Origin of the sequence: Paraburkholderia sp. J63, from assembly GCF_905220245.1 — a bacterium.
Taxonomy (GTDB): Bacteria; Pseudomonadota; Gammaproteobacteria; order Burkholderiales; family Burkholderiaceae; genus Paraburkholderia.
Genome location: NZ_CAJMZF010000059.1, coordinates 1 through 41188, shown reverse-complemented (window position 1 = coordinate 41188; position 41188 = coordinate 1). Strand labels below are relative to the sequence as shown.

37 protein-coding genes and 1 pseudogene are annotated in these 41188 nt (G+C 64.5%); 20 read left to right on the top strand and 18 right to left on the bottom strand.

All coding sequences use genetic code 11. The features are described from left to right. Positions 1–401: 401 nt before the first annotated feature. Positions 402–827: a hypothetical protein gene (locus tag U5775_RS35525; RefSeq protein ID WP_322062807.1), complete on the top strand. Its 426-nt coding sequence runs from the start codon at positions 402–404 to the stop codon at positions 825–827. Between the two features lie 500 nt (positions 828–1327). On the opposite strand, the gene U5775_RS35520 is transcribed toward U5775_RS35525, so the two are convergent. The 3 genes from U5775_RS35520 to U5775_RS35510 all read right to left on the bottom strand — a co-directional run bounded on the left by U5775_RS35520 (position 1328) and on the right by U5775_RS35510 (position 3868). Then, positions 1328–1783, bottom strand: coding sequence for a hypothetical protein (locus tag U5775_RS35520; protein ID WP_322062806.1), 456 nt, complete (start codon positions 1781–1783; stop codon positions 1328–1330). A gap of 170 nt (positions 1784–1953) precedes the next feature. After that, a complete protein-coding gene (locus tag U5775_RS35515) occupies positions 1954–2406 on the bottom strand; it encodes a zinc-finger-containing protein (protein ID WP_322062805.1) in 453 nt (150 codons plus the stop codon). Between the two features lie 196 nt (positions 2407–2602). Next, positions 2603–3868, bottom strand: a complete 1266-nt coding sequence (locus U5775_RS35510; RefSeq protein WP_322062804.1) for an MFS transporter — start codon at positions 3866–3868, stop codon at positions 2603–2605. Between the two features lie 209 nt (positions 3869–4077). Between U5775_RS35510 and U5775_RS35505 the strand changes: the two genes are divergently transcribed. After that, entirely contained in the window at positions 4078–4743 is a 666-nt protein-coding gene (locus U5775_RS35505; RefSeq protein ID WP_322062803.1) for a hypothetical protein, read from the top strand. Positions 4744–4803: 60 nt separating this feature from the next. Here U5775_RS35505 and U5775_RS35500 read toward each other — a convergent pair whose 3' ends face one another. Beyond that, entirely contained in the window at positions 4804–4932 is a 129-nt protein-coding gene (locus U5775_RS35500; protein ID WP_322062802.1) for a hypothetical protein, read from the bottom strand. A gap of 248 nt (positions 4933–5180) precedes the next feature. On the opposite strand from U5775_RS35500, the gene U5775_RS35495 reads away from it, so the two are divergent. Further along, positions 5181–6305 (top strand): DUF2325 domain-containing protein, encoded by a 1125-nt coding sequence (locus U5775_RS35495; protein ID WP_322062801.1) that lies wholly within the window; start codon positions 5181–5183, stop codon positions 6303–6305. A 59-nt stretch (positions 6306–6364) separates the two neighbouring features. On the opposite strand, the gene U5775_RS35490 is transcribed toward U5775_RS35495, so the two are convergent. From U5775_RS35490 to U5775_RS35480, 3 genes are all read right to left on the bottom strand, one after another. Then, positions 6365–6763 carry a winged helix-turn-helix domain-containing protein gene (locus U5775_RS35490; protein ID WP_322062800.1) on the bottom strand — a complete coding sequence of 133 codons (399 nt, stop codon included), beginning with the start codon at positions 6761–6763 and terminating at the stop codon, positions 6365–6367. Between the two features lie 74 nt (positions 6764–6837). After that, entirely contained in the window at positions 6838–7470 is a 633-nt protein-coding gene (locus tag U5775_RS35485; RefSeq protein WP_322062799.1) for a nitrogen fixation protein NifQ, read from the bottom strand. 72 nt (positions 7471–7542) lie between these two features. Next, the gene (locus tag U5775_RS35480) at positions 7543–7971 is read right to left on the bottom strand and encodes a TOBE domain-containing protein (protein ID WP_322062798.1); all 429 of its coding nucleotides are present in this window, start codon (positions 7969–7971) and stop codon (positions 7543–7545) included. 253 nt (positions 7972–8224) lie between these two features. Between U5775_RS35480 and U5775_RS35475 the strand changes: the two genes are divergently transcribed. Together U5775_RS35475 and U5775_RS35470 are read left to right on the top strand one after the other, a co-directional pair. Continuing rightward, positions 8225–9109, top strand: a complete 885-nt coding sequence (locus U5775_RS35475; RefSeq protein WP_322062797.1) for an extracellular solute-binding protein — start codon at positions 8225–8227, stop codon at positions 9107–9109. Between the two features lie 13 nt (positions 9110–9122). Further along, entirely contained in the window at positions 9123–11003 is a 1881-nt protein-coding gene (locus tag U5775_RS35470; RefSeq protein WP_322062796.1) for an ATP-binding cassette domain-containing protein, read from the top strand. Positions 11004–11658: 655 nt separating this feature from the next. Here the strand turns inward: U5775_RS35470 and U5775_RS35465 are convergent. Continuing rightward, complete coding sequence (locus tag U5775_RS35465) at positions 11659–12681, bottom strand: hypothetical protein (protein WP_322062795.1); 1023 nt, start codon at positions 12679–12681, stop codon at positions 11659–11661. 790 nt (positions 12682–13471) lie between these two features. Here U5775_RS35465 and U5775_RS35460 point away from each other — a divergent pair. The 10 genes from U5775_RS35460 to U5775_RS35415 all read left to right on the top strand — a co-directional run bounded on the left by U5775_RS35460 (position 13472) and on the right by U5775_RS35415 (position 25494). Beyond that, complete coding sequence (locus U5775_RS35460; RefSeq protein ID WP_322062794.1) at positions 13472–14875, top strand: DUF2957 domain-containing protein; 1404 nt, start codon at positions 13472–13474, stop codon at positions 14873–14875. Between the two features lie 147 nt (positions 14876–15022). Beyond that, complete coding sequence (locus tag U5775_RS35455) at positions 15023–16282, top strand: DUF2957 domain-containing protein (protein ID WP_322062793.1); 1260 nt, start codon at positions 15023–15025, stop codon at positions 16280–16282. 205 nt (positions 16283–16487) lie between these two features. Continuing rightward, entirely contained in the window at positions 16488–17321 is an 834-nt protein-coding gene (locus U5775_RS35450; protein WP_322062792.1) for an OmpW/AlkL family protein, read from the top strand. A gap of 142 nt (positions 17322–17463) precedes the next feature. Then, positions 17464–18423 (top strand): MerR family transcriptional regulator, encoded by a 960-nt coding sequence (locus U5775_RS35445; RefSeq protein ID WP_322062791.1) that lies wholly within the window; start codon positions 17464–17466, stop codon positions 18421–18423. Positions 18424–18674: 251 nt separating this feature from the next. After that, positions 18675–20255, top strand: coding sequence for an NAD(P)/FAD-dependent oxidoreductase (locus U5775_RS35440; protein WP_322062790.1), 1581 nt, complete (start codon positions 18675–18677; stop codon positions 20253–20255). 67 nt (positions 20256–20322) lie between these two features. Then, complete coding sequence (locus tag U5775_RS35435; protein ID WP_322062789.1) at positions 20323–21282, top strand: SDR family NAD(P)-dependent oxidoreductase; 960 nt, start codon at positions 20323–20325, stop codon at positions 21280–21282. Next, entirely contained in the window at positions 21279–22178 is a 900-nt protein-coding gene (locus U5775_RS35430; protein WP_322062788.1) for a metal-dependent hydrolase, read from the top strand. The genes U5775_RS35435 and U5775_RS35430 overlap by 4 nt, the downstream gene beginning before the upstream one ends. Before the next feature lie 15 nt (positions 22179–22193). Then, complete coding sequence (locus tag U5775_RS35425) at positions 22194–23174, top strand: alpha/beta fold hydrolase (RefSeq protein WP_322062787.1); 981 nt, start codon at positions 22194–22196, stop codon at positions 23172–23174. Positions 23175–23316: 142 nt separating this feature from the next. Then, positions 23317–24333 carry an alpha/beta hydrolase gene (locus U5775_RS35420; RefSeq protein ID WP_322062809.1) on the top strand — a complete coding sequence of 339 codons (1017 nt, stop codon included), beginning with the start codon at positions 23317–23319 and terminating at the stop codon, positions 24331–24333. Positions 24334–24501: 168 nt separating this feature from the next. Further along, positions 24502–25494 carry a DUF1571 domain-containing protein gene (locus U5775_RS35415; RefSeq protein WP_415913729.1) on the top strand — a complete coding sequence of 331 codons (993 nt, stop codon included), beginning with the start codon at positions 24502–24504 and terminating at the stop codon, positions 25492–25494. Between the two features lie 369 nt (positions 25495–25863). Here U5775_RS35415 and U5775_RS35410 read toward each other — a convergent pair whose 3' ends face one another. Genes U5775_RS35410 through U5775_RS35390 form a run of 5 tightly spaced genes read right to left on the bottom strand, consistent with a single transcriptional unit; the run spans position 25864 to position 30688 of the window. After that, entirely contained in the window at positions 25864–26529 is a 666-nt protein-coding gene (locus U5775_RS35410) for an RraA family protein (protein ID WP_322062786.1), read from the bottom strand. Between the two features lie 24 nt (positions 26530–26553). Beyond that, complete coding sequence (locus tag U5775_RS35405; RefSeq protein WP_322062785.1) at positions 26554–27357, bottom strand: carbon-nitrogen hydrolase family protein; 804 nt, start codon at positions 27355–27357, stop codon at positions 26554–26556. Positions 27358–27394: 37 nt separating this feature from the next. Next, the gene (locus U5775_RS35400) at positions 27395–28495 is read right to left on the bottom strand and encodes a porin (protein ID WP_322062784.1); all 1101 of its coding nucleotides are present in this window, start codon (positions 28493–28495) and stop codon (positions 27395–27397) included. 10 nt (positions 28496–28505) lie between these two features. After that, positions 28506–29885, bottom strand: coding sequence for an MFS transporter (locus U5775_RS35395; RefSeq protein WP_322062783.1), 1380 nt, complete (start codon positions 29883–29885; stop codon positions 28506–28508). Between the two features lie 47 nt (positions 29886–29932). After that, a complete protein-coding gene (locus U5775_RS35390) occupies positions 29933–30688 on the bottom strand; it encodes an aldolase/citrate lyase family protein (RefSeq protein WP_322062782.1) in 756 nt (251 codons plus the stop codon). Positions 30689–30867: 179 nt separating this feature from the next. Here U5775_RS35390 and U5775_RS35385 point away from each other — a divergent pair, with 179 nt between their 5' ends. The 5 genes from U5775_RS35385 (at position 30868) to U5775_RS35365 (ending at position 37026) form a co-directional block, all read left to right on the top strand. Then, a complete protein-coding gene (locus tag U5775_RS35385) occupies positions 30868–31515 on the top strand; it encodes a GntR family transcriptional regulator (protein ID WP_322062781.1) in 648 nt (215 codons plus the stop codon). Between the two features lie 468 nt (positions 31516–31983). Next, on the top strand, positions 31984–32343 hold the full coding sequence (locus U5775_RS35380) for a response regulator (RefSeq protein WP_322062780.1): 360 nt from the start codon (positions 31984–31986) through the stop codon (positions 32341–32343). A gap of 160 nt (positions 32344–32503) precedes the next feature. Continuing rightward, positions 32504–32806 (top strand): helix-turn-helix domain-containing protein, encoded by a 303-nt coding sequence (locus U5775_RS35375; RefSeq protein ID WP_322062779.1) that lies wholly within the window; start codon positions 32504–32506, stop codon positions 32804–32806. A gap of 242 nt (positions 32807–33048) precedes the next feature. Further along, positions 33049–35265: an ATP-binding protein gene (locus U5775_RS35370; RefSeq protein ID WP_322062778.1), complete on the top strand. Its 2217-nt coding sequence runs from the start codon at positions 33049–33051 to the stop codon at positions 35263–35265. After that, the gene (locus U5775_RS35365; protein ID WP_322062777.1) at positions 35266–37026 is read left to right on the top strand and encodes a phage integrase family protein; all 1761 of its coding nucleotides are present in this window, start codon (positions 35266–35268) and stop codon (positions 37024–37026) included. Positions 37027–37073: 47 nt separating this feature from the next. Here U5775_RS35365 and U5775_RS35360 read toward each other — a convergent pair whose 3' ends face one another. The 5 genes and pseudogenes from U5775_RS35360 to U5775_RS35340 form a co-directional block, all read right to left on the bottom strand. Further along, positions 37074–37727: a hypothetical protein gene (locus U5775_RS35360; protein ID WP_322062776.1), complete on the bottom strand. Its 654-nt coding sequence runs from the start codon at positions 37725–37727 to the stop codon at positions 37074–37076. Next, entirely contained in the window at positions 37693–38673 is a 981-nt protein-coding gene (locus tag U5775_RS35355; protein ID WP_322062775.1) for an ATP-binding protein, read from the bottom strand. The genes U5775_RS35360 and U5775_RS35355 overlap by 35 nt, the downstream gene beginning before the upstream one ends. Positions 38674–38701: 28 nt before the next feature. Next, a pseudogene (locus tag U5775_RS35350) lies at positions 38702–40448 on the bottom strand (integrase). Further along, complete coding sequence (locus U5775_RS35345; protein ID WP_322062774.1) at positions 40445–40690, bottom strand: hypothetical protein; 246 nt, start codon at positions 40688–40690, stop codon at positions 40445–40447. The pseudogene U5775_RS35350 and the gene U5775_RS35345 overlap by 4 nt, the downstream one beginning before the upstream one ends. Positions 40691–40831: 141 nt before the next feature. Further along, positions 40832–41080, bottom strand: a complete 249-nt coding sequence (locus U5775_RS35340) for a hypothetical protein (RefSeq protein WP_322062773.1) — start codon at positions 41078–41080, stop codon at positions 40832–40834. Between the last annotated feature and the right edge of the window lie 108 nt (positions 41081–41188).

Below are 41188 nucleotides of genomic sequence, written 5' to 3'. Positions count from 1 at the left end.
AGCGTTGGCCGTCCGGTTCAGGTTGAATCTGAACTCCATCAGCGGCCTCCCGGGGCGGATGCATGCACGACGCCGCATGCGCGCGGTGCGCGGCGTGTCGTTCGCATCGAGCGATTGAACAGGTTGAACGAATTCATGTCTTGAAGCACCAGCGTTTCTGGATGTGGCTCTGTGTTGCTGTCGGCGGCCCCAGCGCCTCGCCTGCATCGCCTTACGGCGGGCGGCACAGGCGCGCGGGGCCGCGCTTTCTTGTCTATCCCGGACGTTGCTTGTCGCAAGCGACGTCAGCCCCGTGCGCGCCGGAACATCCGTGCGCGCAAGTCTCGCCAGCGCGCGGCGAGTCTCGAACGGAGGCAAGGCGGAGCGGCCGGCGCGCGCTGGCGGGCGCCGATCACATCGGGATGGAGGTCTTGCTGCGTTTGCGGCAGCTGCGGCAGAAGAAGGCCGAAGTTCATGCTGAATCTCCTCGCGTCTCACGTTCGTGTGGACGCCTTGGCGAGGAAAGCCAGCAGACCCGGCTGCGCGATGCCAATTCGGCGCGCTACAGCGGCTTTAAGTCTGCGCGCTTTCCTCAGGGAACGAAAAAAGGAAGCGGCATAACGGATAACTGTCACTGTCGGACATCGGAACTCCTCATCGTCACGGCGGCGCGCGGCGAGCCGGATCGGCTTAGCCATGCGCAACGCAAGTGGCGATCCGCGCATCGCACGCATCGGCTGGCGATGCGCGCAACGAACGGACCGTGCCGCGAGCGAGGTTCGCCCACGGCGCGATATCGGCCCGATGCTGCGCGCGAAAAACACGCAGCGGCGCCGGGTCGACGCTAATCAGAGTGCACGAGGATTACTGCTGGACGCGCACCATCTGCCTGGCTGGCAAGACGGCGGCTGAAAGAAAGGGAGCGCGGACGTCGTGCCGGTCAGGCAGCGAAACTATTCGAAGATCGACAACTGCTACTGTCCAAGGCGTCAGCCCCTTTTGTTAAGACGGGCGAATTTTAGTCACGCCCACTGCCGGAAGTCAACACGATTCGCGCCTCGCGTCAAATGTCGTGCCAATGCCGCCACACGACCACCGCGCGGCCATCCCAAGCCGGTGATGGCGGCGCGCGACGGCGCATGGGGCGTGACCGGTCTTCATCTGGCCCCGCGGGCGATTGCATCCGGTTCATTCTGCTGCTGCGGCTGCCATACGCATTGAGGGGCGGATCGTTTGCCAACCTCGTAGATGGTTCGCAATCCACGTACCCGGCGCATGGCGGCGGCGGCCTTTCCGTCTGCGTGACGGACAATTCGACTTTCGTGCCAGTGCGCGTGAAAGGCTGCACTCACGCGCGCTTGCGGACCTGCTGCCGGGTATCGCTCGCGCCCATGCGCTCCAGCCGCTCGCTGGCCTCCGCCAGCACCCAGAACGGCGCGCTCTGCAACTGCTGGTCGTAGACGGCCACGACCGACTTGACCGCCTCGAATTGCGCATCGTCGAGACACCAGACGTCCTCGGCGCCGCCGCGCGCGAAGCACGCGAGGATCGCCTCGTCGGCAGAGCTGACCTGCTCGGGCGTCAACGCGCCGTAGCCCGCGCCGGCAATCGACTGCGCCAGCACGTGCGCATGCAGGAGCGCGCGCGCATCATGTTGTGCGCCGCCCGCGCGCAACGACGCCAGTGCCAGATGCACTTGCAGCGCGAGTTCGTCCGCGCTCGCGCGCGGCATCGGCAGCAGCTCGGCCTTATTGCGCCGCGCGCGGGTGGTCTTGTGCTGCGGAAAGGGGATCGTCTTGGCCATGGCGCACATCGGTGTCCGTTCAGATGCATTCAGCCGCATTAACGGCACGTAGCGCCCAAGGTTGAGCGCCGCCGCGCGAGATGGGTGTAACGATTGGTGACAGGCTGGCGCCAGTAGGCGCAGACGACCCGCCCTAGCTGGTCACGCGCCCGTGCGGGCCTGACGCGGCGCTAGCGCGCGTCGTCGGAGCCTCGGCGAGCGGCCATGAAGGCCTCCACGTGGCGGATGGCCGCCTCGCACTGATCGAGCGTCAGATGGTGGATCGACGGATTCGGCAAGTCGAAGCCCAGTTCCTCGGCGAGCCAGCGCAACGCGCGGCCGCGTGCCTCGAAGACGTTCACCTTGTCGCGCCGCACCTTGGCGGCCACGAGCGGCTCCAGCACATCGTGCAGACGGCTCTTGGCGTCGCGCAGCGCGGCGTTGGCGAGCCGGCCGAGCGGCACGTTGCGCGTGCTGCGCGCGGGCACGCCAATCCACGCCTCGCAGGCCGCGCAGACCCAGAGCGGGCCGTGGTCGTCGCGGTACGGGTAGGCTTCGTCGCCGTAACGGGCGAGCAGCGCCTTCGCGCCGCAGTAGTCGCACAGCGGCTGCGGCAGCGCCTTGACCGGTCGGCCTACGCGCATGCGCGGCTCCCTGGGGCAAAAGTCGACGATTGCATGAGCTTGCTTGCGTGGTGGTGATTGCGTTTGCGGTGTTGCTGCGGCACGGCTGGGGCGCGTCTGGAGCGCATTTGGGTTATGGCGGGGCGAGCGCGGGAAGAACGCGCCCTTTGGCGAAAGGATACCGGGAAACGGGCGCCGGACGCCCGCTCACCCCACCTCAACCCGCACCCGCGGCGGCCCGCGTCTCCTCGTGCTCGAGCGAGCGCGCCTCGCGCAGGGCGGGAAAGAGCTTCATCCATAGCAGCGCCACGCCGATCGTCGCCACGCCGCCCACCAGCACCGCGGGCTGCGCGCCCCACCATCCGGCGGTCAGGCCCGACTCGAACTCGCCCAACTGATTCGAAGTGCCGATGAAAAGCGAATTGACGGCGCTCACGCGGCCCAGCGTGTCCTCGGGCGTGCGCAATTGCACGAGCGAGGTGCGCACGACCACGCTCACCACGTCCGACGCGCCCAGCACCGCGAGCGCGACAAGCGACACGGCGATGTTGTGCGAGAGCCCGAATGCGATGGTCGCGCAGCCGAACACGATCACGCCGCCGAACATGGCGAGGCCGGGACGTCTGCGCAGCGGAAAATGCGCGAGCCAGATCGAGCCCGCGAGCGCGCCCACGGCCGAAGCGGAGCGCAGCAGGCCCAGCGCCAACGGCCCCGCATGCAGGATGTCGCGCGCGAAGACGGGCAACAGCGCGGTCGCGCCGCCGAACAGCACGGCGAACAGGTCGAGCGAGAGCGCACCCAGAATCACGGGCTGCGAGCGGATGAAGGCGATGCCCGAAAACACCGAGGCGAGCGTGACGGGAGCTCGCACGGCGGGCCGCGCCTGCAGCGGAATGGCTGACGAGAGCATGGCGGCTACGGCGAACGACAGCGCGCACACCAGATACGCCGGCCCCGCGCCCACGCCGTAGAGCAAGCCGCCCAGCGCCGGCCCGACGATCTGCGCGGTCTGGCCCGCCGAGGTCGACCACGCGGTGGCCGTGGGCAGTTGCGAGCGCGGCACCACGGCGGGCAGCAGCGACGAGATGGCCGGCGACTCGAACGCACGCGCCGCGCCCACGCAAGCCGCCAGCGCGTAGATGACCGGCGCGCTCAGCCAGCCGCCGAAGGTGCCCCACGCGAAGATCAGCGCGGCGGCGCACTCGATGGCCTGGCAGACGGCGGCGATGCGCCGGCGGTCGTAGCGATCGGCGACATGGCCGACGACGAGCGTGAGCAGGAACATCGGCAGGAACTGCGAGAGGCCGACGAGGCCGAGCGCGAACGCGCTCTTCGTGAGCGCGTAGACGTGCCAGCCCATCGCGACGGCCAGCATCTGGAACGACATCGAGGCGAGCACGCGCGCGCCCCAGAAGCGCTGGAAGCCGCGATTGCGCGTGAGAGGCCCGGGTGCGGCGTCGGGTGCGGATGAGGGTGTGTTCATGAACGGCGGGAAAGGCGCCGCGCGTGGGCGACGTGCAAAGCATCACATTTTAGAGCAGCGCGCCTGACGGCACCGGCGCACCTCGATTCATGCGCGTAGCGGATTGCCGGTTTCGATATATACATTAGAATACAACGAACGCGTCGGGCTTCCCGGTTGGGCCTCCCGCCATGCGACCTGAGATCCATGAGTCAGAAAGAGGTGGTTGAGTGAGCCGTCAGCCCTTGGCGACGAATGCCGCGGGAAACAGCCCGGGCACGCTGAGCGCCGTGCCGCCGGCGTCGCCGTCCAGCACGCCGGCGCACGGAGCGCGGGCGACCGGCATGCGGGAAACCGGCACGCTGGAGTTGGACGTAGAGGCGCCTGACGCCGTCCCGGCCACGTTCACGATCCTGCGCCCCGCGTCGGGCCACGAGCGCGCGGAGCAGATTCGCGACGTCATCGACGCCTTCCGGCGTCTGCGCGAAAGCATCGACCGTTTCAACCGCCTGTTCGCCGCCGACGCAAGCGAGCCGCCGCCGCGCGGCGAGAGCGGCGCTTCGCTGCAGCCGTTGCTCGCGGTGCTTGCACGCCGCGTCGACGGCGCGCGCTTTGCCCGGCATCGCGAGCTCAAGCGGGCGATCCGCGACGCGCGCCGTCTCGACAAGACTCGCGACGCGCTCTTCTCCGACGCCTTCTGCCTCGACACCGAAGCCATGCGGCAAACCGCGGCCGAGCTCGAGCGTCTCGATACGGCGTTCGTCCGCCTGGGCGTCGGGCACGTGCTTGCGCGGCATCTGGAAGACGCGCGCGGCGCGGCGGCCGAAACCGCGCCTGCGGCAGCCGCAGCCGTGGAAGCCGATGCCGTCGCGCCCATGCAAAGGGATGCCGCCTGATCCGGCGCACGCACGCGCCCAGCGGCACGCGGCGCGCCGAACACCATCAGACAAGCGCCGTCAGCCGCCATCCAGCGTGTGAGCGCGGCGCCGCTCCACCCGCCTGACCACGTTATATTCCGTGGTATATTGCGCATTCGGCAGGCAGCCGTGCGTCATCGCCAACGGCTGCGCCACGCGCATCGCCATCCCGCGCTCCCAACCGGATCAGAGGTCACCATGCACGCACCGCCGTTTCGCCTCGCCCGGACGCCGCGACGCCGGACGAGGCGCCGCATCTGCGCGTCTTCGCTCCCGCCGCCGCTGCTGCCTGTTGCGGCCCTTCGCAAGCCGAGCTGGACCGCTCGCGGCGCCGCCCGCGTCTCGCCGATCTCGACGCGCATCTGCACTGCTCGATCATCGGCACCTGTCTTTCCACGCACGAGCTGCGCAAGCTCGTGCCGAAATTCACGCCACTCGACGGCCAGCACGCGAGCGATCTCGAGATTCATCACACCGCGGTCGAGCATGCGATACAGGGCGGCGCGCTCTGCAAGGCGCTGCAAAAGGCGCTCGACACGCGCTACGCCGGCGCGCTGCGCCGCTTTGCCGCCGCGCGAGACGCCGACGCCGTCCTCGCGCTCTGGAACGAAGCCCGCGCGAGCGGCGACATTCCCCCCGCCTACTGGGCGTTGATGACCCATCCGGCCACGACGATGGAAGTGCGCCAGGCCGCGTTCGGCGACCTGCACATGCTCTCGCACCTCGTGGGCTCGGCGAACCGTGCCGATCTGCGCCGCCTCGTGGCGCTGGAGGAAGAAAACGCGGCCTTGCAGGCAAAGATCGAGCGCCAGCAGATGCGCCTCACCGAGATGAGCCGCGAGCGCGACGACGCCCGCAAGGCGCTCGACGAACAGGCGGCGCACGCCGCCGCCCGGCCGGAATGGCAGGACGCGGAGCACAACCAGGCGGCGCTGCACGAGCAGCTCGCGGCGTTGCAGGAAGCGCTGGCTGCACGCGACGCACGGCTCGCGCTTCAGACGAGCCGCCGCGAAGCGGCCGAGCTGCGCGCTGCCGCGGACGCAAGCACGCTGCAGACGTTGCGCACGCAACTGGACGAAGCCCATGCGCTGATCGACGCGCTGCGCGCCGAGGCCTGTGCGATGGAAAGCGCCGCGCAGCCCGACGACGAAGACGCGCCGCGCGCCCTGCCGCGCGAGGCGCTCAAGGGACGGCGCATCGTCTACGTGGGCGGCCGCCCCGGATCGAATCACGCACTGCGGCGCTGGGTGGCCGCGGCGGGCGGCGAGCTCACGGTGCACGACGGCGGCGTCGAGGACCGCAAGGGCCTGCTGGCGGCCTCGCTCGCCGGTGCCGACATGGCCGTGTTTCCGGTCGATTGCATCGATCACGATTCGATGGCCACGCTCAAGCGCGTGTGCGAGCGGCACCAGGTGAGCTGGCACCCGCTGCGCACCGCGAGCCTCGCGAGTTTCGTCGAATTGATGATGCGGCTGCACGTGAACACCACGCCTGCGCTGACGGCCGTGCCCGTCTCGCGGTTCTGCCTGCGCCACGGCTAGGCGGCCCGGCGCGCACGCAGTCGTGCGCGTCCGGCGCCGCGCAAGGTGCGCGTGCGGGTTCAGCCCTTCACGAGTTTCTTCAGCGCTTCGATTTCGAGCGCGCATGAGGCCGCGGCCCGCGCCTCGATGCCGCGATAGAGGCGGATGATCTCTTCGCCCACCGGCGTGAGCGTGCTGCCCCCGCCGCTTTGGCCGCCGTGCTCGGAGACCGTGGCCGGCGATTCGAGCGCGCGATTGAGTTCGTCCATGAGGAGCCACGCGCGCCGATACGACATGCCCAGACTGCGCGCCGCCGCGGATATCGAGCCGTGCTCGCGCACGGCTTCGAGCAGTTGCACCTTGCCAGGCCCGAGCGCGATGGTGCCGTCCTGAATGACGCGCATGCGAAAACGGACGTCAGGCTCCTTGCGCTCTGTCGACACACTGGGCTGCGTCTGATCTTTTTGGGGTGGGGTCATGGGCGCAAGCATACACGAAGGGCTGGGCCATCCGGGCTGGACCATTCGGGCTGTGGGCTGGCGCCCATGCGCACTCAATGCCCCTGCGGAAAGCAGAAGCCGAAATCCTCGCAGCCGGGACAGCCCGGCGCGGGCCCCGGCACGCCGCCGGTGGCCCGTGCCAGTTCGCGCGCGAGCAGTTTCTTCCAGCGCAGCCCTTCGCGATTGCGCGCGACGACCTCGGGAAAGAAGCGCGTGAGCATTTGCGTGACGTCGTCGCGACCCGCGAGACCCAGATCGCGCCACAGGTGATCGGGGCGCAGGCACGCATGCGCGAGGATCGTGGCGAGACACCGGGCATCGGCGGCATCGACATCGGGTGCGGCGAGACCCATCAGGAAGTCGCGCATCGACGCAACGAATGCGGCATGCGTTGCATCCACGACGGGCGGCTGATGCGGCAAATACGGATCGAAATGCGACGATGGCGAGAGCACCGCCGCCGCGTCCGCCGCGAAATGCCGTTGCGCAAGCTCCGCCAGCGCTTGCGCCGATAACCCCAGCAAGACCCGCTCGCCGCGCACTTCGCGCGCCGCCACGAGCCGCGCGAACAGCCACGCGGCGTCGGAACACGCGCCGCCGGGCACGCCGGTCAAACGGTCGCGGCAAGCCGCCGCGCGACGCTCGAAATCGGGCGCCGCCGCGTGGCCGGGCAAGGTCTCGGTCATATCGGTCGCCGTTGCGGTCACGCGCGCGAGCAGCGGCGCGCAAGCCGGTTCAGCACGAGCCGCGTGCGCAAATCAGGCGTCCACGCCCACGATCACGCTAGACGCCTTGAAGAGCGCCGAAGCCGCCTTGCCCGCCGCGAGGCCCAGGTGGTCCACGCTCTCGTTCGTGATGATGGCCGCGATCTGCGCGCCGCCCGGCGCCGCGATCACGACCTCGGCGTTCACGGCGCCCTTCGTGACCGAAGCGACGGTGCCCGCGACGACGTTGCGCGTGGAAACCTTGCTGGCGTCGCCGTCGACCATGATGATCACCGACGAAGCCTTCACGAGCGCGAACGCGCTCTTGCCCGCCGCGAGGCCGAGCGACGCGGCGCTGCCGTGCGTGATGATGGCGACGATCTCGAGGCCACCGTCGGCGCGCAGCGTGACTTCGTCGTTGACGGCGCCGGCCTTGACCGCAGCGATCTGGCCGGAGAAATGATTGCGGGCGCTGGTACGCATGATGGCCTCCTGTTGGACCGCACTGGGTGCGGCCCCATGCAAAGTTGAGAATTCAAGAAACGACAAAATGACGAAACGACGAAACAACCGGCGCGGCGCGCGCGGCCGGGACGTCCGGATGCAGATGCCCAGTGTAGCCGCGCAACCGGATCACGCACAGGTGTTATCGGGAACATTGCCCATGTGGCCAGGTGCATGAACCCGGCAGTCCGTCGTAATATATGGACCTTTATAACGCTACGGGGTAGAAGAGATGATCCGCAAGCTGATCGCATCTGTCGTGGTGATGTCCGGCGTGCTCGCCGCCAGCACGAGCGCATTCGCAGCCGATGACAGCGACGTCAACGTGCTCTACGCAGGCTCGCTCGTGAATCTGATGGAAAAGAGCGTCGGCCCTGCGTTCGAGAAGGAAACGGGCCTGCACTTCAAGGGCTACGCAGCCGGCTCGAACAAGATCGCCAATGAAGTGAAGGGCAAGCTGCGTCGCGGCGACGTGTTCATCAGCGCGAGCCCGAAGGTCAACGCGAGCCTCATGGGCGAGGCCAACGGCAATCACGTTTCGTGGTACGTCAATTTCGCCGAATCGCCTCTGCTGATCGGCTACAACCCGAAGAGCCGCTTCGCCGCCGATTTCAAGACCAAGAAGTGGGATCAGGTGCTGCAGGAGCCGGGCATCCGCCTCGGCCGCACCGATCCCAAGCTCGATCCGAAGGGTGCCTTTACCGTCGAGCTCATGACGAAGGCCGCGCAGGCGTATGACCAGCCGGACCTCGTCGAGAAGACGCTCGGCGCGCCCGAGAATCCCGCCCAGGTGCTGCCCGAAGAAACGCTGGTGGGCCGCCTGCAGTCGGGCCAGCTCGACGCGGGCTTCTTCTACTCGACCGAGACGTCCGACCTGAAGATTCCGGCGATCCATCCCGCACCCGAGCTGGGGATCAAGGCGAACTACACGCTCACGATCCTCAACGACGCGCCCAATAGCGCAGGCGCCGCGCGCTTCGTCAACTTCCTGCTGAGCGCCGAAGGCCGCAAGCTGCTCGCCGAGCACGGCGTGGACGTCACGAAGCCCGCGGTCAAGGGCGAAGCCCAGGCCATTCCGCCTTCGGTGCAGGCCGTGATCGACGCCGCGCAGCAATGACGATGCGGCAGCCATGACCCAACCCACGCAACGCGCCGCAAGGCCGCTCTGGTGGCTCGGCGCGTTGCTCGCGGTCTATCTGTGCGCGCCGTTTCTCGCCAGCATTCCGCAGATCGATCAGGCCGACTGGGCCGGCGTCGACTGGGGCACCATGGGGTCGGCGGTCGGGGTCTCGGTGGCGAGCGCGAGCGTGGCCGCCCTCGTCATCCTCGTGGGCGGCGTGCCGCTCGGCTACTGGCTCGCGCGTTCGCGCGCACGCGGCGTCGCCGTGCTCGGCTTCGTCGTGCAACTGCCGCTCGCTCTGCCGCCGCTCACGAGCGGCATCCTGCTGCTGTTCCTGATCGGCCCGTATAGCCCGATCGGCCAGCTTTTCGGCGGCTCGCTCACCGACTCCTTCACGGGCATCGTGCTCGCCGAAACCTTCGTGGCCGCGCCGTTCCTGATCGTCGCGGCGCGCTCGGCGTTCGCCGCCGTCGATCCGGTCTACGACGACGTCGCCGCCACGCTCGGCCATCACGCCGCCAGCCGCTTCTTCCGCGTCACGCTGCCGATCGCGTGGCCCGCCATCCGCGCGGGGCTCGCGCTCGCCTGGCTGCGCGCGTTCGGCGAATTCGGCGCAACGGTGATGGTCGCCTATCACCCATACTCACTGCCGGTCTACACCTACGTGGTATTCGGCGGCCAGGGATTGCCGGCGATGATGCCGCTCCTGCTGCCGACGCTCGCCATCGCCATCGTCTGCGCGGTGCTCTCGGTCTATAGCCGCGGCGCGCGCGCAACGCTCGCGGTGAGCGTGGACAACGGCGACGAGCTCACCGCATTCACGCCCGCCGCCACGGCAGCGGACACGGGCGATCTGCGGCTCGCATTCGCGGCGCAGCGGCGCCTTGGCGCCTTCACGCTCGACGTCGCCTGGCAGCCGCGCACGCGACGGCTCGCGATCATCGGGCCGTCGGGCTCGGGCAAGTCGCTCGCGCTGCGCATCGTCGCGGGCCTCGAGCCCAACGACGCGGGCTTCGTCTCGCTCGGCGCGACCGACATCGGCGCGCTGCCGCCCGAGCGCCGCCAGATCGGCTACATGCCGCAAGACTACGGGCTTTTTCCGCACATGACGGTGGCGCAGCAACTGGCGTTTCCCGTCGATGCCGATGCCGCCAGCGCACGCTACTGGCTCGCGCATCTGGGTCTGGACACGCTCACGCAGCGCCTGCCGCGCCAGCTCTCGTTCGGCCAGCGCCAGCGCGTGGCGCTCGCACGCGCGCTCACTCGGCACAGTCAACTGCTGCTGTTCGACGAGCCGTTCGCCGCGCTCGACACGCCGCGCCGGCGCAAGCTGCAGCAATCGCTGCGCGCGCTGCAGCGCGAGATCGGCGCGGTAACCGTGATCGTCACGCACGACCCCGACGAAGCCGCGCTGCTCGCCGACGAAGTGCTCGTGATCGAGCACGGCCGCACCTTGCAGGCCGGTCCCGTTCACGAGGTATTCGCGCGGCCCGCCTCGCTGCGGGTGGCCGAATTGCTCGGACTGCACAACATCGGCGTGGGCGTCGTGCTGGGCTCGGGCGAGATCGAAACGGCGGGCGGCCTGCGCTTGCCGGGCACGAATGCCTGCCAGGGCACGCCGCTCGCCGCGGGCACGCCCGTGATGTGGCGCGTGTCGCCGCGCGCGCTGTGCGCGACGCCGGGCGGTTCGCTCGAAGGCCGTCTCACTGGCGTCTCGCTGCGCCACGGCGACCGCTATGTCACGGTCGAGCTGGCGGGCGAAACATTCGACCTCCCCGCCGACGATGCGGCGTTCCCGCCTGCCTGCGCGCACACGAGCGAACGCGCAGGCGCGCTGCGTTTCGAAATCGATCCCGCGGGCGTTTTCGCGTGGCCTGCGGCGCACCCCTGAAAAAGCTCACCTTTGGGTGCCGCGGCGGTCTCGATCGCACTGTGCCGAACGTCGCGACACGACACAGAAGGCCTTGTTTTCCCGTGTTTTCAAAGCCTTCTGCCCAAACGGTTAGTGTTTCGAAACGACGATACGCACCGCTCCCGAATAGCCTCACCTTTGGCGCTCAGGTGCGCCTTCACGCACGGGATCAAGAAAGATTCGCATCGCTTAACCTGGGACTACCAGGAAATTTTTTCGCGGCTCGATAGAAAATCCCGCGTTTTGGCACCGCGTTTTGGATCGATGGTGCCCGCCGGCTCGCAAGCGCACTCGCGCAAACGGTGAAGGGCAGACTGTTCGTTCACCTCACCGCATGGCGCCGAATCGTACGTTGGCGTCAGCTCCCGAAAACCCTCACCTTGATTCACGCGTGCTTGCACGGCAGGGCATGAGCAATCGCCTCGCGTGCGTGACCTGGGACTCCCAGGAAATATTTCACCGTAACGGCCCGAGAAATCGCGTGATTTCTTGCGCGGGCGCGCAATCGCGGTGAGCGATCCGGAGCCAACGTGCTTCACCTCTGGTCGCATCGAGCCGCGAGCACATGCCCGCGCACCATTCCCGAAAACGCTCACCTTTCGCACCGCAACGCCTCGTTGCGAAGGTCTTCGGCTCAAATGATGAAGCGGCTATCTTCGTCCAATACCTTCGGCAACGGCATGAGATCCGAGCGCGCGAAGCGTATCAGCGAGAACGCGCGCACGCCCTGCGGGCTGGCCGGAAGACGCGCGAGCGGAAACACGATCTCCGCGCCGTTGCTCCGCGCGTCGCGCTCGATCACGATGTTCATCGGGCTCAGCCGCACATGCTTCATCTCGACGTTCGCGTGCCGGGCAGGATCGGCCAGGACACCGCAGATCACGTCCATTTCGTGCTCGAGCGCATCGGTCTTCAAACCGAGCGCGGCAAGCGCCTGTTCGTTCGCTTCGATCGATGCCTGAAGTTGCGCAAGCTCCGCGGCGTTCTCGATCGCACGCTCGCCCACCATCCGCTGGGTGCCCGCGCCCTGCCGCGTGAGCAACTGGCGGCGCGTGCGCAGCAGCGCGCGCTCCTGTTCCAGCGCGTCGCGGCGCGACTCGTCGGCGCCGATCTGCGCGAGGCCTTCGAGCGCGATCTGCTCGACCACGCGCTGCACGATGTGCTCGCGCAGATCCGCTTCGGATTCGCCGCACACGCGCACCTGGTGATCGTCGAAACTCAGCGTGGTCTGGGCGACGTCGGTATGCACCTCGTCGCCGTGCCGCCCAACGCCGAAGCCGCGCCGCTCCATCATCGCCATGCCCAGCACCGCCCAGGTTTCGCTCACGAGCGAATGGCTCTCGAACCACGCATGCAGTTCGGGCGAGCGGCTCAGCACGAGCGAGATCTCGTCGGGCGCGGCGAAGAACGCGTGAATATAAGGATCGTCGAGCCAGTTCGCGGCGCTCGCCTCGCGCGCGGGCGGCAGGCGCTCGACGATATCGTGCACGTACGCGATCGACTGCGCGAGCGCGGGGCAGAGCCGCTCGCGATAGTCGCGCGCGAGTTTCAGCGACGGGCTGAGCACGACCAGCCGATCGAGGAGCGCGCGCATTTGTGCGGTCTCCTGAACCGGCATCGCGCGCTTGCGTGGCCACAGTCGGTCGAAAAATCCCATGATGCAACTCCGTGGTGCGGCGCCGGCGGCGGCACTCGAGGAGTGGGCTCACCGGCGCGTATGGCGAGTCACTATACCGTGTCCCGCCTGCGCGACGATGACAGCTTGCCGCACCGCACCACTCCCGAAAACGCTCACCTTTACCAATAGGCCCAGACGCTTTAGATTGAAAAATCCGCGAAGCAACTTAACGACGTCCAGTAAAAACGCTTTTTCGATGCCACTCAGTGAAGATCAGCTCCCGCAGACACTCACCTTTGTCATTCACGAACCGGATTACCCGGTTATTGGCCATTTCTGGTTGCTCGCAGCGAGCCCGGCGTCTACGCCCCCGAAAATGCTCACCTTTTGGTTAACGCCACGGGAATCGGCTCCCGAATTTGCTCACCTTTGAGCGCCCTGGCCGGCTCGCGAGCAACGCCTCAATACTTCTATCAATTTGATTCGGATGCCGAATCAACTGCACGACCAAGCCGACAACTTGAACCTGCCGCAGCCGGGGTTAGCCTCGCGCCTTCGCCCTGCCCTTCAATTAGCTTGCTATCCGAACGATTCGCGCGCAACGATCTTCGTTTCCCCGGGAATGCTGTTTGCTCAGCGCCTGCGCCGCGCTGCCCTCGGGCATTGCGAACGCATCGGGACAAACCCCTGTTGCGGGCAGCCGGAACCATGCCGGCGCAAGCCGCGCTGCCCCACGGCCCAGATTTAGAGTGCTTCGTTCAATTGACAGCCTCCAATGTCATGATCCAATCTTCAGCGCATAAATTATTACGAGACAGGGAGGCAACACATGTTGGAGAGCATGCTCCGCTGCGTCGCGCTGGCCGCAGCCGCAACGCCATTGCTGGTCGCGTGCGGCGGCGGCAACGCCAGCGATCCGGCGCCCATCACCCCGGCGCAATGCTCGGGATCGAGCTGCGCGAACCAGGGGCCGCCCCCGAGCCAGCCGGCTGCCACGGCGCTGTGCCCGGCCGACGCCGATATCGCGAAGAACACCTACCTGGGCGGCGCGGGCAGCGGCGAAGTGGTGAGCCTGAGCATCGATCCCACCAAAATGACCTACTCGCTCACCTTCCTCACCTCGCCGATCCCGGTGAATTCGAGCTCGGTGCAGAACACGCGTGCGGGTCTCACGATCACGGGCGCGGTCCAGCATCCGCCCGCCGGCTCGCTGCCCACACCCGCGCAGATCGCTTGCGCGTTCCAGCTTCAGCAGGGCACCGGCACGATCAACGGCAGCCCCTATACGACGGCCTATAACGCCAACAATCCGCCCACCATCTACGTGGGCTTCGGCGTGGCGGGTGGCGGCATTCCGGGCGCGAGCGTGGACTTCAGCGGCGACCAGCTCGCCTCCACGCTGTTTCCCAACGTGAAGGCCCGTTCGTTCGACTTCTATCCGTTCGTCGGCTTTTCGTCGGTGAGCACGAATATCGCCGACTTGAAGGGCTCGTATAACGCGCTGCTCTATCACATCCTGCCTTCGAACAACTTCGCGCCCGCGGCCGAAGTCACGCAGGAACAGTACGACGCGAGCGGCAACTGCAGCGTGCCCGCCGGCGCGAACAACACGAGCTGTGCAACGGCCACGAGCGCGTGGACCGCGGACGCAAGCGGCAGCTACTTCGACAGCGCCAACGCGCCGCAGATCCAGGCGCCCACGCCGGTCGGGACACCGCTCGTCGGCCCGCTCCTCGGCCTCATCGTCCAGCGCAACGGCGCGAGCGCGCATCTGATCCTCGGCAAGCTCAACAACGCGATCGTGCCGATCGTCGTGCGCACCGGCTACGTGAACGAAAACCTCACGAACGCCCACGTGGACGACGAATCGGGCATCGCGATGATGGCGCCGGCCACCACGCTCAAGCCGGGCGCGTTCGACGGCAGCTATATCGGCGCCGACTCGAACTTCGCCTACACGGCCACGCTCATCAACGGCCAGACGGCGGGCTTCCTCAAGCCCTCGACGATGACGACGCAAGGCACGTTCACGCTCGATTACACGCAGACGCAACCGGGCCTGATCGGCGCGATCGACGGCAACGGCAACAAGGGCAATGTAATCGCGGTGGGCGGCCTGTACGGCATCTTCCTGAACGGCGAGGAGAACGGCGGCGTCACGTCGACCTCGGCCAACAGCGCCACGCCGAATCAGCCTTACTTCGGTGTGGGTGCGCTGATCCAGCCGCAATAAGCGTCGTGCAGCAGGTATCCGACGGCGATTCGTTCGGATACCTGATCAACTGAAACAAGCTGAAACAAGCGATTGAAAGAAGCCAGACCGGGGCGTCAGGAGGAGGAGCCTGCGCCCCGCCGACAAGAACTATTCTGGAGACGCGGTATGAAATCCAAGCTCTTCGCGACGCTGGGTGTGGGCGCGCCGTTGCTGCTCACGCTGAGCGCATGCGGCGGCGGCGGCAACAGCAGCCCGCCGCTCGTCGAAACCTCGCTCTGTCCGACTACGCTCGACTACAGCACGGTCTATACGGGCGGCGGCGGTGACGGCGAAATCGTCAAGCTCCAGCTCGACACCACCAAAAAGACCTGGCAGATCACCTATGTGGAGTCGCCGATTCCCGCGACCACGGGCACCGTCACGCCCACGCGCAAGGGGCAGGTGACGTCGGGCACGATTACTCAGGAGACCGCACTACCCACGGCCAAGCTCAACCAGTGCGCGTTCCAGCTCAACGGCGCGAGCCTCGATCCGAATCGCCCGGCGCGCGTGTTCATCGGCGAAGGCGTGGCGGGCGGCACGATTCCGGGCGCCGAGATCCAGTTCGCGGGTTCGGGCGGCATCGGCGTGGTGCCGGACACGAAGTTCCCGTATTACCCGTTCATCGGCTTTGCCTCGCTCGAAACGAATCTCGCCAACGTCGCCGGCACCTATAACCAGCTCGGCTATCACCAGGTGCCGTCGCAGAACTTCCTGCCCGCCGCCGTCGACGCGAAGATCACCATCAACGCCGACGGCTCGTGGACCGAGTGCGACAACACCGGCGTGAACGCGGGCCAGTGCCTGCAGCCGGGCAGCAACTTCACGCCGTCGACGGACGGCAGCGGCGCATTCGAGACCGATCACTTCCAGGGGCAGGTCAAGCCCACGCTCGTGACCGGACAGAACGCGGCGAAGGGCTTCATGATCGTCGGCAAGCTGCGCGGGCAACTCGTGCCGGTGCTCGTGCGCACCGGCGTCGCGTATCCGCAGGTGGGCATCGATCCGCAAAGCGGCGCGACCGGCCCCGTCGCAGACGACGAATCGGGCATTTCCGTGCTCGCGCCGCAAACGTCCATCGCGCAGGGCTCGCAGGACGGCGAGTACATCGGCGTGGACAGCCAGTTCGATTACCGCACGCTCGCGCTCTCGGGCACCCAGGGCACGCTGATCGATCCGTTCAACGCCTCGCAGGCCGCGCTCGCGACGGCGCTCGATCTCGACTTTGCGCAGGGCGTGCCCGGCATCGTGACGACCACGCACGTCGGCGCGTCCACCGGCAGCACCCCGACCGGCAAGATGATCTTCACGGGCGGCGTGTTTGGCTTCCTCGACATGACGAATGCGTCCTCGCCCTATTTCACGGCCGGCGCGTTCGTGCAGTGACGCGGGCAATGGCGCGTGCCACCACGCATCGATAAAACCGGGCCGTGCAGCCCCTGAGGTGACCGCCTTGCGCACGCCAACACGTGCGCACCGCCTGGCGTGCGCAGGACCGGCCGTTCACGAAACGGCCGCCGCACACCCACCAGGCGGGGGCAGGACACCCGAACCTGAGAGTAGTTGGCAAGAGCAAGAACAGGGAGGAATGATGAGACGTATCGCAAAGCCAATGCTGGCAGCGGCGGCGGTCGTGCTGAGCACGACCGCCCACGCTCAGCACGCGGGCGACAACGTGGCCGTGCTCGGCTGGTTCCACGTCGCGCCGCAGCAGTCGACCACTCCGCTCACGACCACGGTGGCGCCCACGCCGATCAATACGCCGCTGCGCCTGCCGAATTCGTTCACGTCGCCGGGCACGGGTCTGTCGACGAACAATGCGAACACGGTCGGCCTCGTGTTCACCCATTTCCTGACCGATCACATTGCGGTCTCCTCGGTGGCGGGCGTGCCGCCCACCTTCAAGCTATACGGCCACGGCACGATCAAGCCGCCCGGCCCGGCAGGCGCGCTCGGCAGCCAGAACCTGGGCGATCCGGCCACCAATCCCATCGTCCAGAGCGTGCGCCAGTGGAGCCCGGCGCTGATCTTTCAGTACTACTTCCGGAATGCCGACGCGAAATTCCGCCCGTTCGTGGGCATCGGCGTCTCGTACAACTGGTTCTCGGACATCCAGCTCAACCCGAACTTCGTGAAGGCGACCCAGGACGATCTGGGCTCCGTGCTAGCGGCCGGCGCGGGCAAGCCGGGGCAGACGCAGGTGAGCGCGAAGGCTTCGTCGTCGTGGCAACCGGTGTTCAATCTGGGCGCCGAGTACAACATCACCTCGCATCTGGGACTCGTGGCTTCGCTCACCTACATTCCGCTGAAGACCACGTCTTCGGTGATCGTGAAGGCCGCCGACGGCACCGAGCTCGCCGTGAGCCGCGCGGAGCTCAAGGCCGATCCGCTGATTTCGTTCCTCGCGGTCTCGTACAAGTTCTGAGGCGCGTGACGGCGTGACGGGCATGCTGCGCACGATGTGAATGACGCGCGTGATGTGCGTCCGGCACGTTTCGCGTGCGTTACGTGTGCTCGCCAACGCGCGTTCGTGGCGCTCGCGCGACGGCTCGCGCTAAAATCGGCGCATGCCGAAATCGCCCACGCCTCCCGTCACCGACACCGCGCCCGAGCCCACCGTCGACAGCGAATACACCGTCGACGAACTCGCGCGCGTGGCCGGCACCACGGTGCGCAACGTGCGCGCCTATCAGGACCGCGACCTGCTCATGCCGCCCGACAAGCGCGGCCGCGTGGGCATCTACAACGATTCCCACGTCGCGCGCCTGAAGCTCATCAATCACCTGCTCGCGCGCGGCTATACGCTTTCGAACATCCAGGACCTCATCAAGGCCATCGACGATGGCGGCGACCTGCGCTCGATTCTCGGCCTCGAAAACGCGATTGGCGGTCCGTGGTCGCACACGCGGCCCAAGACCTACTCCCTGCCCACGCTGATCAAGCTGTTCGGCCCGCAGGCGCCCAGCAGCCTCACCCGGCTCGCGGAGCTCGGGCTGCTCGAACGCAAGGGCCTGTCGTTCATTTCGCGCAACCCGGCCATGCTCGACGCCGCCGCGGCCACAGTGCGCGAGGGCATTCCGGCGCGCGAGCTGCTGGACGTGCTCGAAGAGGCGCGTCCGCATTTCGATGCGATCGCCGGGGCACTGGTGGCGATGGTCGTGCGCCATCTCGACCGCTACGACGCGGGCGCGCTGCCGCCCGCGACCGACATGCCCGCGCTCGTCGACGCGATCTGGCGGCTGCGGCCGCTCTCCACCGTGTTCGTCGAGAACGAGATCCTGCGCGCGCTCGAAGAGCAGTCGGGCGCCTACCTGGGCGGCCGCGTCGCGACGATCCTCGAACAGACGCTGGGCCGCCGCGCGGGCTCGGCGGCATCTTCGGCATCGACTCAAGATGCTTTGTCCGAGCCGGGCGAAGCCGTCGCCAGGTCCGCGAGATCCACCAAGGCCACGCGTGCATCGGACGGAGCAGCCGCGAAGCAATCCGCCGGTAAAGCCGCAGGCAAAGCGACGGGCAAAAAGCGCTGACCCGGCCTGCGGCAGCAGTCTTCCAGATCACGTTTTTTTGCGGGCTTGTCTTGTAGCCCCGTTTTTCTCCTCCCCTTTTCCCACCCGTCTTCGGCACCAAACCGGCGCCAGGCGGGCGTTTGCGCGTTTTTTCCTGCCTGCGCGCTTTTCCTGGAATGCTCCCTCTAGCCCCTTGCGTCAAAGCGTCTCGCCCACTATGTTTACATCATTCAATGTAACAGTTCGTACTGGACCATAGAGAGGCGCTCCGAATGAACGCACCCACCCGGTCTGTCGACCCGGCAGGCAACGGCGGCAACGCTCCGGCCGGCGAGCCGCTCGGCATCGCCATCATCGGCACGGGATTCGCCGGGCTCGGCATGGCGATCCGCCTCCTGCAGCGCGGCCATACCGACTTCGCCGTATTCGAAAAGGCCGGCTCGGTGGGCGGCACCTGGCGCGACAACCACTACCCGGGCTGCGCATGCGATGTGCAATCGCACGTGTACTCGTTTTCGTTCGCGCCCAATCCGCGCTGGACACGCATGTTCGCGCCGCAGCCCGAGATTCGCGCGTATCTGAACCGCTGCGTCGAGCAGTTCCGCCTCTCGCCGTGGCTCAACTTCGATCACGAGCTGACCAGCGCGCAGTGGGACGAAAGCGCGCATTGCTGGCGTCTTGCGTTCGCCAACGGACGGCGCCTCGCCGCCCGCGTGCTGGTCTCCGGCATGGGCGGCCTCTCGCGGCCCGCGCTGCCCGCGATTCCCGGCGTGGACACCTTCGAGGGCAACGCGTTTCATTCGCAGCAGTGGGACCACGGCTATGCGCTCGAAGGCAAGCGCGTGGCCGTGATCGGCACGGGCGCGAGCGCGATCCAGTTCGTGCCGCAGATCGCGCCGAAAGTGGCCGCCCTCGCGCTCTTCCAGCGCACGCCGCCGTGGATCATGCCCAAGCCCGACCGGCCGCTTTCCCGCTTCGAGCAGTGGATGTTCCGCACGCTGCCGTTCACGCAGAAGATCGCGCGCACGGGCCTCTACTGGATGCTGGAGTCGCGCGTGCTGGGCTTCGCGATTCACCCCGCGCTCATGAAGAACGTGCAGAAGCTCGCGCTGCGCCACATCCGCCATCAGGTCCAGGACCCCGCGCTGCGCGAGACGGTGACGCCCGATTACACGATCGGCTGCAAGCGCGTGCTGATATCGAACGACTATTATCCGGCGCTCACGCGCGCCAACGTGAACGTGGTCACGGACGCGATCGCGCGCATCGACGCCACCGGTGTGATCACCGCGGACGGCAAGCATTACGAAGTCGATTGCCTGATCTACGGCACGGGCTTCCAGGTAGCCGATCCGTTTCCGGCGGGCGCCGTTATCGGGCGCGGCGGCGTGGATATCGTCGATACGTGGCGCAGCGGCGCGCATGCGTACCTCGGCACGACTTTGCCTGGTTATCCGAACTTTTTCATGATCATGGGCCCGAATACGGGGCTCGGCCACAACTCGATGGTCTTCATGATCGAGTCGCAGATCGAGTACATCCTCGGCGCGCTCGACGCCATGAAGCAGGATCGCGCCGATGCGATCGAGGTGCGGGAGCAGGTGGAAGCGCGCTACAACGCGCGCATTCAGGAAAAGCTCGCGCGCGCGATCTGGTCGGTGGGCGGCTGCAAGAGCTGGTATCTCGATCCGCGCAACGGCAAGAACACCACGCTCTGGCCCGGCTTCACGTGGCGGTTCCGCCAGGCCACGGCGCATTTCTCGATGGCCGACTATCAGGTATTGCGCGCGCCGCGTCGTGAGGAGGCCGAAGCGCTGCTCAGCGTCGCCACGCAGACCACCGAGGCCGCCTGAAGCGCAGCCTCACGCGCAACGTCAGGCACCACCCAGCGTCACGCATCGCCAGGGAGAAACAACGCTCATGAAGCACTTCGACAACAAGGTCGCCGCGATCACGGGAGCGGGCTCGGGCATGGGCCGCTCGCTCGCCGTGCAGCTCGCCGGCGCCGGCTGCCATCTCGCGCTCGCCGACAAGAACGCGCTCGGCCTCGCCGAGACCGAGCGCATCGTGCGCGCGCTCGCCCCCAAGGTGCGCGTGACGACGCGCGTGCTCGACGTGGGCGAGCGCGACGCCGTATTCGCATGGGCCGATGAAACCGCGCTCGCGCACGGCCGCGTGAATCTCGTGTTCAACAACGCGGGCGTCGCACTCTCGAGCACGATCGACGGCATGTCGTACAGCGATCTGGAATGGATCGTGAACATCAACTTCTGGGGCGTCGTGCATGGTACCAAGGCCTTCATGCCGTATCTGAAGGCGTCGGGCGACGGGCATATCGTCAATACGTCGAGCGTGTTCGGCCTCTTCGCACAGCCCGGCATGAGCGGCTACAACGCCACCAAGTACGCGGTGCGCGGCTTCACCGAATCGCTGCGCCAGGAGCTCGACATGATGAAGTGCGGCGTCTCCGCAACCTGCGTGCATCCGGGCGGCATCCGCACGAACATCGCGCAGTCGAGCCGCGTGGCGTCGAACATGGTCGGCTTCATGGTGGCGAGCGAGCAGCACGGCAAGGACGAATTCGAGAAGTTCTTCATCACCACCGCTGACGACGCCGCGCGCACGATCCTCACCGGCGTGCGCCGCAACGCGCGGCGCGTGCTGATCGGACGCGACGCCCGCATGGCCGACTGGCTCGCGCGCGTGCTGCCCTCGGCCTATCAGGCGCTCGTCGTGTTCAAGGCGCGGCACGAGGCCGCGAAGGCGCGCAAGCGTGCGCGCCGCGAAGCGGCCAATGGGCTCGCCAGCAGCAGCGCCAGCGCAGGCGAGCGTGCAACGAATAACAACGCAGGCAACAGCAATCAGGGAGAAATAGCATGATGCCGATCCGGCGCGACATCCGCTTCGCGTTACCGCCCGAAAGGGCTTGCGACTGGCACGTCGAGGGCGTGCCAGTCACCCACTTCTTCAATGCGCTCTCGCTGCTCTTTCCGGCCGGCGAGCGCTTCTTCATGGACGCCGTGCGCCACTACCGCGACCGTATCGAAGACCCCGAGCTCAAGAAGCAGGTGATGGGCTTCATCGGCCAGGAAGCGATGCACACGCGCGAGCACGTCGAATACAACGATCTGCTCCAGGCTGCGGGCCTGCCCGCGCACAAGCTCGACAAGCGCCTGTGGGCCATCCTGAACTTCGCGCGCAAGGTGCTGCCGCCTTCGCTGCAGCTTGCGCAGACGGTGGCGCTCGAGCACTACACCGCCATGCTCGCCGATCTGCTGCTCGCCGACACCGGCACGCGCATCGAAGGCTCGGTCGAAGGCTACAAGCAGATGTGGCTATGGCATGCGCTCGAAGAAACCGAGCACAAGTCTGTTTCGTACGACGTCTGGAATCTCGTGATCGAGCCCGGCGTGAAGCGCTATCTGATGCGCACCGGCACGATGCTCGTGACGACGGCGCTGTTCTGGCTGATCGTATTCGACTACCACCTCGCACTCATGCGCCGGCACCGGCGGCGCATCGGCAAGTTCGGCGGCCGCTGGCAGCTCATCAAATTTCTCTACGGCCCGCGCCACGGGGTGTTTCCCGGCATCGCGCCCGAATGGCTGCGCTTTTTCAAGCCGAGCTTCCATCCGTGGGATCACAACAATCGTAAGCATCTCGAACGACTCGACGGCCTCATCGCGCAGATCGACGAGACCAATGCGCAATATGCGTCGCAAGCCGCGCCGCGCCGTGTGCCGCTGCATAAGGCCGCTACGCCGCGCGCGGCCTGATCGATCATGGGCGCGATGAGCAAAGCGATGGGCGACGATTCGCATGAGCGCGACGCGGCTTCGGCTTCGGTGCCGGCAAGGCTCGAAGCGGTCTCGGACGGAGTGCGCCTGGCCGTGTACGTGAGCGGGCCACCCGACGCCCCGCCCTTGATCCTCGTGCACGGCTATCCAGACTCGGCGCGCGTATGGGAGATGCTGCGCCGCGAGCTCGATACGCGCTTTCGCGTGATTGCGTACGACGTGCGCGGCATGGGCGCCTCGGCGGCGCCGCAACGGCGCGCCGATTACCGGCTCGCCCAGCTCGCCCGCGATCTCACCGCCGTGGCCGATGCCACCTGCGGCGGGCGGCCATTTCATCTCGTCGCGCACGACTGGGGCTCGATCCAGTGCTGGGAAGCCGTGACCGACCCGGCCAACGCGGCCCGCATTGCTTCGTACACGTCGATCTCGGGGCCGTGCCTCGACCACGTGTTTCGCGCGCGCATGAGCCTCGCGCAGTCGCTGAAATCCTGGTACATCGCGTTCTTCCATCTGCCGCTCGTGCCGCAACTCGTCTGGCGCCTGGGCGGCGCCGCACTGTGGCCGTGGTGGCTGCATAAGACCGAGGGCGTCCATGCGAAGCGCGATCCCGATCAGTTGCGCAACGGCATCAACGGGCTGCAGCTTTATCGCGCCAACTTCGTCGCGCGCGCCTGGCGGCCGCGCGAGCGGCGCACCGAGGTGCCCGTGCAATTCATCGTGCCGCGCTTCGACCACTATGTGACGCCGGCCCTGTCCGAGGGCGTCGCGCAATGGCTGGGCCGCTACCGGCGCGAGGTCATCGACGCATCGCATTGGACCGTGCTGCGCGACGCGCCGCTCATTGCCGCGCGCATCGAACAGTTCATCGCGTGGACGAAGCGCGGCACGCAGCCGACGACAGCGCAACCGCAATTCGCAGACGATGCCGATACCTGCGGCGATACACCGGAACGCGGCTTGCCTGAAGGTATCTGATATCTATTCCTGTACTTTGGATAACGAAGAATTTCGCATTCTTCACTTTCTCCCAATCTTGCCAGCAGAGGACCGCGTGAACGCCATCGTCTTGCCCCTCGTACCGGGAATCGTCGTGATAGCCGCGGCCTGCGCCGCGCTCATGTCATTCACGCGGCGCGCGACGCGCCGCATCGAACGGGCCGTGCCGATGGACGGCCGACATATCGATATCGACGGGGAGCGCATCCACTACGCCGAGTATGGCAATAGCCACGGCAACGGCGATAAACCGCCCGTCGTATTCGTGCACGGCCTCTGCGGGCAAATGCGCAATTTCGCCTACCTGCCTCTCGAAGCGCTCGCGCGCGAGCATCGCGTGATTCTCGTCGACCGGCCCGGCTCCGGGTACTCCACGCGCGGCGCGCATAGCGCCGCCAATATTCGTGCGCAGGCGAACACGATTGCGCGCTTCATCGCTGCGCTCGGTCTGAAGGCGCCCGTGCTCGTGGGGCATTCGCTCGGCGGTGCGGTCGCGCTGGCCGTCGCGCTCGATCATCCCGAATCGGTCGCGCGGCTCGCGCTCATCGCCCCGCTCACCCATGTGCAGACCGAGGTGCCCAAGGCGTTTCGCGCGCTCGCTGTGCGCTCGGCACGCGTGCGCCGCTTCATGGCGCATACGCTCGCCACGCCCCTCGGCCTTGCCACAAGCACCCCGACGCTCAAGGCCGTATTCGCGCCCGAGGCTGTGCCCGCGGATTTCCGCACGCGCGGCGGCGCGCTCCTCAGCGTGAGGCCGACGGGGTTCTACAACGCGTCCATGGACCTCATCGCCATCGAAGATTCGGACGATCTCGAACAGATGGAGCAACGTTACGCAGATCTAACGGTTCCCGTCGACGTGCTGTTCGGTCGCGACGACATCGTGCTCGACTGGATGCGTCACGGCGATGCGCTGCGCCGCCGCTCGGAGCGCGTGACGCTCAAGGTCGTCGATGGCGGCCATATGCTGCCCGTCACCGCGCCCTCGACCACTTGCGACTGGCTGCGAGCAGCGATCGCGGGCACGATGCAGACGAATGACGAATACCCGATCGCCGTGGACCAGCACGATGGCGCGCATGTGCCCGTCGCTCCAGCGCCGTTGCATAGCGGGTCGGCGATGCAGTCCGTCCGCTAGCGTGAGCGTTATACAGGAATACGAACCAACTGGGCGCGGCGCAAAACGGTGAACAGGAAATTGAGAAACAACGCGCAGCGCAGCCATTACCATCGCGCTTTTCTCCGCGCCGTTTGCCGTTCTGTTTAACGTTTCGTTCAAAAAAGTAGCGACACAGGGAGCCAGACCATGAATACCAACTCATTGCATTCGATGCCGCCCGGCGCCAGGCCTGCGCGCGTGCCGGCGTGGCGCGCGCGGCGCCTCGCTGCGCCGCTCGCCTGTGCGGCGCTCGCCTTCGCTTGCACGGTGGCCTTTGCGCAAGACGATGTGCCCGCCAGCGCAACGCCACAGCAGAGCGCCCAGCAAGACGCCGCGCCCGTCGCGGCGAAGCCATCGGGCAACGCCGCAGCCGATGTCGGCAAGCTCCCTCTCGAACAGCAGGTCCGCTGGCTTCAGCGCGCGCAAAAGAGCGGCGCGCTCGTGAAGATGAGCGACGCGCAACTCACGGCGCTCTTCCAGGCGTTCGATCCGCTCGTCGTGCCCGCGCTCATCCAGCTCGGGCCGTCGGGCTATCCGTCGTACGAGTTCGTGCTCTCGCGCTGGGAGCGCCTGAACGGCAAGTGGCCCAGCAAGCCCGCACATATGCTCGTCAAGCTCGATCATGATCCGCTGCGCATCTACGCGAAGTGGCTGCCCGACGGCGAGCATTCGGGCGAAGAGGTGATCTACGACGCCTCGAAACGCAGCGACCAGATGTACGGGCATCTAGGCGGCCTGCTCGGCGTCATGCCGATGTGGACCGCGCTCGACGGCTCGCTCGCGCGCTCGCAATCGAATCACAAGATCACGGAGCTCGGCACGGAGTTCATCGTGAGCCAGTTCATGGCGGACGCGAAGAAGTACGTCGAAGTGGGCGCGCCGTACAAGCCGCAAGTCGAGGTGAAGACGATAGCCGGCGTGCGCGTGGTCGCGCTCACGTATGTCTCGCCGGCCGGCAAGCCGCAGTTCTATGCGAAGAAGCAGACACTCGGGCTCGACCTGCGCCGTCCGTATTTCCGCACCGTCGAAGCCTACGACGACGACGGCCAGATCTTCGAAAGGATCGTGATCGAAAGCATCACGCCGAAGAGCTTCGACACCGAAGCGTTCGATCCGAAGAATCCCGACTACAAGTTCTAGTACGTGTTTGCGACGCGCAGGACAAAGGCGTAGACCGCATTAAAAACGTCATCCATTGCGATATTAAATTTGTCAACACGCACCGGGCAATCGACGCGGTGCCAACCGGATGGCGCTGAGGAGCGGCTACGGCAACCTAGTCTGTCGCCATCTGTGGGCTTCCGGTGTCGACCCTGAGCCGCCGGTCGGGCAACCGGGATGCAAGGGCAGGTATCTGGGTGTAGCGGACACCGATACGTAGCTGGATCGAGCGGGTAGACCGCGCAACACGCTGTACCGGACTACCGCGAGGTCGCCAAGCGTGCGCTGTGGAAAGCCGCATTCCAGAGGGAAATGCGGCATCGGATACGGGAACGCTGAAGTGAATCGTCAAGCTTGGAGTTTTGCTTGCACCAACGCAGTCGCACCCGTCAGTTCGCCCAGAGCAGCATTCGGACCCATCGAGCCAAGTCCCCGCTTTTCCATCTCCTGCATGGCCATAGCCCGTTCGATGTCGGAATCGGCTTCCGGAGAGGGGAGAAACACCACGCCGCCCTCGTCGGCGATGACGAGGTCGCCTGGACGAACAACAGCGCCCCCACAGGAGATCTGCGCGTTCATGACACCGCCTGCACCGAGTAGTCGCGTTGTGACGCTGCTTACACCACTTGCCCACACCGGCAAGCCGATCTCGCGAATTTCACCAGGGTCGGCGATCGGACCGTCGATAATGACGGCCGCTACGCCGCGATTCGCAATTGCGTAGGCAACTCCCCCGCCGAGGCACGCATGGGTATCGTCACCAAGCCGGTCGATCACCAGCACATCGCCTTCGCGCAGCATCGCGACGGCATGATGGAGCAGCGTCGAATCGGCACCCGGAAGGGCAAGGGTGACGGCGGTTCCTACACGACGGCCACAATCGTGCAGCGGCCGGATTGTTTTTCGCGGAAACCCCATGATCCGGAAATGGCCGATCGTCGCCGGTTCGGCGAAGCTCGCACGCTCGACGGTAGCAGGCTCGACCTTCGCGGGCATTTCATTGATGATGAACATAGATGAACCTCTCTCAATTGCCGATCAGAGAACGCGATGCTGCCGGAGCGGAATGCGCGCGCGAACAGTCTCGATATATTTCCGGTCGATCCGGGTAGTGGCAAAACCTTCGCCATTGGAAACCTGCGCAATAACCTGCCCCCACGGATCAACGATCATCGAATGTCCGTAGTTCATGAACTTGCCGTTCTCGAAGGTTCCCGTCTGACCCGGTGCGACGATATAGCACTGGGTTTCTATCGCGCGGGCACGCAGTAGCGGTTCCCAATGATCTGTGCCCGTCTGGAATGTGAAGGCTGATGGCACAACGATGACATCTGCTCCCTTGTCGGCGATCGCGCGAAAGAGTTCCGGAAAACGCAGGTCATAGCAGATCGTCATACCGAGGTTGAAGCTCTCAACGGGTACACACATAACGCGCTCGCCGCGTGCGACGTTCTTGGATTCCCTAATCTCCGTGCCGTCTGGAAGCACAACATCGAAACGATGGATCTTCCGGTATTTGCCGAGCAGTTCACCCGTTCGGCCGAAGAGCAGTGAGGTGTTGTACACACGGTCGTCCTCAAGCTCCATCGCGCTGCCAATGTGGAGAAGGACGTTGTGCGCAGACGCCATGGCCGAAAACGCCTCGAACAGTTCGCTGCCGGGAAAGGCGCCCGCGGACTCGCGCATCTTCGAGGGTGAGATGCTGATGCAGGCAACCATTTCCGGGAACACCACGAGATCCGGCGAGTCGGCGGCAACGGCCTCGGCGAGCAGCCGCTGCATTTTTGCCAGATTGAGTTGCTGATCATCCGTTACGTTGGATTGAATTACGGTAACTTTCATTGCTTGTCCTTTGTAGTACTAAGTTAACTGGAAAAAATTAGAAGCGGTGTCGAATCCCGGCATAGAGTGCAACCTGGCTGGTCGTGGACGAATTACCTGCCGTAAACAGGCTGGCAACCTGGCCGGGGCCGCTCGTGCGCTGGAAATTGCCGCCGACCGTCACATCGGTCCTCTTGGAGAGAAAATAGTCGTAGCTCACGTTCAGCGTATTCCACCGCGAATCGTCAAGACGTGACTGCCAGAAGCCCGCAGTGACGAGCGAAAAGGTGGTGATCTGCCAGGAGGCTCCGATCTCGGGCGTGCGTAGCTTTTCCGTGCGTCCGTTTTTCGCCGAGGTGAACACCACGTCGGTGTAGAGCGCCCTGAGCGTCACCGAGCCGATGTGGTAGCGCGCCGCAGCTGCGTAGATGTCGGTGGTGCGCAACGCGAGCGGTGTGGCAGTGGAGAGCGACAGCGGCGTGCCGAAGAACTCGCTGACGCCCATGGACGTGGAAGGCGTAATGCTCGTTCCGCCGATGCTCGAATAGACCAAAATGCCGTCAAGCACACCGTTCGAATAGGTCAGCTCGAAACTGTTGGAGCGCCGGCTGTTGGTTCCGCCATTCGGATCTCCAAAGCTGTAGAGTGCCTTGCCGGAGAAGCCGGCAAATTTGGGAGACTCGTAGCGTACCGAATTGCTGAGCGTCACACCGTTGATCCGGTCGACGCTGCCGGGATGGAACGAGAAAAGGGTGGAACTGGCCGCACTCGAGTAAAGCAGCAGGTCGACGGTGAAATCGAACTGCCGCCCGAGCGCGAGCGTGCCATATTGGTCATTTGTGATACCGAGCCACGCGCTATTGCCGAACAGCGCGCCATTGTTGCTTAGCACGCCATTGTTCAGGTTGAACGTGCTGTTGAGGTTGAACAATACCCGGGTCGAGCCACCCAAGTCTTCCTCTCCGCGAAAGCCGAAGTTGTTGGACCACGAGCCGGCGTTCTGGGCCTTGACGGCCGATTTGCCGCCCACGTTGTTGATATAGGCGATGCCATCGTCGAGCGTGCCGTACAACGTCATCGAAGAGGCGGAGCAAGGCTGCTGGCAGATCGCTCCGAGGGTGGCCAGCGCAAAAGCAGAAAGTTTCAGGGTTCTAGTCATTTTCGTTCGTTCATTGTGTATCGGACTGCGACAGGTTCCTGTCCAGTGCTTGCGGTACCTGCGAGCGCCGGGACTGGAGAAGCAGGTATGTGCTGAACAGTCCGGCCGAGATTGCAAGAGCGAGGACACCGACCAGGGTCACCGCCATGCGAAGCGCCGCGCCCCCCGCAGGCAATTGATCAACCGCGAACCCAACCAGCAAAGGGGCGATAGACAGACCACAGATATTTACGAGCAGCACATAGATGGCTGAAACCCGGCTGCGGAGTTGAGCAGGTGTCCGGCTCTGGATGAGCGCCGGTGCCACGCCAACGGCGCACGTGCAAAGGGCGTGTAGTAACGCCGTAGACGCGAGTACCGCCACGGGTGTCTGGGCCATAAAGAAAAGGCCGAGGACGGGAAACGCAATCAATGCCGCCACACCCGGAATTTTGAGCGTGGCCGCGTAACTGGCCTTCTTTTGAATGGCATCCGCAAGCGTGCCAGCAACGAGCATGCTCGCCGCACAGGAAATCAACACGATCAGGCCGTAGGGGCGCCCGATTTCGCCCGGCGTCCAGTGAAATTCCCGCCCGAAAATGGTCGGGATCCACGAAAGCAGGCTGTAGTTCAAGGTGAGCAGGCCGGACATGCCGACGTACAGCGTGCCGAGAAATGCCCAGTTGCTGGCAAGAAACGACTTCAGGCTCGTCCCGTCAGTGGCCATCGAACCATCGACGGGCGAAGAACCGGCTGTGCGTGATACGGTGCGTTCACCGCGAAGCGCATAGGCGAGCAGCGGCAGCAGCACGATGGCTGGCAACGCTACGCAGATAAAGGTTGCCTGCCAGGCAGCGAGCACACCGACCACGGGAAGGCTGACGCCACCGAGTGACTTCAGGTGATCGAAGAGACCGCCGACCACATAGAATGCGGATCCCGAGCCTATTACAGCGCCCACCTGAAAGAGGCTGATCGCGGCGTTGCGCTTGCCTGCCGGAAAGCGCTCGTGAATGATGGCGTAGCCGGCCGGCGCAAGCGCGGCTTCCCCTGCACCAACGAGCATGCGTGCGACCAGCAGTTGCGGGAAGCTTGTGGCGAGCCCGCACGCTGCGGTAGCGACGCCCCAGATCAACAGGCCGAGCAGAATGGTCCATCTGCGCGACCACCGGTCGGCAAGCCAGCCGCAAGGAATGCCGAGGACGGCGTAGAACATCCCGAACGCGAGCCCCTGCAATTGCCCGATTTGCGTATTCGAAAGCGCGAATCGCAACTTGATGGGGTCGATGACGAGCGCGAGCGCAAACCGGTCGACAATCGACACGATCATCGCGATGCAAAGAAAAACAGTGAGCGTCCAGGCGCCGGTAAGCGATCCAGAAGCGACGGGTGGTGCCGAGGTGGGTTTCATGATGAATGAGCCGAAAGTGAAGCGGTCCTTGAGCGGGTTGGCGAGCCTCAAGCCGAAACGGGGGCATCAAGAAGCTGGACGGTGGATTGCCACATCTGCTGGAGACCGTGCGCGAGCGCGACCTGCTCCATCGCGATGAACATGCGGTGCGCGCCGTGCTTCACCGCAAAGGCCCTTTCTTCCGGGCTCCACGCCGGAAACAGCCACGGCTTGCCCGCCGCCTTGGCCGCAGCGGCAATCGAGCGAAGGTCGTCCCAGTCGCCGTCTTGCTTCTTGTAGATGCCCCGGCCACGGCGAATGGAGAGATCGGTCGGGCCAATGAACACGCCATCAACCGTCGGCAGATCAAGGATGCCTGCGACCTCGCGCAGCGCATTTTCGTCTTCGATCATGGGATAGCAGCGCGTGCGCTTGTCCTGCTCGTCGATCCAGCTGTCAGGCGGATACATGAAGTTCGTAGTGCGGCCCCCTGCCAGACTGCGGTCGCCAAGCGGCGGCAGCTTTGAATACGCACAAACGCGTCGCGCCTCTTCCACGCCCGAGATATGCGGAATGATCACGGCGTCCGCGCCGAAATCCAGCGCCTGCTGGATGGCTTCGCGCGTGGGGCCCAGCACCTTCGCGAATACCTCGAACTGCTTCGCCTTGAGGAACGGAATGAAGCGGTCAAGCGCGTCGAGGTCGAACGTGCCGTGCTCGATGTCGAGAATGGCAACCCTGAAGCCAATGCAATGGGCGATCTCGGCCGTGGCGATATTTGGACCCGAAAACCAGAGCCCGAGATGCGAAGTTGAAAGCGTCATAGTCAGATGGATGTGAGAGGGTAGTACGTGCTCGAGCGTTGTTCGTGTATCCGCCATGTATACACGATGGATGCGAGAGATTGTCGAAGAAGCATAAGCGCGCCCGCAATACGGGTATACCTTCGGCCCGAAGAGTTAGACGATTTGATGTATACTCGGCGTATATTTAAGGAAACGCTATGGATGACGCGCACGGGAACACTCTCTCAGCACGCGACCGTGCCTATGCGCACGTTCGGGACCAGATTCTCCGCGGAAGCTTTCGCAGCGGGGAATTCATCGAGGAAGGGCCAATCTCCGACGAGATTGGCGTTTCCCGAACCCCCGTGCGCGAAGCGCTCCACCGCCTGTATGCCGATGGCTTTGTCGAGCTTCTTCCGCGTCGTGGCGCCCGTGTGCGCAGCGTGACGGTGGATGAACTACGCCAATTCATGGACGCACGCTTTGCGCTCGAAAGTCACGCGGTCAGGGTGATTTGCCAGAATCGCTCCACGCTGCCGGCAACGCTGTCCGGTCACGTCGAATCACTGCGCGATAACCTGCTCACGAACAATACGTTCGAAGCCGCGGAGCAGGATCGCCTGTTTCATCGTGAATTGATGAAGCTCACCGGGAATGACCTGCTTGTCGAGCTGTTCGATCGCCTGCGTTTTCGCTTCATCTTGGCCACCGTTTCGTGTCCGGTAGACGTCTCGCGTGTGGATGAACTGGTCGAGGAGCATCGGGCGTTGCTGGAGGCGATTTCCAGATACGACGCCCCCGAAGCGGTCCGGTTACTTGGTGTGCATTTAACGTCGGATCGGGCTCCCAGATTCCGTCGTGACTGAACATCCCGTCTGTCTTGCCTGATCGTTTGTGGCGATCGTGGTCGATCGCCCAAGTGCCATTTTGGAAATCTGCAAGTACGGCTAACAGCCAGTCAAGTTGTGGTTCCGGCTGATATATGGTTTGCGGGAAAGCGTCGGCAGTGGCGTGACTCCGTCTTCGATTGAGGAGACACCGAGCTCCACGGCGAGGCTTGGCTCATGATGCAAAGGCGGAATGTGCAACGCTCCCCGACCAGAGTCGAACGGCCGATTGTTCAAGTGGAACCGACGCCCGAACGTCCGAGAAGTTGTGCTGGCGACTGGCGCGTCATGGCCGGGTAGTGCCCGATACGTTTCGGCTCAGTTGGACCTGCAACGGGCCTTCAGATTCCCACTGTCGAATGTCGGAAGCCGAAAGTTGTGCGGGCTTTTGCCGTATGCAACGTGTCGGCGTAGCATTCCGCTATTCAAGTCGATTCCTCCTCGCTCATGCCGACGATTCTTATTGTGGATGACGATCCCGCGATCATCGTTGCATGGAAGCGCATATTGCGCTTGAAGAAGTTCGAGGTCGCGAGCGCTGGAGACACTGACGCGGGTCTGGCAGCCGCGAGCGTTCTACACCCGGGCCTGATTGTTACAGATTGGCATATGCCAGGAATGGACGGGATTGAATTTTGTCGTCAACTCAAACGTAATCCGAAGCTGGCTAAAATCCCAATCATCCTGGCCAGTGCAGGCGAGAAACCAGCCTTGAGCGAAGCTCTGTGGGATGCGTTTTGGCAGAAGCCCATATCCGCAGGCGTCATGCTCATGACGGTAGAGCGGCTTTTACCGAGGCCCTGCTAGGGGAATTCGCCGCCCCGGAAACAGTCATCCCTGCTCGATCTTTCCGGCATGACCGGTGGCTGCGCCATCAGGGTTGAACCTCGACCGGGTTCGATCCAGTCCTGATGGCGTCAATGACGGAAAGCAAAGATCATCCGTGCAGGTTCAGTGGAGAGTGGCGATGAGCACCAACAACACCGCCGGACCACGGTGGTCGGGTCGCCGGGCGCGAGCAGCCCGGATGCTGGCTGCGGGCATAGACATCGCGCGCGTAGCGACTGTGCTGGATTTGAGTCCAGCAACAGCGCGGCGTTATCAGAGCGTTTTCGCGGCGGGCGGTGCAGATGCGCTGATGGGAGTGGGCGACGTCGGGCGCCGGCCGCGTCTTACCGCCGATGGGCTCGCGCGGCTGATCGAGGCAATCAAAGCGCTGAACCAACAGATCCGTCCAGCACTCTGCCACGAGGCCTACCTTGTGCGGTGACTGCCCGGTCGCGGAAGGCCGGATTCAGCCGTATTACGAGCAACGTAACGTTCATCTAGATGGGCGGCGTTGCGTTCCCGTGACTGACGGTCTAATGTGACGCTATTTCTGGTGGTTCACCGGCGTGCCGGTCTGTGGGGTTCGAGTGCTTTAGATCGTCGCCCGGGCGTCAGATCATCAGAAATTTATGGTAACCCTCGGGATTTGGGACGCCTCCAGCCACAAGCCTACCAGGACTGCTCATGAGTGATACAGCAGCAAGCGCGACAGACCGTTTCCCGGCAGAGGTGCGCGCCCGGTTTGGCGTTCTGCCGAATTTCTTCTGCACTGCAGCAAGCGCCCCTGGTTTGATCGAAGAGTTGTGGGGCTTCGCCAAATCGGCATACCTTAACAGCCCACTACCGTCACTTTTCAAAGAGCGACTGTTTGTCCAACTGTCACGATTCTGTGAGATTCGCTATTGCATCATTCGTCACGTGGGTTTTCTGGTCGGCGAGGGGCGGCCAGCCGGCGACGGTTCTGTGGGACCGCAGACCATTGAGCAAGCGATTGCACTGCTGCGTAGACCCCTGCCCGACTCCATGCAGCTAGATCGGTCGCTTGCGCGACTGGAAAGCCTCAAATCTCCCGTGAGCCTTCCCGAAGGGGAGAGCGAACTTGAGGCCGCGTTGTTTGATGCCCTCACCATACTTTTTATCGCCCCGCGTGGCGCGGATCGTGCCCGCTCCGCGGTGCTGCACGCCGTTGGGGAGCGAACTTTCGAGCTCCTGGTCGCTTTCCTCGCCTTCATCCGCACGGCCCACTATTGGACTGAAACGCATCCTGCGCTGGAAATTGAGAGCGATATGAAGGCTTTGATGCAAAGTCATCCCGATCTCGCAGGCCTGTTGCTGAGCACCCATGACTCTGACTGGGCCAATTCAACTCAGGCCCTGCGCCGCGCACTTGAGGAACTCCGGACCACCTCTGGAGCCCTTCAGGTGAGCGAGGAGCGTTACCGGATGCTCGTGACGACCACCCACGATATTTTGTATCGAATGAACCCGGACTGGAGTGGGATGTGGACGCTGGATGGACGAAATCAGCTCGCCGACACGACCGCATTCGATACAAACTGGGTTCAACGGTATATCCCCGAGGATGACCGGGAGCGCGTGACTGCGGCTATACAGCAGGCGGTGGCGGATAAACGTCCGTTCGAACTCGAACATAGGGTGTTTCGCGCTGATGGTTCACGGGGCTGGGTGCTTTCCCGTGCGATTCCGGTCATGGATGATCAGGGTGCTGTCATCGAATGGTTTGGCACCGCGATTGATCTAACGGGACGAAAGACGGCCGAGGAAGCGCTGCGCAACGCGGACCGGCGCAAGGATGAGTTTTTGGCCACCCTCGCTCATGAGCTCCGGAATCCCTTGGCGCCACTACGAAATGGATTGCAGATCGCGCGGCTTCATGGATCGCCCAGTGCACCCATCGCGCGAACGATCGACATGATGGTTCGTCAAGTCAACATGTTGGCGCACCTGGTCGATGACCTCCTTGATGTCAGCCGCATCACCTCGGGCAAGGTTACGCTTCGGCGTGAAAACGTAAATTTGCGCACCGTACTAGCCGCAAGCGCTGAGGCCTCGCGCTCGATCATCGACGCCCATGGGCATTTGTTACTAATCCACCCGTCCGATGAGGAAATGACGGTAAACGGTGATTTTGATCGGCTCACGCAAGTGTTTTCAAATCTTCTGTCGAACGCAGCCAAGTACACCAGGGACGGTGGAACGATCGACCTTCGCCAGCGCCGCGAAGGCGACGACGCGGTCGTCAGCGTTACAGATTCCGGCATTGGGATCCCTGCAGAATCGTTGTCCTCTATTTTTGATATGTTTTCCCAGGTGCGTTCGCACCAAAACCACGCTGCCGGTGGACTGGGGATTGGATTATCGCTCGTTCGGCAGCTCGTTGAGATGCATGGGGGGGCAGTGAGTGCTTCGAGCCCCGGACCCAATGCCGGAAGCACGTTTTCCGTTCGCTTGCCTTTGAGCGTCTGCGCAGAGGAGGCAGCGACCGCTTCTGCTCCGGGATACGCGAAGCCCAATGGCAGACCTGCGCGGCGAATTCTGATCGTCGACGATAATCAGGATGCGGCAAGCTCGCTAGCGGAGTTACTGGAGCAATGGGGGCACACGGTGGCGACCGCTTTTAATGGAGAGGATGGCTTACGGAAGGCCGCAAACTTCCGACCCGATGTCGCGTTACTGGATCTCGGCATGCCGGGGATGGATGGCTTTGAAGCCGCCTCCCGGCTTCGCGCGCTGCCTGGCGGTGCTCAGATGAAGCTGATCGCTGTCACGGGATGGGGCCAGGAACATGACCGCGAGCGTACGCGCGCGGCAGGATTCGATCGTCATCTTCTAAAACCTATCGATTTTGAGGCGCTGGAACTGCTGCTTGCGCAATGCTGAATGCTGCTCTCGCAGCGCGTGCGGCGCAACATGCTCGAGTTTCTTGAAGTCACGCGCTCGGCCACCGGTATCGCGAAAGACTTTCACGCGAATGTCGCTCGTAACGTCCCCATCGTTCCCGCCTCCCTCTGCGCGCTGCGCGCGTGGTACGACGGTGCCGGGGCACACGACGCGATCAGCCGATATTGCCCCCAAGCCATCGCGGACAGCCGTTCGGCGCGCGGCGTGATCGGCCGCCTTCGGCGACAGATGGTTGGATTTGCCCTCAGCCGCCATCGCGCCGATCTCGCAGAGCCGTTTCAATGCATGGCCGGCGAACGTACCCGTCATCGCGGTGCCGCGATCCGGGCGCTCGCCGCCCTGCCGTTACTTCCGGTCCCGCAACCGCTCGTGAGCGATGCGGTCGAGACGTGGCTGCCACCCCGGGTCATTCCAGTACTGCATGGACACGGCATCCGGACACTGGCCGACCTGACTGTCCGGGTCCCCCGTCGCCGGCGATGGTGGGTCGTGATACCCGGCCTCGGCGAACGTAGCGCGCGTCGGATCGAAGCCTTCTTTGCCGCGCATCCTGCGCTCACCGAGCGCGCCCGCGCCTTGATCACCACGGAAGCGATCTCCCCCGTTACGCCGTGGGAAACCATCCTCGTTCCGCACGAGGTGGACGGCTCATCGGGAATCTACCGCGCGCCAAAACCGCTGTGCGCCCTCGAGGCCGATAACGACTGGCAGGCAATCAACGCCTGGCTCGAATGCCACGAGGCAGCGGAAACCCGGCGTGCCTATCGCCGGGAAGCAGAGCGGTTGCTGCTGTGGGCGATTGTCGAGCGCGGAAAGGCGCTGTCTTCATTGGCCAGCGAGGATGCGACGGCGTATCGCACCTTTCTGCGCCATCCGGTGCCGCGAGCCCGCTGGGTCGCGCCGGCGCGGCCGCGGTCGTCCACCGAGTGGCGGCCGTTCACGGGCATGATGTCACCGGATTCGATCGCCTATGCACTGTCAGTGCTTCGCGCCATGTTCCGGTGGCTGATCGACCGGCGCTACGTGCTGGCGAACCCGTTCGCGGATCTCAAGGTACGGGGCGCACAGCACGCCGGCGAACTGGACGTGTCGCGAGCCTTCACGGCCGGCGAATGGGAGCTGGTCCGCACGATTGCCGATGGCCTCGCGTGGTCCCATGGTTGGGCGGTACCGGCTGCCCAGCGTCTACGCTTTCTGCTCGACTTCGGTTACGCAACCGGCCTGCGCGCGGCCGAGCTGGTCGGCGTCACACTCGGCAGCATCCAGGCCGGCGTACATGGCGAGCGCTGGCTGCATCTCACCGGCAAGGGCGCAAAAGGTGGCAAGGTTGTGCTGCCACCGCTCGCGCGCTTTGCGCTGGAGCAGTATCTGAGGCAACGTGGGTTGCCGGTGAGTCCCGACCGATGGCCTGCGGATACGCCGTTGATCGGCCACCTCGATACGTCAGCTGGCATCACCACACCGCGCCTGAGAGAAATACTGCGCCGGTTCTTCCATACAGCCGCCGATGTCATCGAGGCCGATCACCCACCGCTCGCCCGCAAGCTGCGTCGCGCGACGCCTCACTGGATGCGCCACACGCACGCTACCCATGCGCTCGCCAGTGGCGCCACGCTGACCACCGTGCGCGACAACCTGCGGCACGCGTCGATCACCACCACCTCGATCTACCTCGATCACGACGACGTTCAGCGTACGCGGCAGATCGAGCGCATCTTCGTGCGACGGCCTTCGGCATGAACTCATCCGAGCGGACGTCGCACCGGTCGTCGCGTCTCCGATGCTGCTCATCCAAAATATCTCTGGAAATACTGCCGCGTGAACGCCTTGCGATGTTCGGCTGTCATCCATGGGTTCCGGCCTGGCGTCCATCCCTGGCCCCCATAGCTCGCGCCGCAGTACGCGCAACGGCAGGGTGCCTCCAGGAGCCGCACGTTCACACGATACGACGCCTCGTAGCCGCATGTCTCGCACGCTGACTCCAGCACGCGGTCGTGCGCGGGACACTGCGCATTACTCTCCATCTGGTGCAGCACGCTGTGATAGCCGTGCGCGATACAACGGCGACAGAAGCGGAAAAGCCCACTGTAGCGCCGGCGCGGGATCGCGGGCAACAACGCCACGCGCAGTGTTTCAGCCGGCACGCGAAGGCTTTCGTGAAGCCGGTCGACGTCCACAATGCCCAACTGCGGCACCACACCCTCGTACGGATCGACGTCCGGCCCCAGCAGTCGTGCAACCACATGGCCTGGCAGGGCGTTCGCCTTCTCGAATTTCCACAGTATCGAGACGAGGGACTCGCATGGATCGAGCCACTTCCTGTTGAAGACGTAACCCAGCGCAGGCGTCAGCTTGCGCTCATCGACCGTGAGGATCGGAAAGCACGGTGCCTTCAGGGGCGCCGTACTACGCTGCGGCGACGAGGACGCGACCGGTCGCATGACGTGACTGAACGTAACCGCAGTGCCGCACTGCATGAGCCCACAGCGCTTCTGCCGGACAATAACCCGGTGCATCCCTGAGCTCGCTATCCTTCAACACGATTTCGACGGCGCGCGCGAACGATTCCATAGGGAGCTCCAGACGTCCAGGCAGGGTGGCCTTGTGGTGCGCGACCTCGAATGCATGCCAAAGCGTGTCGGCGTCGTCAACCAGCCGGTATCCGGCGTCAAATGCCTGCGGGATATAGAAGCGCGTGAAGCTCCACGCGCTGCCCTCCGGATAGGCGGTCTGGTCGTATCCGTTCAGGCAGGTTGCGACATCCTGCGCGTTGCGAATTCCGTAGAACGACAACTCCTCGACCATCAGCCTCGCGACAATCTGTGTCTTTCCCGCGAGCTGCAGCGCCGTCTTCTGTGCGAGGAGTTCCTGCTGCCCAACCAGAAATGTGAAAAGCTTGATCTGCTGACGGTCAAGTGCGTCATGAACATCGCGCAACCATTCGTATTCGTTTTCGTTGTAGCGCTGGGCCTCATCGCAGAACAACAGTACCGTCCCGCTGCCAGTACGCGCCGCCGCCTCGCGTATGCGCAGCGACAGGCGCATGCGTTTGGATGGGTTCGTGCCGGCATTGGGATCCGGGTCGCCGACGGCTTCCAGCAGATTGGCAAAGAATGGTCCTTCCGCGTGCCTTGGCTTGTGCTCGCACTGCGCGTGATAGCTGGTCATCCTCGGATGATTGCGCGCGAGCAACAGGCGCACGTATTCGATCGCCCGGGTTTTGCCGATGCGTGACGGACCGTGAATCAGCGCGCCCATGATGCGATACCGCAGGCAGCGCTCGACGAGTTCGTAAAAGGCTTCGATTGCCGGGGTGGCGATACGGTAGTTGCCGCTAGCGAGCGGATGCAGCGAGGGATCGACTGGCCGTGGAATTTCAACTGACATGATGACGCCTCCAATACAGGAGCCTGGGTTAGAAGACCTGGCCGGTGCCAATCGTGAGCTTTCTGGGATGCACGGGCCCATTCGGCGCAGGGTCGACGAAGGCTGCTTCCGCCACCGGTGTCGCAGGCGTTGGCATCGTGACCGGCAACAGGGTTTCCGGGACTTGCGATGCGCGTGCCGGTCCGGCTGGCATGCGCACGGTCGGCGCCGATGCAAGCAGTTGAACAGCCTGTGCAAGTTCCGACGCCGCCTTGCGCGTTTTCTTCGCCTGTGCGAGTTTTTGCTGCACGTAGGCTTCGATTGGATTCCACCCGCCCGCAGCGTCGGTCCGGCGCCGCCCTTTCTGCTTGCGGATTTCCTGTCGCAACTTGAGGTTGTGCGGCACCACCCGCCACGCCCCTTGCGCGTCGAGCACGCCAAGTTCGGTTCCATCGGGCAGGAACGCACGCATCGAAGATCGTCGGCGTTCATGTAGACGAGCAGCCGCTGGCCGATCAGATGCGTGCTGGTCGCGAGCACGCTGTTGGTGTAGCGCACGCCGTGAAGATTGATATGGGGGCGAATACCCTGGTCGAGATAGGCGCGCACAGGACAGCGGCGCGCCGATTGCATCAGGCACAGCGTCCGGCGGTAATGTTCGGCAAGCCACGTCACCATTGTCTGCCGTCCGCGAACAAAGAATTCCATCGCTTCGAGCGGCGTCGCATTGTTCAGCCCGCTGTGCGGCGTGCCGTTGTAGCTCGCGATCGAATACTCAACCAGTTCCTCGAGCTCCCCGAGCGAGACATACAGACGCAGGTTGCCCTTTGGGTCAGCGAGCGCCCGCCGCAGGTCGCGCGGATGCGACCCGGTGTAGCCCGGCAGGCGCGACGACAGGCGGCTCGCGACGGTGCCGAAAAACCGCTCGATATAGGGTCGCTCGTCCGGACTGTGGCGTGGCCCCGCATCGACGAAGCACCCGACAAATTCACAAAGCACCCTGATTGTGTCGTCGGCCAGGTTTGCTTTTGCGTTGTCGAGCTTCATCCGCTCCCACACGGCATAGGCGAGCTCCGTCATCCGCTGCGACGCGAAGCCGTCGTGCGCGCCGTAACCAAGGCCAGCGATTGAAAAGGTCTTCGAACGATGCGGCTCAAGCGCGTTTTCGATGGTCTTGATGACATCGTAGCGGCTGTACTCGCTCGCCAGCACAATGTGATAGCCCAGAACGACGCGCGTGCACACGTCGATGATCACCTGTTGAACGGGTAGTCCGCAGCGGTCAGGCCAACTTCACGGCACTGGCGCAGGAATCCGTCATGCAGCGCCTGCAAACCACGCAGGCGCGTGCGCAGGTGTCGGTCCGTATTTATCTGCCCAAGCGACACCCGGCGCTGTTTCACCTGCAGCAACAGCCACGCCGCAAGCGTTGGGTAGCGTTCCAGAAGCTGGGAAAACGCACCTACTGTGCCGCGACTACCACGTTCGCCACGCACCACCACAGCACGCAACCTGACGTAGTCGGCGATCCTTGCGTACCTGACCAGGGCACGAAAGCCGAAGGGTCTGCCGTCCGGATGGGGAGAAAGTGCCCGTCGGAGGAGGCGATAGAGCTGGCGTCGGTCGACTCCCGTCGATTGCTCGAGCTGTACGAGCGAGTCGCCTCGGGCGTAACCCAGAACCGCCTCCATCCGCGATTCGAAAACACGTCGTGTGTCATCATCGAACTCCGTGTAGGCGACGGTCGGCCACACCGTGACATCGATCCCCTGCAACTCCGGTTTGCGGCGATTCATGGATGCGCCCCTTCAGCCAGAAAGGTCGTGAGCAACGACAGCGGCTGCGTGCGTAGATCCCGCGCACTGATTTTGCCGGCGTGCAACAGGCCAAATAGCGCGGCACGCACCAGTACGGAATCGCCAGTCACAAACTCCCGCTCAACCTCGAGCAGTCTGTGCGGGTGAGCCAGAAAGCGCTCGATCGCGCGGGACAATGCTGCAGAAATGAGATCCCGGTTCGCGACGATGTACGGCAACATACGCTGCCAGTTTTCGATCCATACCTGCGCTGCAGCGATCTCTGCTGACGCAACCGTCCGAATTGGCAGGGTAGCGGCGTCGAGGTCGTGGTGCGATCTAGCCGGTGCGCTTCCAGCATTCTCATCACTAAGGATTACTAACTATTGTCGACCAGAAAAACCGACCCAGAAATCTGCGAGCCGCTTTACGCCCTCAACAACAACGTAGCCCGGGCGCTCGCAGAAGGTGATCACTGCAGGGTTCGCCTCAAGCAGAATCCACTGATCCAGTAAGGCTCGCCGGAAAAAGATCACTCGCCTCGAAAGCTTCGGGCTGAATGCCTCAAGGCGGCGTGCGCCGCGAGGCCGCGCGAGTGCGATCGGCGCCGGGATTTTCAGAGAATTTTCCATAAGATCAGAACCTTACGGACGGGATTCGAAGTTTAGGAGGCGAAGTGACGAATTTAATGCGGACTTACGCGAATTGACGCTTTTATTACGATTCAAAGGTAAATAAAA

What these genes read in the sequence shown, in the direction of transcription:
- U5775_RS35430 (WP_322062788.1), top strand. Translation starts at nt 21,279, where the DNA reads ATGATGCCGATCCGGCGCGACATCCGCTTCGCGTTACCGCCCGAAAGG.
- U5775_RS35385 (WP_322062781.1), top strand. Translation starts at nt 30,868, where the DNA reads ATGGATGACGCGCACGGGAACACTCTCTCAGCACGCGACCGTGCCTAT.
- U5775_RS35515 (WP_322062805.1), bottom strand. Translation starts at nt 2,406, where the DNA reads ATGCGCGTAGGCCGACCGGTCAAGGCGCTGCCGCAGCCGCTGTGCGAC.
- U5775_RS35490 (WP_322062800.1), bottom strand. Translation starts at nt 6,763, where the DNA reads ATGACCCCACCCCAAAAAGATCAGACGCAGCCCAGTGTGTCGACAGAG.
- U5775_RS35390 (WP_322062782.1), bottom strand. Translation starts at nt 30,688, where the DNA reads ATGACGCTTTCAACTTCGCATCTCGGGCTCTGGTTTTCGGGTCCAAAT.
- U5775_RS35375 (WP_322062779.1), top strand. Translation starts at nt 32,504, where the DNA reads ATGAGCACCAACAACACCGCCGGACCACGGTGGTCGGGTCGCCGGGCG.
- U5775_RS35480 (WP_322062798.1), bottom strand. Translation starts at nt 7,971, where the DNA reads ATGCGTACCAGCGCCCGCAATCATTTCTCCGGCCAGATCGCTGCGGTC.
- U5775_RS35520 (WP_322062806.1), bottom strand. Translation starts at nt 1,783, where the DNA reads ATGGCCAAGACGATCCCCTTTCCGCAGCACAAGACCACCCGCGCGCGG.
- U5775_RS35445 (WP_322062791.1), top strand. Translation starts at nt 17,464, where the DNA reads ATGCCGAAATCGCCCACGCCTCCCGTCACCGACACCGCGCCCGAGCCC.
- U5775_RS35510 (WP_322062804.1), bottom strand. Translation starts at nt 3,868, where the DNA reads ATGAACACACCCTCATCCGCACCCGACGCCGCACCCGGGCCTCTCACG.
- U5775_RS35345 (WP_322062774.1), bottom strand. Translation starts at nt 40,690, where the DNA reads ATGTTGCCGTACATCGTCGCGAACCGGGATCTCATTTCTGCAGCATTG.
- U5775_RS35475 (WP_322062797.1), top strand. Translation starts at nt 8,225, where the DNA reads ATGATCCGCAAGCTGATCGCATCTGTCGTGGTGATGTCCGGCGTGCTC.
- U5775_RS35440 (WP_322062790.1), top strand. Translation starts at nt 18,675, where the DNA reads ATGAACGCACCCACCCGGTCTGTCGACCCGGCAGGCAACGGCGGCAAC.
- U5775_RS35525 (WP_322062807.1), top strand. Translation starts at nt 402, where the DNA reads ATGGAGGTCTTGCTGCGTTTGCGGCAGCTGCGGCAGAAGAAGGCCGAA.
- U5775_RS35455 (WP_322062793.1), top strand. Translation starts at nt 15,023, where the DNA reads ATGAAATCCAAGCTCTTCGCGACGCTGGGTGTGGGCGCGCCGTTGCTG.
- U5775_RS35415 (WP_415913729.1), top strand. Translation starts at nt 24,502, where the DNA reads ATGAATACCAACTCATTGCATTCGATGCCGCCCGGCGCCAGGCCTGCG.
- U5775_RS35340 (WP_322062773.1), bottom strand. Translation starts at nt 41,080, where the DNA reads ATGGAAAATTCTCTGAAAATCCCGGCGCCGATCGCACTCGCGCGGCCT.
- U5775_RS35395 (WP_322062783.1), bottom strand. Translation starts at nt 29,885, where the DNA reads ATGAAACCCACCTCGGCACCACCCGTCGCTTCTGGATCGCTTACCGGC.
- U5775_RS35435 (WP_322062789.1), top strand. Translation starts at nt 20,323, where the DNA reads ATGAAGCACTTCGACAACAAGGTCGCCGCGATCACGGGAGCGGGCTCG.
- U5775_RS35405 (WP_322062785.1), bottom strand. Translation starts at nt 27,357, where the DNA reads ATGAAAGTTACCGTAATTCAATCCAACGTAACGGATGATCAGCAACTC.
- U5775_RS35355 (WP_322062775.1), bottom strand. Translation starts at nt 38,673, where the DNA reads ATGTCAGTTGAAATTCCACGGCCAGTCGATCCCTCGCTGCATCCGCTC.
- U5775_RS35485 (WP_322062799.1), bottom strand. Translation starts at nt 7,470, where the DNA reads ATGACCGAGACCTTGCCCGGCCACGCGGCGGCGCCCGATTTCGAGCGT.
- U5775_RS35450 (WP_322062792.1), top strand. Translation starts at nt 16,488, where the DNA reads ATGAGACGTATCGCAAAGCCAATGCTGGCAGCGGCGGCGGTCGTGCTG.
- U5775_RS35380 (WP_322062780.1), top strand. Translation starts at nt 31,984, where the DNA reads ATGCCGACGATTCTTATTGTGGATGACGATCCCGCGATCATCGTTGCA.
- U5775_RS35470 (WP_322062796.1), top strand. Translation starts at nt 9,123, where the DNA reads ATGACCCAACCCACGCAACGCGCCGCAAGGCCGCTCTGGTGGCTCGGC.
- U5775_RS35420 (WP_322062809.1), top strand. Translation starts at nt 23,317, where the DNA reads ATGTCATTCACGCGGCGCGCGACGCGCCGCATCGAACGGGCCGTGCCG.
- U5775_RS35400 (WP_322062784.1), bottom strand. Translation starts at nt 28,495, where the DNA reads ATGACTAGAACCCTGAAACTTTCTGCTTTTGCGCTGGCCACCCTCGGA.
- U5775_RS35500 (WP_322062802.1), bottom strand. Translation starts at nt 4,932, where the DNA reads ATGGCGATGCGCGTGGCGCAGCCGTTGGCGATGACGCACGGCTGCCTG.
- U5775_RS35460 (WP_322062794.1), top strand. Translation starts at nt 13,472, where the DNA reads ATGTTGGAGAGCATGCTCCGCTGCGTCGCGCTGGCCGCAGCCGCAACG.
- U5775_RS35365 (WP_322062777.1), top strand. Translation starts at nt 35,266, where the DNA reads ATGCTGCTCTCGCAGCGCGTGCGGCGCAACATGCTCGAGTTTCTTGAA.
- U5775_RS35410 (WP_322062786.1), bottom strand. Translation starts at nt 26,529, where the DNA reads ATGTTCATCATCAATGAAATGCCCGCGAAGGTCGAGCCTGCTACCGTC.
- U5775_RS35370 (WP_322062778.1), top strand. Translation starts at nt 33,049, where the DNA reads ATGAGTGATACAGCAGCAAGCGCGACAGACCGTTTCCCGGCAGAGGTG.
- U5775_RS35425 (WP_322062787.1), top strand. Translation starts at nt 22,194, where the DNA reads ATGAGCAAAGCGATGGGCGACGATTCGCATGAGCGCGACGCGGCTTCG.
- U5775_RS35465 (WP_322062795.1), bottom strand. Translation starts at nt 12,681, where the DNA reads ATGGGATTTTTCGACCGACTGTGGCCACGCAAGCGCGCGATGCCGGTT.
- U5775_RS35360 (WP_322062776.1), bottom strand. Translation starts at nt 37,727, where the DNA reads ATGCGACCGGTCGCGTCCTCGTCGCCGCAGCGTAGTACGGCGCCCCTG.